This window comes from Providencia sp. PROV003 (genome assembly GCF_045040775.1).
Lineage (GTDB): Bacteria > Pseudomonadota > Gammaproteobacteria > Enterobacterales > Enterobacteriaceae > Providencia > Providencia huashanensis.
The window spans coordinates 4152350-4210020 of the sequence record NZ_CP096369.1 but is presented as its reverse complement, the minus strand read 5'-3'; the positions used below and the strand labels follow the sequence as shown (position 1 = coordinate 4210020).

The window sequence follows — 57671 nt, the reverse complement described above, 5'->3', positions numbered from 1 at the left end:
GTGGTGGTAGGGAGTCCATGACTAAATTAGGTTCATGGAGCATTTTTATATAGTCATCACCAAAAACTTGCCCTGTCATCGCTGCAATACGTTTATCTGATTGCATAATATATTGGCGAAAATTATCATCAAGATGCAAACGCGCATCACCGGCTAACATGCCACCACCATGCATCTCAACATTGGTACTGGGGTGTTTGGTTGCAATTTCCACTAAAGGGGCTGCTGCATAACACCAGCCGCAGTAAGGGTCATAAATATAGTGTAGGGTTATATTTTTCATTATTGATCCTCTGTAATAATTTGGGGTTAATTTGAGTTAAGTTGTATCATTATTATCAACAGTTATATACAACAATCTCCCTTATACTCGCGGTTGTATTTCTAGGCATATTATTCAGTATGTTAAATATACAAAATGGTTGTTATAAGGGAGTGATACTAATTTATTGAGGCCACTGCATTTCGCCTTTAATAACCTTAGCGCTTAGCTCTAAACTTGATTTATCATCCAGTTGTGGGTATTTAGCTGCAACCTGCTGTACTAATTCATTCGAGTTTTTACTCGATTGCGCGGCGGTTTCAAAATCTTGTAAGTATTGCTGAGTAAATGTCACCGTACCAATATCCAATTTAGATGCTCCCGTGAAATGACCAGGGACGACAATCGTCGGGTTCAGTGCTTTGATACTTTCTAACGTTTGCTGCCAATTTTGGCGTGATGCCTTAGTCTGTGTATCAGCCACCCAAACGTGTATATTGTCTGAAACAATCACACCACCGACAACGGCTTTTAGCGATGGAACCCACACATAAGTTCTATCTGGCGAAGCACCGTCAAGGCCTTTTATCTCTAGTTTCTCGCCATCAACAGTAAAGCTATTCCCTTTGATGATTTCGGGGACTATCACATGGGTCGGAGCTTCACCCTTTAACTCATTTCCCCAATAAGCGAGCTTGCCATCTTTAGTCGCTTTAATAGCGGCAACGGTTTCAGATGTTGCAATTACTTTAGCTTCAGGAAAGGCTTTTGTAATTGTCTCTAAGCCGAAATAATAATCAGGGTCTGAGTGGCTAATATAAATAGTGGTTAATTTTTTATTGAGTTTTTTAATTTTATCGACCAGTTGTTGAGCATCATTATTTTGAAACTGAGCATCGATTAATACGACTTCATTAGGGCCACTAATAATTTCAGATGACACAGGGAATACACTGTTGTTACCTGGGTTATAGATATCGAGTGTTAATTTCTCGGCTTGTGCTACTTGAAATGATGTTGCGATGAATACTGTTGCTGCTAAAAAAGTTAATTTCATTTTGAGTCCTAAAATTGAATTGTCTGAGAATGAACTAGGCGTTTTTGCTTGGTATGTATATTAAGTTGCAATGATTAACGGAAAAACACCATAATTAGGCGAAGTTTGTTGCATAAACCGGACGAATGGGGCGTAAATGGATAGGTTAAAGGCAGCACAAGTGTTTATCACGATAGTGGAACAAGGCAGTTTAGTTGGTGCTGCTGAAAAGTTAGATATGTCGCGTGCGATGGTGACACGTTATTTATCTGAAATGGAACAATGGGCTGGAGTACGGTTACTTAATCGAACAACAAGGCGTTTAAGTTTAACCTCCGCTGGTGAGGGGGTGTATCAGCAATCATTACAGCTCAATGCGATTTCACAATTAGTACCTGTACAACAACATCATGATGCAAAAGAGCTATCTGGCTTGGTGCGCATTAGCTGTTCACAATCGATAGCCCAAAGTGCATTATCCGTTGCTATGGCAGAATTTTTGCAGCAATACCCAAATATGACGATAGATATGCAAATATCTAATAAATCGATTAATCTTATCGAAGAACGTATCGATTTAGCGATCCGTATTACTAACCAGCTAGAACCTAACTTAATTGCTAAGCCTTTATCGACCTGCCACTCTGTAATTTGTGCTTCCCCAAAGTTTTTAACGGGGAAAAAAATGCCCACTAAACCTGAAGACTTAGTGTTACTTGAATGTCTTACATATAGCTTTTTTGGGCGCAGCATTTGGCGTTTTGAAAAACAAGGGGAACAGCATACGGTATTAGTTGGCGGGCGGTTGAGCGCCAATGAGTCCGTATTTCTTGCCCAAGGCGCTTTAAATGGTGCAGGGGTTACCATGCAACCTTATTATTCCGTCGCAGAGTATTTAGCAAGTGGTGAATTAATTCAATTATTACCTGATTATCAACCAATGCCATTAGGTATTTACGGGGTATACACCAGTCGACAAAAAATGCCTACACCATTACGTGCTGTGATTGATTTCCTTACAGACTGGTTCAAAACGTCACCATATTGGTTAGCGTTGATGCAACAAGGCCGACGCTAAGCTCTCTTCTATTTGGCTGAAGGTATTTTTTAGTGATTGGGTGAAAATATCTGTCAGTTGAGAAGATGGGCGGTGAATGGGGCGAATTAAACTCACTGTAAATGGAATGGAAAAACTGAGGGGACGGATCACCAATTTCCCTGCAGATTGCTGATGAAAGTCTAACGCTGTTAATGGGTTTACAATGGATATCCCGATCCCCTTTAACGCCATAGCGCATATGGATGATGCAGAGTGTGTCTCCATCACCATTTTTCGTTCAATATGGTGTTCTGTAAAGGTTGAATCAATTAACTGGCGGTAACTGTCTGTTAATGACAAACTGATAAACCGTTGATGTTGAAAGTCAGTAGGCGTTAAAACCTGTTTTAGTTCAAGGGGGTGCCCTGCAGGTAACACACACACCTCATTTAAACAGCCTAACGTTTGCTGTTCAGTGCCGGGTGGTAGTTGAAGGTGTTCTGTTAAGCCAAAGTCATAACGCTGAGCAGAAAGCCATTCTTCCAGAACTGGGGATTCTTGTGGGATCACCGTGATATTTACATCAGGGTAACTTTCCATAAATGACTGACAAACCTGAGGTAATAAAGACTGGGCAAAAGCCGGTAAACAAGTAATGGATATTTGTGCGTGTTCAAAACGCCGAATAGTTTTAGCCGAATTTTTGATCCGCTCTAATCCATAATAAGAACGCTCGACTTCTTCTAAAAAACGTAAGCCTTGCGCAGTTGGTTGTAAGCGGCCTTTTACCCTATCAAATAATTTAAATTGTAATAGATATTCAAGGCGAGCAAGTTCACGACTGATGGTGGGCTGTGATGTGCTCAGTAATGTAGCAGCTTCCGTTAAGTTTGGGGTAGTCATGACGGCACGGAATATTTCAATATGACGCCAAGAGATAGCTTGCATGTTTAGCCTCTAAATAAATGCTATATCAAATATGAATAGACTTTAGCAAAATGGATATTTTTTTTCCCGTTTTTTCTCTGAATAATAGATTTCAATACAATAAATTATTAAGACCATAAAAATTTGCAAACGAGAAAGACAATGACTTCATTCGCAACTACTACAAGCCAGTATTTAACACCTGAACATTTGCGTGGATTACCAGCCCAGTATGGAACCCCTGTTTGGGTTTATGATAGCGCTGTAATCATTGAGCGTATTAAGCAATTACAAGTCTTTGATACTGTTAGGTTTGCACAAAAAGCAAGCTCTAACATTCATATCCTCCGTTTAATGAAAGAGCAAGGGGTCAAAGTAGATTCTGTTTCTTTAGGTGAAATAGAACGTGCGCTGGTCGCTGGCTTCCAAGCAGGGCGTGAAAACTCAGAAATTGTTTTTACCGCAGATGTATTGGACAGAGCAACATTAGAAAAAGTGACGGCTCTGGATATTCCGGTAAATGCAGGGTCGATTGACATGTTAGACCAAATTGGTCAGAAAAAATCTGGTCACCCAGTTTGGTTGCGGATTAACCCGGGGTTTGGTCATGGCCATAGCCAAAAGACTAATACGGGTGGTGAGAATAGCAAGCACGGTATTTGGCATGAAGATTTACCAGCCGCGTTAGAAAAAATTCGTCACTATAATTTATCGTTAGTGGGCATTCATATGCATATTGGTTCTGGCGTTGATTACCAACATCTTGCTGATGTGTGTGATTCAATGGTGGCATTGGTCACCACCGCTGGGGTTGACCTGCATGCGATTTCGGCAGGGGGAGGGTTATCAACCCCTTACCGTGAAAGCGATGAATTAATAGATGTACAACATTATTATAGTTTATGGAATAACGCCCGTCAGCGTATAGAGCAGCATTTAGGGCACTCAGTCGAACTTGAGATAGAACCGGGGCGTTATTTAATGGCTGAATCCGGTGTTTTGCTGGCGGAAGTCCGTGCGGTTAAAGATATGGGGAGCCGCCATTATGTGTTAGTGGATAGCGGTTTTAATGATTTAATGCGCCCTGCGATGTACGGCAGCTATCATCATGTATCTGTTCTAACTGCGGATGGCAGTTGTGCTGATAGCTCTCAACTCATCGATACTATTATTGCAGGCCCTCTATGTGAGTCAGGGGATGTATTTACTCAATTAGAGGGTGGTTTAGTTGTTACACGCGCATTACCTGAGGTCAAAGTAGGGGATTATTTAGTTTTCCACGATACTGGCGCTTATGGTGCATCTATGTCTTCGAATTATAATAGTCGTCCATTATTACCGGAAGTCATGTTTGTAGATGGCAAGCCAACGCTGATCCGTCGCCGCCAAACGATTGAAGAATTATTAGCATTAGAATTGGAATTATAAGTTTTAAATATAATTTACATACAAAAAGCCAGCTATAATAACTAGCTGGCTTTTTGTTGTTACCCTTAAACTCACTTCTAAGAAGATAACCTTTTATAATTTACTTTATAAATTAAGCTGCTTTCTTTTTCTTACTTGTATCTTCACTTGAAGGTTCGTCAGGAGACTTTTTTGACGGAAGTACCCCTAAGTCATCAAACTCAAACTCATCCACATTAATAGTCCGTAACCGGCTAGCTTCCGCTTTACGTAAAATATCAGCTTCTTCTTGCGTAATTACATTTTCAGGGAGTAATTGGTCTGCTAGTTCATCTAAGCGAGTAAAGCTGAGTTTACGCTCTTTTAAACGGCAGATACGGTCGAAGATTGGCTCAGCAGCAATAATATCGAGTAGTGCTTGGTTTACTAAGCCATGCGGGTTGTTTTCTGTTGGTGTTAAGTACTGACCACGACCTAATCTATCCCGTGTTTCAGAAGGTTCCATCAGTAGCTGCGCCAGTTTGTGGTCAAGTCGGTCAGATGGCATCGACATAGAACGGCCAACAGGGAAGAGTGTCACTCGCATTATCGCCGCTACCATTTTATTAGGGAAGTTTTTCAATAAATCATCCATGGCTTTTTCTGACTGATAGAGACAATCTTCAACAGCCCATTTTACTAGCGGTAAATCTGCTTTTTGGCGACCTTCATCCTCATAGCGTTTTAGGGTTGCAGAGGCAAGGTACAGGTTACTTAAAATATCCCCTAAGCGTGCCGAAATACGCTCACGACGTTTTAAGCTTCCGCCTAACACCCCCATTGCCACGTCAGACAATAAAGCTAAGTTAGCACTTTGACGATTTAACATTTGATAATAACGGCGTGTTTCGTCTTTTGTTGGCGCGCTACTGCCACGACCGTTAGTCAAGCCTAACCAGAAACTCCGGAACTGGTTACTAATCACATGACCGATATGCCCGAATACAGCTTTATCAAATTTATGCAAATTATTATCTTTTGCAGCAGCCATTTCGTCTAATACAAATGGATGACAACGAATAGCACCTTGGCCGAAGATGATCATACTACGAGTGAGAATATTGGCCCCTTCAACCGTAATAGCGATTGGCGCACCTTGGTAGGCTCTGGCGACAAAGTTTGAATCGCCAAGGCAAATTCCTTTACCACCAGTGATATCCATTGCATCAATAATGGCGCGTTGACCTCTATGAGTACAATGGTATTTTACGATAGCAGAGAGAACCGCGGGTTTTTCGCCTAACATAATCCCCGACGTAATCAAAGTTGCTGCTGCATCCATCAAATAAGTGTTACCAGCAATGCGTGCTAATGGTTCTTCAATCCCTTCCATTTTACCAATTGATAATTTGAACTGGCGACGAATATAGGAATAAGCCCCTGTTGCAATAGCGATGCTCTTCAGACTTCCTGTTGAGTTAGATGGTAATGTAATACCGCGTCCGACAGAGAGACACTCGACAAGCATTCTCCAACCTTGCCCCGCCATCTTTGGCCCACCAATGATGTAATCAATAGGAACAAAGATATCTTGACCGCGAGTCGGGCCATTCATAAATGGCACATTAAGAGGGAAATGGCGATGGCCAATTTCGACCCCCGGTGTATTGGTTGGAATTAAAGCACAAGTGATACCAAGGTTTTTTTCTCCGCCTAATAGTTTATCTGGGTCAGATAATTTAAAGGCTAGCCCTAACACGGTCGCGATTGGTGCTAAGGTAATGTAGCGTTTATTCCATGTTAAACGCATACCAAGGACTTGTTCACCTTGCCATTCACCCATGCAAACTATGCCAGTATCTGGGATCGCACCTGCATCAGACCCTGCTTCAGGGCTTGTTAAAGCAAAACATGGAATTTCTTCACCAGTAGCTAAACCCGGCAAATAACGCTGTTTTTGCTCATCGGTACCATAATGTTGTAGGAGTTCACCAGGACCTAAAGAGTTAGGAACACCGACAGTTATTGCCAGTATGCCCGAAACTCCGGCAAGTTTTTGTAATACTTGTGATTGAGCATAGGCAGAAAATTCAAGACCTCCGTATTCTTTTTTGATGATCATGGCAAAGAAACGGTGATCGCGTAAATATTGCCACACTTCAGGAGGGAGGTCTGCGAGCTCATGACTCACTTCAAAATCATTGACCATGCCACAAACTGTTTCAACGGGACCATCAATAAATGCTTGTTCTTCGGCAGTCAATTGTGGTTTTGGGTAGTCATGAAGCTTATTCCAATTAGGGGCTCCTCGGAAAAGGTCGCCTTCCCACCAAGTTGTCCCTGCATCAATGGCTTCTTTTTCTGTTCTTGACATTGGTGGCATGACTTTTTGAAACATTTTCATAGCGCGGGCGGAAAATAATGATTGGCGTATTGGGCTGAAAACAAATGGAAATAATACTAAGGCGACTGGCAATAACATCCAGTAGCTCCAAATATTTATCACACCCATAACAGCAGTATAAGCCAATAATAATATTGCGCTAAAAACCAACGATGTTTTGTGATAACAAAGTACGCCAATTAAGGCTAGGAATAACACAATGCTGAGAAGGATCATAGTTAAGCTCCTGTCCACTTGTAAGAGGTCTGACCTGTTTGTTATCTTAATCTATACCCATTAATAAAGAATTAGCAATGTATTTACATCCTAATTACAACTTGGCTCACAAAAACACCAAATTATGAAAATGGTTAAGGTAATTTACATTAAGGCCATTAAAAAATTATGGTTACTAGTAAGGAAAAAGGAGGTCTTTTTCTACGAAGCTAAGACAGCACAATCAAAAGTAGAAACAAAACAATCCCTGTGCAACAATCTGAGTATTAAAGGTTAATTGTGGATACCTATCTACTCTTTGCCATTAGATGGCATTTTTATTTAGGCTATTTTAAATATAAATTAATCATACTCTCTGTAACATGTTCTTAATTAAGAGGAAACCTCATGTATCAAGACCTGATCCGTGGCGAGCTAACAGAAGCTGCCGACACGCTATCAAATTTCCTTAGCGATGACGCAAATATTGAAGCTATTCAAAAAGCAGCCGTATTGTTAGCCGATTCTTTTAAAGCTGGTGGCAAAGTATTGTCTTGTGGTAATGGTGGTTCACACTGCGATGCGATGCATTTTGCTGAAGAGTTAACAGGGCGCTATCGTGAAAATCGTCCCGGTTATCCAGCGATTGCAATTTCAGATGTTAGTCATCTGTCTTGTGTCAGTAATGACTTCGGTTATGAATATGTTTTTTCACGTTTTATTGAAGCAGTAGGGATGAAAGGTGATGTTTTACTGGGCATCTCAACATCTGGTAATTCAGGGAATATTATCAAAGCGATTAGCGCTGCTCGTGAGAAAGGGATGAAAGTAATCACGCTAACAGGTAAAGATGGCGGGAAAATGGCAGGTACCGCAGATATTGAAATCCGTGTCCCACACTTTGGTTATGCTGATCGCATTCAAGAAATTCATATTAAAGTTATCCATATCTTAATTCAGTTGATTGAAAAAGAGATGGTGAAGTAAAGTTTTAACCGGTTTAGGAGCCTTTAAATGTGTGAGTTACTTGGCATGAGTGCCAATGTTCCAACTGATATTACGTTTAGTCTTAGTGGGTTAATTTCTCGAGGTGGGCATACCGGTCCACACAAAGATGGCTGGGGAATTACGTTCTATGAAGGCTTGGGATGTCGCACATTTAAAGATCCTCAACCAAGTTTTTTATCACCCGTTGCCCGCTTTGTGCAGGAATATCCTATCAAATCAGAAACGATTGTTGCGCATATTCGGCAAGCAAATCAAGGTGATGTATCATTAGTCAATACACATCCCTTTACGCGTGAATTGTGGGGGCGCAATTGGACTTATGCTCATAATGGCCAATTAAAGGGCTATCGTTCATTGAAAACAGGGCGTTATTGGCCTATCGGTGAAACTGATAGCGAATGGATATTTTGCTGGATTTTACATCAGTTAAGTGAAAAGTACCCACGAAAACCCTCCAATTGGAAAAGCGTGTTTCGTTTTGTCGCGACATTGGCGGATCAGCTACGTCATAAAGGGGTGTTTAATATGTTGCTCTCTGATGGGCAATATTTGATGGCGTTTAGTTCAACGAATTTACATTGGCTGACGCGTAGAGCACCCTTTGGTAAAGCGAAATTATTAGATCAAGATATTGAAATTGATTTCGAGCAATGCACCACACCCACTGATATTGTTTCTGTTATTGCAACTCAACCTTTAACGGGAAATGAAAATTGGCAGCGGATCGAGCCAGGTAACTTTGTATTATTCCATCTTGGTGAGCGCATATTGTGATTTAGATCCTAATAATTTCGTTGGGGTATCTGGTAAGCTAACTACCGCGTATTTACCTAATGTCACTGAAATTTCTGCGGGTCTTCCTGTTTGGTTAAAGTATTCGTAAGCAGGCTGTAGCTGTTTCCAAAATGAATAGTGACTTGAGTTTCTGTAGCGCGTCATATTTTCATTTGTCATCTTAAATGGGTAGATGCTGACATTGATGGTTGGCTGGCCATTTAATAAGGCAGTTTCGACGGTTTGATAAATTTCACCCATATATTTATCTGTCATGGCATAGCATCCTACAGAAACGCAACTGCCATGGATCATTAGGTAACTACCGCTGTAACCTTGTGCTTTATCGTATTCATTAGGGAATCCAATATTGATAGATCGGTAATACCGACTATTTGGGTTGAGCTGTTCTGCGGTAATTTGATAAAATCCCTCAGGGCTTTTGAGGTCTCCTTCTATTTTTTTCGGGCCAAGGCCCCCAGAAAACTTACAAATTGGGTAAGTTTTGGTCAGCTTATATTTTCCAGAAGGGGTTTTTTGATAGAGTTCGAGTAAACCCTCTTGCTTAAATATTTGAATAAAAATAGATGAATTTTGATTATCCAAAGCATTATTCTTAAGTATAAATGAAGAGTTGCTCGCCTGAATTACAGGTGGATATATGAGTACAAATGGAAAAATTGCACTAAAAAATTTACTTAATTTCATACTAAGGCCAAATGTAGAAGTTTTCACTGATTAAAAAGAATACAGAATTTATGCATTTTAGACGAGTAAATAGAAAATTAATATAGCTTGTTAATAGTTTTTAGATGAATCTTTATCGGTTAAATAGTAATCAGCAATCGATAAAGGTGATGTTATAGTTCGGCAATTTCGAATTGTTAACAGAAAAATTTAAATATTAATGCAATTTGCTTGAACTATGTCACTTCTATAGACGGACATAGTGAGTGGGAACTGATAAAATTACGTCCGGCAGAAGAAAAAATTTAGTAACAATTATGTGAAAATACCTGCTTAAGTGGCGAAAGTGGCTTGAGCTGTTTTTATTACTGAGTCGCTATCATTCATTGCTGAATCGTTAGCTTAGGGTTTAACTGATAAACTTGTGCAGATCTTATGATTAAAATTAAAAAAGGCCTTAACCTTCCCATCGCAGGTGAGCCAGCCCAAGTGATAGAAGACGGCCCGAAAATTCAACACGTAGCTGTGCTAGGTGAAGAATATGTCGGAATGCGTCCTTCGATGCTGGTTAAAGAAGGTGAACGTGTCATAAAAGGGCAGGTTCTTTTTGAAGATAAAAAGAATCCGGGGGTTGTTTTTACAAGTCCAGCCTGTGGTAAAATTGTTGCTATTCATCGTGGTGAGCGTCGTGTGCTTCAATCTGTTGTCATTGAAATTGACGGTGATGAACAGGAAAACTTTGCAGCTTATACTCGTACTGAGTTATCTGCATTAACCAGAGAACAAGTCGAAGATAATCTGATTAAATCAGGTTTGTGGACCTCTTTAAGAACGCGTCCATTTAGTCGTTCGCCACAACCAGGTTCTTCACCTAGCGCTATTTTTGTTACTGCAATGGACACAAACCCTCTTGCTGCTGATGCCGTTTTGGTTATTCGTGAACAAGAACAGGCATTTAACGATGGGTTATTAGTCCTTAGCCATTTAACAGAAGGTAAAATCCATGTATGTCATGGAGAGGGGGATTTACCAAAAGTTGAGGCTCATAGCCAGATTTCATACACCCAGTTTGCGGGTCCTCATCCTGCTGGGTTAGCGGGGACTCATATCCATTTCTTGGAGCCAGTAAGCATCAAGAAAAAGGTATGGAGCCTTAATTACCAAGACGTTATTGCGATTGGTAAGCTGTTTGTCACTGGGCAGCTTTATACTGACCGTATCGTTTCATTGGCAGGGCCACAGGTTGAAAAGCCGCGTTTATTACGCACTTGCCTTGGCGCTGATTTATATGAATTAACTCAAGGCCAGCTTAAAGCGGGCGAAAACCGTATTATTTCAGGCTCTGTCCTTTGGGGCGTAACTTGTGATGATACCCATCATTATCTTGGTCGTTTTCACAATCAAGTCTCTGTATTAGCCGAAGGTCGCGATAAAGAACTATTTGGCTGGATTATGCCTGGTGTTAATAAATTTACGATCACTCGTACTACGATCGGGCATTTCCTGAAAAATAAGCGCTTTAATTTTACGACAACAATGAACGGCGGTGAGCGTTCAATGGTACCAATTGGTAACTATGAGCGTGTTATGCCTCTTGACATCATGATCACTCATTTGTTGCGCGATCTCCTCGCTGGAGATACCGATACATCACAAGAATTGGGCTGTTTAGAGTTGGACGAAGAAGATTTAGGTTTATGTACCTATGTTTGCCCAGCGAAGTACGAGTATGGTCCAGTATTACGTGATGTTCTGACCAAGATTGAGCTAGAAGGGTGATTCCATGGGTCTGAAAAATTTATTTGAAAAGTATGAACACCATTTTGAGCCCGGTGGAAAACTCGCTAAATACTATGCATTGTATGAAGCAGTTTCTACAGTGTTCTATACACCGGGAACGGTGACGAAAGGTCGTTCTCATGTCAGGGACACTATTGACCTGAAGCGCATGATGATTTTAGTCTGGCTTGCTGTTTTCCCTGCAATGTTCTGGGGGATGTACAACGTAGGCAACCAAGCTATCCCTGCACTTCATCAACTGTATAGTGGAGCAGAGCTACAGCAAGTACTCGCGAGTGACTGGCATTATAGTTTGGCACAATTTTTAGGTGCCTCGCTGTCAATGGATGCTGGTTGGGGAAGTAAAATGCTGCTTGGTGCAGTTTATTTTCTTCCTATTTATGCCGTTGTTTTCCTTGTCGGTGGGTTCTGGGAAGTGTTGTTTGCCATGATCCGTGGTCATGAAATCAACGAAGGCTTCTTTATAACCTCTATCTTGTTTGCTTTGATTGTGCCTCCAACAATTCCTTTATGGCAAGCGGCTCTTGGTATTACCTTCGGTGTCGTGATTGCTAAGGAAATTTTCGGTGGTACAGGGCGTAACTTCTTAAACCCTGCGTTAGCGGGTCGTGCATTTTTATTCTTTGCTTACCCTGCTCAAATCTCCGGTGACTTGGTTTGGACTGCAGCGGATGGTTTCTCGGGAGCAACTCCATTATCACAGTGGGCTTCAGGTGGCGAACACGCGCTAATGAACACAGTAACAAGTGAGCCTATCACTTGGATGCAAGCGTTCTTAGGTAATATGCCAGGCTCGATCGGTGAAGTTTCGACGCTGATGTTGTTTATTGGTGGCGCACTCATCATGTTCTTCCGCATTGCATCATGGCGTATTGTGGCGGGTGTCATGGTTGGTATGATTGCCATGTCTTACCTATTTAATGCTATTGGTTCAGACACCAATCCGTTATTTGCCATGCCTTGGTGGTGGCATATGGTTCTGGGTGGCTTTGCATTTGGTATGATTTTTATGGCGACAGACCCAGTATCCGCTTCATTCACTGATAAAGGTAAATGGGCATATGGCATTCTGATCGGCGTAATGTGTGTACTTATCAGGGTAGTAAATCCGGCTTATCCTGAAGGGATGATGCTGGCTATTCTGTTCGCCAACCTGTTTGCTCCTTTGTTTGACTATCTGGTCGTTCAAGCAAATATTAAGCGGAGAAAAGCTCGTGGCTAATGATAAACCAATTAATAAAGATAGCGTCGGTAGAACATTTCTAGTCATTTTTATCCTTTGTCTAGTTTGTTCTGTTGTTGTCGCAGGTGCTGCAGTTGGTTTGAAGCCGAAGCAGCAAGAACAAATTCAGTTAGATACTCAGCGTAATATTTTAAGCGTGGCAGGTTTAATGCAGCCTAAAATGACCGCAGAAGAAATCCAAAAAGTTTATGGGGAGCGCATCGAACCTAAGCTTTTGAATTTCAAAACGAATGAACTATCTGACAGCACTAGCCGTTATGACCTAAATGCTGAGCTACGTAGCGATGAAACCAGTATTGCCCTTTCTCCAGCAGAGGATATCGCAAAAATTCGCCGTCGCGCCAATAGTGCTGAAATCTATTTAGTGAAAGATGATGCCGGCAAAGTATCACAAATTATTTTACCTGTTTATGGTTCAGGTTTGTGGTCTGTAATGTATGCGTTTGTGGCAATCGATGTTGATGGGGTAACCTCACGCGGTATCACTTACTACTCGCATGGTGAAACACCAGGTTTAGGTGGCGAAGTCGATAACCCACAATGGAAAGCCCAATGGCCGGGTAAAAAACTGTTCAATGAACAGGGTATTCCGGCAATTAAAATCGTACGTGGTGGTGCCACAGATAGCCCATACGGTATCGATGGCCTTTCAGGTGCAACCCTAACGTCAAACGGAATTCAACATATGTTTGATTTTTGGTTAGGGGATAACGGCTTTGGTCCGTTCCTGAAAAAAGTACGTGAAGGAGCGCTGAATAATGGCTGATTCAAAAGAAATAAAACGCGTCCTACTTGGACCACTATTAGATAACAACCCAATTGCTTTGCAAATACTGGGGGTCTGTTCTGCATTAGCAGTAACAACTAAGTTAGAAACAGCATTGGTTATGACCATTGCGGTAACATTAGTTACGGCATTTTCTAACTTCTTTATTTCACTGATTAGAAATTATATTCCAAGCAGTGTGCGTATTATTGTACAGATGGCAATCATCGCTTCTCTCGTCATCGTGGTTGACCAAATTTTACGTGCGTATGCCTATGAAATATCAAAGCAACTTTCAGTATTCGTTGGTTTGATTATTACTAACTGTATCGTAATGGGGCGTGCTGAAGCTTATGCAATGAAAGCGCCACCAATAGAAAGCTTTATGGATGGTATCGGTAATGGTCTTGGCTATGGTGTGATCCTTGTATTAGTCGGTTTCTTTAGGGAATTATTTGGCTCCGGCAAACTGTTTGGTATCACTGTCTTTGAATCACTGCAAAACGGTGGCTGGTACATGCCTAATGGCTTGTTCCTCCTCGCGCCAAGTGCATTCTTTATCATCGGTATGCTGATTTGGGGACTACGTATCCTGAAACCAGCTCAGGTAGAGAAGGACTAATCACATGGAACACTATATTAGCCTATTTGTTAAATCCATTTTTATTGAAAATATGGCGTTAGCATTCTTTTTAGGTATGTGTACTTTTCTCGCTGTTTCAAAGAATGTTAAAACAGCCTTTGGACTGGGGATCGCAGTAACTGTCGTTCTTGGTATCTCTGTTCCAGCTAATAACTTGGTGTATAACTTAGTGTTGCGTGATGGGGCAATAGCAGAGGGTATTGATTTATCCTTTTTGAACTTCATCACCTTTATCGGTGTTATTGCTGCATTGGTTCAGATCCTTGAGATGATTTTGGATCGTTACTTCCCATCACTGTATAACGCACTTGGTATCTTCTTGCCATTGATTACTGTTAACTGTGCAATTTTCGGTGGTGTTTCTTTCATGGCTCAACGCGATTATAACTTTAGCGAATCGATAGTGTATGGGTTTGGCTCGGGGATCGGTTGGATGCTTGCCATTGTCTTGTTGGCAGCTATCCGTGAGAAAATGAAGTACTCAGATATTCCAGCGGGTCTAAAAGGGTTAGGTATCACCTTTGTGACAACCGGCTTGATGGCATTGGGCTTTATGTCCTTCTCCGGTGTGCAGCTATAAAGGCGAGAAGAATTCATGGAAATTATTATTTTAGGTGTAGTGATGTTTACCCTGATTGTCTTGGTGCTTACAGGCTTAATCCTGTTTGCAAAATCCAAGTTAGTCAATACAGGGAACATCAAAGTTGAAGTAAATGGCGACCCTGACAAAAGCTTTGAGGCTCCAGCTGGCGATAAGCTGTTAGGTATGCTATCTAACCAAGGTATTTTTGTTTCATCTGCTTGTGGTGGTGGTGGTTCATGCGGCCAGTGCCGTGTGACAATCAAAGAGGGTGGTGGTGATATTCTGCCGACAGAACTTTCCCACATTAATAAGCGAGAAGCAAAAGAAGGTTGTCGTTTAGCTTGTCAGGTTAACGTTAAGCAAGATTTAAAAATTGAGCTTCCAGAAGAAATCTTTGGTGTGAAAAAGTGGGAGTGCGAAGTTATTTCTAATGACAATAAAGCCACTTTCATTAAAGAGCTGAGATTGAAGATACCAGAAGGGGAGGTTGTTCCTTTCCGTGCCGGTGGTTTTATTCAAATTGAATGCCCTGAACATATTGTTAAATATGAAGATTTCGATGTACCTGAAGAGTATCGTGAAGACTGGGATAAATTTAACCTATTCCGTTATGTTTCAGAGGTTAAAGAGCCTACTGTACGTGCCTATTCAATGGCCAACTACCCTGAAGAATACGGCATTATTATGTTAAACGTGCGGATAGCAACGCCTCCGCCACGTAACCCAGATGTTCCACCAGGAATTATGTCCTCTTATATTTGGTCATTAAAACCAGGGGATAAAGTGACAATTTCCGGTCCATTTGGTGAGTTCTTTGCAAAAGAAACTGAAGCTGAAATGGTGTTTATCGGTGGTGGTGCGGGTATGGCGCCAATGCGTTCCCACATATTTGACCAATTGCGCCGTTTAAATTCTAAGCGTAAAATTAGTTTCTGGTATGGGGCTCGTTCAGTTCGCGAAATGTTCTATACAGAAGATTTTGACCAACTTGCCGCGGAACACGAAAACTTTACATGGAATATTGCACTTTCAGATCCTTTACCAGAGGATAACTGGGATGGTTATACCGGCTTTATCCATAATGTTCTGTATGACAATTACTTAAAAGATCACCCAGCACCAGAGGATTGTGAGTTCTATATGTGTGGGCCTCCAATGATGAATGCTGCTGTAATTAAGATGCTTAAAGACCTTGGTGTTGAAGATGAAAACATCTTACTAGATGACTTTGGTGGTTAAGTTATTAGGTTTATTGTACTTAACAAGGTTAGTACAGTGATAACACTTTAAAGAGGGAAGCTACTTCCCTCTTTGTAATTTAACAATGATGGCTAATTACTAATTATCTAATTGGTAATTAGTAAGTTAATAATTATTTTGACTGAAACATTCTCTGCATGGGTGACGATGTAAAGTGTGTTAATAGTCTGAGCGACTTCTACAGACTCGCTCATGATTGACGCGGAGAAAACGATGCTAAGTAAAAGAATTTATACCCCAATACTTCTGTTTGTCGCGACCCTGTTTCTTGCTGCTTGTGGTGGGCCAGAGCAACAAAATCTTCAGGGACAAACAATGGGCACTTATTACTCGGTTAAATATGTTACGGATTCTTCAGGGGCAAAACCTGAAGCGATTCAAGCTGAGATAGATAAGCGCTTAGAAGAAGTTAATGACCAGATGTCAACTTACCGACCTGACTCTGAGTTAAGTCGTTTTAACCAGTCTAAAGACATAAATACACCATTCCCTGTCTCCGCAGCAACTGCAACAGTTGTTAAAAAAGCTATTGAGATTAATAAAATCACAGATGGCTCTTTAGATGTAACTGTTGGGCCTTTAGTTAACTTATGGGGGTTTGGCCCAGAAGGGAGAGTCACTAAAGCCCCTTCAGATGAAGAATTGGCCAAGCGCAGAGCATGGGTAGGGATTGACAAATTATCCGTTCAAGACAATAACCTAGTCAAAACCATTCCTGAACTATATGTAGATCTTTCATCAATTGCGAAAGGCTATGGTGTAGACGTTGTTGCTGAATACTTAGAGTCAGCGGGTATCAACAACTACATGGTTGATATTGGTGGTGAAGTGCGCACTAAAGGTACCAATGGTAAAGAGGCGCCTTGGCGTATTGCCATTGAAAAACCTGCGGCAGATGGTGTAAGCCAAACAGCGCAAGAAGTTATCGAGCCTGGAGATAGCTCAATTGCAACCTCTGGGGATTACCGTAACTATTTTGAACAGGATGGAGTTCGTTTTTCTCATACTATTGACCCAAAATCAGGGCGACCGATTACCCATAATCTAGTTTCTATTACGGTTATTGCAGATAACTGTATGAGTGCCGATGGGCTATCAACAGGGCTAAATGTGCTAGGGCCTGAAGCTGGCTTTGCCTTAGCTGAGAAAATGAATATTCCTGTTTTTATGATTGTTAAGACAGATAAAGGTTTTGAAGAGCGTTATACTAAAGCATTCGAACCATTTTTAACCAAGAAGCAGTAATTCGGGGAGGATAAAGGAATGCTAAATATTTTTATTGCCGCCTTTGCACTGTTCTTGCTGGCGTTTTTGGGAATGTCTCTTGGGTATATTTTCAAGCGTAAAAGTATTCAAGGTAGTTGTGGCGGCTTAAGTAGTATCGGGGTTGATAAAGTATGCGATTGCCCTGAGCCTTGTGACGCCCGCAAAAAACGCATGGCACGTGAAGAAGCTCGCCAAAAGATGCTGGAAAAAAACCGCATACTTTAGTATTTAATCTATCTGTTTTCTAAACCTTAGCCATATAAAGTATATGGCTAAGGTTTTTTTATAGCATTAGCCAGTTAAAACGGTATCCGCATTTTTGTCGTATAACTAGCTATAATGGAAGGGAGTTAAGGTATATCAATGCGGTTTTATTTCTAGTGTCAATGACAGCAATAATAGCCGAATATACTATTCGTATAATATTTAAACAGCATTATTCTTCTATTTTATTATATAGATTTTAGTTGACTCATTTTCTTATGGCATGAATTTTTTGGGGTATATATGACACCCATTTCTTTACGGTATCCATCAAATTTAATGATAATTTTGCAATTCTCGGCTTTGTTTGCATTACATTTTAGGGGACTTCCACTACTCCATTTTTGGCCGCTAGAAGTGGTAACTGTTCCTATCCATGAACTTTTCCCCGTGGATGAGTATTCGATATCAAATACATCATTATGCGTTTGTTGAGCCCTTATATTATAGGTAATAAAAGCCTTATCTACATCATCTTCACTGCTTTGATAAATAATTTCGACTTTTTTAAAGTCTTCATCCCATTTATTTTCAATAGAGATTGTTCCTTTTGATTTGGACATTTTATCCTCTTGATATTTATAATGAAAGGTCATTTTGTAATAATAGGGCTAGTTAGTTTTTAAAGGTAATTATTGAAATTAAATTAGTAGTTTAAATAAAAAATAGTATTATTATAAACTGGTATTTTTAATTTTTTCTAAAAATAGAAGTCAAGAAAATATTGCACTTTTTAATATTGGTTTTATTTAAAGTAGATGTAAATAATGATTAACATTAAAGTGTTATAAAAATAAAATAGGAGGTAGTTTAGGTAAGGAAATTAAGCTAATTTATTTGATTAAACATAATTCAAAATAAAATAGCTTAATTATTAGATTATTTTTTGAAGTTTTTTGGGGAATCAACCATTACGGCATCAACACCAATTTCTTTTGCGAGTTGATAGTCTTTTTCGTTATTGACACCAAATACAATAATATACGCTTTACCATTTTTTCTAAAACAATCGATAGCGTTTTTATCCCATGATAAGGTTGCAGGTGAACGAGCTTCACCTAAAGTATACTTTTCAACAACTTCAACTTTACGATGAAGCTCGAAACCATACCAGCGAGTATTATCTTTATCATTTTCTATAGGGCATTGGCGACTCATAACACTATTCGCTAGCATTGTTCTTGTTTCATCACGGCTTTCAAATAATTGGAATTGAGGTGAAAGAGACTTTAATGCCGTTAGAAAGGCATCATTAGTTGAATAAAAACGGACTTGTTTAAATGCCTTAGTCTTATTTAATAATGTAAGGATAGCTTGTGCTTGCTGAGCAGGGTCGGCATCAGGGGATTTTAAGTCAATATAGAAAGTGGTATTAGGGTATTTCTGTAGAACAGCTTCTAATGTATTAATTGTTGTTTTTTGCAAAGGGAATTGTTGGTTATGTTTTTTACTAAACTTATAGGCAGCATTGATATGACTTAATTGCTCTGCGGTATAAGCAGATACTGGCCCTTTTTTTTCTGTTAACGAGTCTAAATCACTTGGGCGATATAAAACTAATTGATTATCTTTACTTAATTGTACTGTTAGCCAAATAGCATCGGCTTTATTTTCTTTTGCTAAATCAATTGCATAAGTTGTATTTTCCGGTGCATCAGCAGTACCGGCTCTGTGTGCAACAATTTGTGGTGATAATGCTAAAGCAGTTTGACTTGCAAGAAGTAGAATAACTGACGCCATAGTTTTAACATATTTTGATGTTGATAGAATTGCCATAGGTATCATCCATAAAAGAATTTTTTATAAAGTATAATGAGTGAAAAGGACGCATCTGTTTTATTACATTTTCACGGTAAAGTAAGTATTTACGATTGTTTTTAAGACAAACTTTAAATAACAAATGCTGTTATATAGTGTGGCAGACTATTATTTCAATAATATTAATTATTTTTATTATCATTAGGTTATCTGCTATTTTAGAATTGATGTCAGCGAATAGGCCCAGATTGCACGGCTAATAATAATACTGTATATTTAATCAGTTGATTGATTGTGTGGGCTAACTTGTGCGTAAAATTATACATATTGATATGGATTGCTTTTATGCAGCCATCGAAATGCGTGATGACCCAAGCTTGCGTAGTATTCCTATTGCGGTAGGAGGAAGTGCCGATCGCCGTGGTGTGATCAGCACCGCAAACTATGAAGCTCGTCGTTATGGCGTACATAGTGCCATGTCTACCGCTATTGCTCTAAGGCTTTGCCCTCAACTTAAAGTCGTTTCAGGGAGAATGGCGTTATATAAAGAAACGTCCATTCATATACGTAAGATTTTTGCGCGATATACAGATTTAATCGAGCCGCTTTCCCTCGATGAAGCTTATCTTGATGTGACTGACTGCTCACAATTACATGGTTCAGCTACGTTAATCGCAGAGGCAATTCGTCAGCAAATTTTTGATGAATTACAATTGACAGCCTCAGCGGGGATAGCCCCTATCAAGTTCCTTGCTAAAATCGCCTCTGATATGAATAAACCAAATGGGCAATTTGTGATCACCCCGCAAAATATTGATCAATTCATTCTGACTTTACCACTAAGAAAAATTCCAGGAGTGGGAAAAGTCACCGCACAAAAGCTAGCAGATATGGGGCTAACGACTTGTGCTGATGTGCAAAACTATGACGTTGTTACACTGATTAAAAGCATGGGGAAGTTTGGGCAGGTACTATGGGAGCGTTGTCACGGTATCGATGAACGGCCTGTAAACCCAGATAGACTAAGGAAATCCGTTGGTGTTGAGCGGACTCTCGCTGAAGATATTCATGAATGGAATGATTGCCTTTTATTATTAGATAAACTTTATGATGAACTGCAATTGCGTTTAGCTAAAGTGAAGCCTGATTTACGCATTGCGCGCCAAGGCGTAAAGTTTAAATTTGATGATTTTCAACAAACAACACAAGAGCATGTTTACCCAATGCTTAATAAGCAAGATTTAGTCCAGTTGGCAAAACAAGTTTGGGTTAATCGACGTGAACAGCGAGGGGTACGATTAGTTGGGTTGCATGTTATGTTACAAAGCCCTCAATTGGAAAGGCAATTGTTATTAGAACTATAAATAAAACATCTACCATAATGAATGGCAGATGTTTCAGTTATGATCAGGTTTTAACCTTTAACCGGGATTGCTTTTAAAACAGCGGTCAACAGTTTCCAATATTCACCAACACTTGCAATATGCACTCTTTCATCAGGAGAGTGAGCACCACGAATGGTTGGCCCAATTGATACCATATCCATATCTGGGTAAGGCTTTTTGAATAAGCCACACTCAAGGCCTGCGTGGATCACCATCACATTTGGGATTTTACCAAATAGCTTGTTATAAGTTTCACTCACTAAGTGCATTACGGCTGAATCGGCATCTGGTTGCCAACCTGGGTAGCTCCCCTCAGCGCGGTACTGTGCTTGTGCTAATTTACTAATAGAAGTGAGCATGTTAACAACATAGTTTTTGCCACTATCAATCAGTGAGCGAACAAGGAAGATAACTTCCGCTTGGTCTTCTGTCATGCGAACAACGCCCTCATTAAGCGATGTTTCTACGACACCTACAGCCACATCACTCATGCGAATTACGCCATTAGGTGCAGCATTTAAGAAGAACGTAAAACGTTTTTGGCAATCATCAGACAGTGCTTTCAAGTCACTTTGTGTTTCATCTAAGAGTAGAACAAGGTTAGGTTCTATAACGGCTAACTCATTCTTTAAAATACCTTCGTAGCGTTCTCTTAATGCTGTCAGTTCAGCAACTTTTTCTGTCGGAACAGAGATAATTGCATGCGCTTCACGTGGGATAGCATTACGTACGGTACCGCCTCTAAATTCTAATAATTTCAGGCTTAAGTCTTCTGCATGTCCAGCAAGGAAGCGTGCGAGTAATTTATTCGCATTACCTAAGCCTAAGTGAACATCACCACCGGAGTGACCACCTTTTAACCCTTTTAGGGTTAAAGTAAACGTCTGATAACCTTGTGGTAAAGGTTCACGCAGTAGATCAAATGTTGTTGTGAAATCAACCCCTCCCGCACAACCCATATAGATCTCACCTTCCTCTTCAGAGTCGGTGTTAATCAGAATATCCGCCTGTAGCCAACCTGCTTTTAGACCAAACGCACCTTCCATGCCAGCTTCTTCAGTCATGGTGAGTAAAACTTCCATAGGCCCATGCTCGACACTGTCATCAGCCAGAACCGCCAATGCAGAAGCTAAACCAATACCGTTATCTGCGCCTAAAGTTGTACCTTCAGCGGTCACCCATTCACCATTAACATATGGGCGGATTGGGTCTGTTTTAAAGTCATGCACAGTGTCATTATTTTTTTGTGGCACCATGTCTAGGTGTGCTTGCAAGACTACTGCTTTGCGGTTTTCGTAACCCGTTGTTGCAGGTTTACGGATCAAAATATTACCAACTTCGTCGCGTTCTACATGAAAACCTTTTTGTTTTGACCAGTCGATAATATGCGCAGCTAAAGCTTCTTCATGATATGAAGGGTGCGGAATAGAGCAGATGGTAGCGAAGATGTCCCATAGCGGTTGGGGGGATAATGTAGCTAGCTCAGACACGTTTCTCTCCTTTTATTTTCCCTTTATATTTCAATCTGTAGCATTGTTGGCTTCACTCGTAAACTCCAAGCATATACTTATGTATCCTCAAAGGATTTACTCATTTGCCGCCTAGCTACAAATTGAACTATTTAGGAATAATATCCTGAATAACCCATGTAGGAACTGATTGGCAACCAACGTTAATTTCAGCTTCAATTTTTAAAAGGAATATTGCTGTAATTATGACCTAACAGCCTGAAGTTTCGAATTAAAGGCTGCATCTTTTATAATCTCAGGATAACACTTTCTTTTGAAGAATGGATAGTGTAAATGATAATAATTAATGGCGAATGATGCTTTTTACTGGTTTTTAACGCGCCAAATCACTATAATCTCGCGCAACCTTTTTTCCGCAAGACACATTTCAGATTTACTCAGCAGTCGGGACCCGAATTTTATGAGCGAAAAATATGTCGTAACGTGGGATATGTTGCAAATACATGCCCGTAAACTCGCACAACGTTTATTACCAGTAGAACAATGGACCGGTATTATCGCGGTTAGCCGTGGTGGTCTTGTTCCAGGCGCGCTTCTTGCACGTGAACTGGGCATTCGTAACGTTGATACCGTATGTATATCTAGCTATGACCATGATAATCAACGCGAATTAAAAATTATAAAGCGCGCTGAAGGTGATGGCGAAGGCTATATCGTCATTGACGATTTGGTCGATACCGGTGGTACAGCGCAAGCTATTCGTGATATGTATCCAAAAGCACACTTTGTTACTATCTTCGCTAAGCCAGCTGGTCGTCCATTAGTTGATGACTATGTGGTTGATATCCCGCAAGACACATGGATAGAGCAGCCTTGGGATATGGGCGTTGCTTTTATAAAGCCATTGTGTGAACAAGACAAATAAATCGAAGTTAAACTTATTTTCTGGTAATAGATTGTCATTAACAGCCTTTGGGGTTTTTCCTCATAGGCATAACACATAAATACCTAAAATTTTTGAGTCAAACGCGATATAATCTCGGGGGAGTGCATTTTTGCATTCCCCTTATTTTTGGTTTTTTGGCACAATTCAGCTCAGGTAGACAAGGAAATAGGGATGACTCAGCAAAACCTTTCAGAAAAACTTTTCAAACCTAGAGTCAGACAAGTTGAAACGTCGACACTTGTATCCTACTCGTCAGAAACGACTCCTCTGATAAAAGCTCATAGCGTTCTAAGTGGTTCTCATCATGTTGGCTGGTATCGTATGATCAACCGGCTAATTTGGATTTGGCGTGGTATTGATGCACTAGAAATTGAAGAGGTACTTAGCCGAATAGCAGTTTCCGATGCGCCACGCAGTAATGAAACCCAGTTGGATACCGTCATTGGTAATAGGCGTGGGAATTGGTGCTTCGAATGGTCACAGCAGGCTATGCGCTGGCAACAGAAAGCTTTGGAATTCGAGCAAGGGCCGGACGCGGGTAATGCATGGTTGCGAGCCGCAAATTTATACAGTATCGCAGCATACCCTTTTATTAAAGGGGATGAACTAGCAGACCAAGCTATTTTATTAGCGTGTAAAGCCTATGATAATGCTGCCAAATTTTCAGAATATCGGTTAAAGAAAATTGCATTCAAAGTGGATGATGGGAAAGAAGTTTGTGGCTTTTTACATATCCCATCCCACGGTCAGGGGCCTTATCCTACCGTCATGATTTGCGGCATGTTAGACAGCTTACAAATCGATTTTTGTCGCTATTTTCGCGATTATCTCGAACCATTAGGTATTGCGATGCTAACGCTCGATATGCCTTCTATTGGTTATTCGATAAAACATAAATTGACACAAGAAACAACAACATTGCATGAGCAAATTGTTCGCCAGCTTGAGGATATTGCATGGATTGACCATACCCGCTTCGGTATTGTCGGGATGCGCTTTGGTGCCAATATAGCCTTAAGATTAGCTTATATGTGCCCAGAAAAAATTAAAGCAGTCGCTGTCATAGGTCCAATTGTGCATAGTTTATTGCACGAAGAGAAATATCAACAAGATATTCCTCGGGTAGTTTTGGATGTGTTCGCGAGTCGTTTGGGAATTTATCAGGTTGATGGTGCCGCTTTACGTCATGAATTGAGTTGTTATTCACTTAAAAATCAGGGCCTTTTAGGAAAAAGAAGCAAAGTTCCGATGTTATCGGTAAGCTTAAAAGATGATATCTATAGTCCGAAAGCAGAATCGGATCTAATTCGGCGTTCATCAATGGATGCAGATACAATAATACTACCAAGTCAGCCTGTTTTTGCTAATTTTGAAAAGGCACTAAGTGAAACTACTAATTGGCTGAAAGTAAAAATACTTTAATTATATTTAATATCTTGCTTATTTTTTCCCATTTGTTAAAAAGGGGTCTACCCAAGAAGGAGATCCTTAACATGGCTTTACCGACTGATTATTCAAATGGAAAGTATTTAAAGAAATTTGCTGCAATGGGGCCTTATTTACGCGAAAAACAATGTATCAATGGCTGTTATATATTCGATAGCCTTGTTGTTTGTATTAATGCGAGTATTGCGCCTGAGAAACGTGAATTTTGGGGGTGGTGGTTAAAATTAGTTGCAACTGAAAAAGGCTTTGAGTTCACTTATCATTTTGGTATTTATAATAGCCATGGTAGTTGGCAAGTCAAAGCATTCAAAGATGCGGCTACCACTGAAGCCGTTGAAAAAAATTTAGTATCATTTCATCAAGCACTTACTAAGCAATTACTTGAGCTTGAGTTAAGCCTCTTCCCTTCGCCACTAATGGCAGAATTAAAACTGGAATTAAGCGCATAAATTTGTTTTAAACCAACTTTTGTTGAATTTTGCGTTATGCCTGTTGGCATAACGCGCTTCTCCTGATAAAAATGGTATCTACTTTTTTGTTTTCTTAATCCTAATGGCAGAAAAATGATGAAAAATAGCCAGACGCTGGTTGTTAAGCTAGGAACCAGTGTGCTAACAGGGGGCTCGCGCCGTTTGAATCAAGCTCATATTGTTGAGTTAGTCAGACAGTGTGCGCAGCAATATGAAAAAGGGCACCGTATTATCATTGTGACATCAGGGGCAATTGCCGCGGGTCGCGAACACTTAAATTACCCCGAATTGCCGGCTACCATTGCATCTAAACAGTTGCTTGCGGCAGTCGGCCAAAGTCGTCTTATTCAGTTGTGGGAAAGGTTGTTCTCCATTTACGGGATCCACATAGGGCAAATGCTGTTAACACGTGCAGATTTAGAAGACCGTGAGCGTTTTCTAAATGCTCGAGATACCTTACAAGCATTACTGAATAATGGCATTATTCCCGTCATTAATGAGAACGATGCCGTTGCGACAGCAGAAATAAAAGTCGGTGATAACGATAATTTATCCGCATTAGCCGCTATTCTTGGTGATGCTGATAAACTGTTGCTACTGACTGATATAGAAGGTCTATATGATGCAGACCCCCGTAGCAACCCAAATGCGAAATTAATTCCTGAAGTCTATGGTGTCAACGACGAGCTTCGTCAAATGGCAGGGGGAAGTGTCAGCGGTTTAGGTACAGGGGGCATGGCAACTAAGCTACAAGCGGCTGATGTTGCTGGCCGCGCAGGGATAGATGTTATTATCGCAGCAGGTAATAAACCTGATGTCATTAGCGCTGTGATTGAAAATATTCCAGTGGGGACTCGTTTTTATGGGCAGAAAAACCCCATGGAAAATCGTAAACGTTGGATTTTCGGGGCGCCAGCTGCGGGTGATGTGTATATTGATGATGGTGCACAATTAGCAATTATAGAAAAAGGTAGCTCATTGTTACCAAAAGGAATTAAAAAGATTGAAGGTGATTTTTCCCGAGGCGCCGTGATCCGTATTCTAAATATGGCGGGGAAAGACCTTGCACACGGTGTTAGTCACTATAATAGTGATGCACTAAGGATGATAGCAGGTCATCATTCACAAGAAATTGGCAGAATACTTGGCTATGAACACGGCTCAGTCGCTGTTCATCGTGACGATATGATAGTGAGTTAATTATGTTAGAAACAATGGGTAAGGCTGCACGAGCAGCGTCATGGCAATTAGCTCAGCTAAGCACCAAACAAAAAAACTCGGCACTATTGCAAATTGCTGAATTACTAGAAAAAGAAAGCGCGGTGATATTATCTGCTAACCAGCAGGATATGGAACAGGCAAAAGCCAGTGGTATGGCAGAAGCCTTACAAGACCGTCTATTGCTGACTCCAGAACGCTTGAAAAGCATTGCTGATGATGTCAGAAAGGTTTGTCAGCTTGCTGACCCTGTTGGGCAAATCATTGATGGTAGCCAGCTTGATAGCGGTTTAAACTTACAGCGCCGACGCGTACCTCTAGGTGTTGTCGGGGTGATTTACGAAGCGCGTCCAAACGTCACTGTCGATGTGGCTTCGTTATGTTTAAAAACCGGTAATGCAGTCATTCTACGTGGTGGTAAAGAAACCCATAATACGAACCTTGCTGTGGTGAGTGTTATCCAAAAAGCACTCAAAAATAGTGGGTTGCCAGAAGAATCTGTACAAGCTATCAATAACCCTGATCGTGAATTAGTTTCTCAATTATTAAAATTAGATCGTTATATTGATATGCTGATCCCTCGTGGTGGTGCGGGGTTACATAAATTATGTCGTGAGCAATCAACGATCCCTGTGATCACCGGCGGTATAGGTGTTTGCCACACCTTTGTCGATGAGTCAGTTGATTTTAATAAAGCGATTAACGTAATCATCAATGCAAAAGTACAGCGCCCAAGTGCTTGTAACTCACTGGAAACTTTGCTAGTTCATAAAGATATTGCGGGTAATTTCTTACCATTTTTAAGTGAGAAAATGGCTGAACAGCAAGTCACACTGCACGCTAGTGAAAAAGCAATGCCATTATTGGAACAAGGCCCAGCAACAGTTGTTGATGTAAAACCTGAAAATTTGGTTGATGAATGGTTATCCTTAGACCTCAACGTAGAGATTGTTGATGACATTGACGCCGCTATTAACCATATTCGCCAATATGGTACTGCGCATTCTGATGCTATTTTGACCGAGTCTATCCGCCAAGCAGATTATTTTGTACAGTGTGTCGATTCGGCGGCTGTTTATGTGAATGCGAGTACTCGCTTCACAGATGGTGGGCAATTTGGTTTAGGGGCAGAGGTTGCGGTTAGCACTCAGAAATTACATTCTCGAGGCCCTATGGGGCTAGATGCCTTAACAACCTATAAATGGGTTGGTTATGGCGATTTTTTAAATCGCCCATAAAGACTAAAATAGATTAATAGGCCACACTTGTGTGGCTTTATTTTTTATTATTTGCCGCATTAGGCAACTTTCATAAGCAGATACATAACCAGTTTTGCTTAGTATTCATGATGATGGGGTGGAAATTAATGTTTTACATTATCGGTCCAAGAGGTTCGGGTAAAACGACAATTGGTAAAAAATTGGCTGAATCTAAAGGCTACCAGTTTGTTGATACAGATAAATTGATACTCGAAAGAGCGGGTAAAACGATAGCAGAAATTGTTGAACAGTACGGATGGGAATATTTTCGTCAATTAGAAACGGAAACGTTAAAATCAATTCTTCAAGATAAAACGATTGTTTCAACAGGGGGCGGGCTGGTTCTTGCTGAGGAAAACCAGAAGATCATGCGTGATAACGGGACAGTGATTTATTTAAATGCTAAGCCTGACATTTTAGCTAAACGCCTAGCCGCAGAGCCACAAGCTGACCAGCGGCCAAGCTTAACAGGCAAATCATTAGTTGAAGAAATTGAAGAAGTTATGCAGCAAAGAGAACCTATCTACCGTGCGACGGCACACCATGTTATTGATGCCACACAATCCATTGATGATATTATCGCGCAACTTAATGATTTGACTTAAACTAATTAGGTATCAGTAAAGTACGTTTTCGGAATATACCGCTTAGTAGAAAGAGCAGAGCTAAGTAAGATAGGTATGATAACGGAAATACTTCACTTATTTGCATATAAAACATAATCATAATATAGGGATTCATTATGTTGGCAAACATCATCAAGGCAATACTTAAATTTTTATTTCGCGTCCAAGTTACCGGTGATGCAAAAGAATTTAATCAAGATAAATGCTTGATTACACCCAATCATGTTTCTTTCCTTGATGGTGTTTTGATTGCACTTTTTTTACCTGTAAAACCTGTATTTGCTGTGTATTCATCATTTGCGACACCAAAAATGGTGAAGCGTCTTAAACCTTATGCGGATATTGTTCCTCTTGACCCTGCTAACCCTTTAGGGATACGTCACCTTGTTAAAGAGGTGGAAAAAGGGCGCCCAATCGTCATTTTTCCAGAAGGGCGTATTACTGTGCATGGTTCTTTAATGAAAATCTATGAAGGGGCTGCATTTGTTGCTGCAAAGTCGGAGGCAAAAGTTGTTCCTATTCGTATTGAAGGTGCGGAGCGCAGTCACTTTGGTCGGTTAAAAGGCATTATTCCATTAAAATGGTTCCCAAAAATCACATTACATATTTTGCCTGCACAAAGCATTCCTATGCCTCAAGCCCCTCGAGCTGTTGAGCGCCGAGCCTTAGCTGGAGAGCATTTGTACCAAATTATGAAATCTGCGCGTATGGCTTGTTTGCCCCAAGTCACATTGGTCGAAGAGTTTATTCAAAGTGTTCATAAGTTTGGTCGATATACGCCCTGTATTGAAGATATCGCTTTTAAAGAAGACTCCTACCAAAGCTTATTGAAAAAAGCTCTGGGAGTCGGGCGTATTATAGAACGTTATACCCATGAAAATGAGCGTGTAGGCTTATTATTGCCAAATACAACAGTTACGGCTGCGGCTATTTTTGGGGCCCTAATGAGGGGACGAGTCCCTGCGATGCTGAATTATACTGCGGGAAGCCATGGGATCAGTAATGCATTAAAAGCATCTGCAGCCACTGTCGTATTTACCTCTCGCCAATTTTTAGAAAAAGGTCATTTAACGCATATTCCCGAGCAAGTTACTGAAGCTAACTGGATTTACCTTGAAGATTTAAAAGATACAGTGACATGGCAAGATAAACTTTGGATTGTTAAGCATTTATTTAATCCACGTAAAGCCGTTATCCCGCGCAAAACGACAGATGAAGCGATCGTGCTATTCACTTCAGGGTCAGAGGGAACACCGAAAGGGGTGGTTCATAGCCACGGGAGCTTAATGGCGAATGTTGAGCAAATTAAGACCATTGCTGACTTCACTCCTCGTGACCGTTTTATGTCATCATTACCATTATTCCATGCATTTGGTCTAACTGTTGGTTTGTTCATTCCTCTATTTTCAGGAAGCCGAGTGTTTCTTTATCCAAGCCCTTTGCACTATCGAGTCATTCCGGAATTGGTCTATGACAAAAATTGTACAGTGCTTTTTGGGACTTCGACATTTTTAGGTAATTATGCGCGTTTTGCGCATCAGTATGATTTTGCACGTTTGCGCTATGTCGTTGCTGGCGCTGAAAAGCTCTCTGAGAAAACTAAAAAAATCTGGTTTGATAAATTTGGTATTCGTATCCTTGAAGGGTATGGGGTGACTGAATGTGCTCCTATCGTTTCAATTAACGTACCAATGGCCGCTAAAGAAGGTTCAGTAGGTCAAATTTTACCCGAAATGGAGGCGAGGATTATCCCTATCCCAGGTATTGAACAGGGGGGGAAATTACAGCTAAAAGGGCCAAATATCATGAAGGGGTATTTACGTGTTGAAGCCCCTGGTGTCTTAGAAACGCCTAAAGCGGAAAATGAGCAAGGTGAATTAGAAGATGGCTGGTATGACACGGGTGATATCGTTACTTTAGACAATCAAAACTTCTGTACTATTAAAGGTCGTGTTAAGCGTTTTGCAAAACTTGCAGGGGAAATGGTTTCTCTTGAAAGTATTGAACAAATGGTCGCGGGTATTTCACCAAATGAGAATCATGGCGTTGTCACTAAGCCTGATAGTAGTAAGGGTGAGGCGCTTGTTTTATTCACGACAGATAAAGAATTAGACCGCAGCGCATTGTCTGCGGCAGCGAAAAGCAAAGGCTTAACTGAATTAGCTGTCCCGCGTGATATTCGTTTAGTAAAAGAACTGCCAGTTTTGGGAAGTGGTAAAACGGACTTTGTTACACTAAAACAGATGGCGTTAAAGGATGAATAATATGCAAGAAAGCATGCAAAATGCGCCATTAATGAGCCGAGGAATGAAAGCCGTATTGGCGTCTCAATTCCTCTCTGCATTTGCTGATAATGCATTATTATTTGCAATACTTGCACAGCTTAAAGCAGAGTTTTACCCTGAGTGGAGCCATCCTATTCTGCAAATGGTGTTTGTATTTACTTATATTGTACTGGCACCTTTTGTAGGGCAAATCGCCGATAGGTTCTCAAAAGGGCGCGTAATGTTGTTTTCTAACATTTTTAAATTTATTGGGGCTCTTGGTATTTGTTTGGGGTTAAACCCTTTCCTTTGCTATGGTCTAGTGGGGGTAGGCGCTGCATCTTATTCCCCTGCTAAATACGGTATTTTAGGGGAATTAACAGGGGGAGATAACCTTGTTAAAGCAAATGGAGTTATGGAAGCATCGACAATCGCGGCTATTCTAGTGGGCTCAGTGGTCGGTGGGGTGCTTTCCGATATTAACCTTATATTAGCGCTCGGAACTTGTGCTGTATTGTATGCATTAGCTGTTATTGCCAATTTCTTTATCCCACCGCTAGTGGCTGCACGGCCAGGCAAAGGCTGGAATATTAAACTATTAGTGACTGATTTTTTCGGTGCTTGCCGTATTCTATGGTCTAACCAAGAAAGTCGCTTCTCACTTGTGGGGACCAGTTTATTTTGGGGGGCGGGTGTCACCTTACGTTTTTTATTAGTGGCATGGGTACCTGTCGCTTTAGGCTTACAAGACAACACAACCCCAACAATCCTCAATGCGATGGTTGCTATAGGGATTGTCGTTGGAGCGGGGCTTGCTGCTAAATTTATTACCTTAAAAACGGTTTATCGTTGTATTCCTGCTGGGGTTATCATCGGTATCATGGTGGTTTTACTCTCATTGCAAACTAATATTATTCCAGCATATTTTATTCTGATAATACTTGGGGTATTTGGTGGCTTATTTGTGGTTCCACTTAATGCATTACTTCAAGAAAAGGGGAAAGAGACTGTTGGAGCAGGGAATGCCATTGCTGTGCAAAACTTAGGCGAAAACAGTGCAATGCTAATTATGTTAGGCTTGTACTCTTTGGCAATTAAAGCTGGTTTGTCAGTAGTGAATGCAGGGATTGGCTTTGGTGCTGTATTTGCGATAGCTATTGCGGGTTTGTGGGTTTGGGATCGCGCTCGTAAAAAAATGAAGTAAAGGTAGGTAGCATCATGATAGATGAGAAGCAACTCGAAATATTGAGTATTCAAATTGGTCAGAAACTAACAGAACAAGGTAAAACAGTCACCGCTGCTGAATCTTGTACTGGTGGCTGGGTTGCTAAGGTATTGACCGATATCGCAGGGAGCTCAGCTTACTTCCAGCGTGGCTTCGTCACTTATAGCAATGAAGCCAAACACCAAATGATTGGTGTTAAAGAGGAGTCTTTACAACAATATGGCGCAGTAAGCCAACAAGTTGTCGCAGAAATGGCTTTAGGGGCATTGCGGGAAGCGAGGGCCGATTTTGCTGTTTCAATCAGTGGAATTGCGGGCCCCGACGGCGGTAGTAAAGAAAAGCCTGTTGGGACAGTCTGGTTTGGTTTTGCTAAAAAACAGGCTGATAAAACCATAACCGTAACAACACAGCACTGTGTATTCCAAGGGGATAGAAACCAAGTTCGTTTACAATCAACAGGTTATGTCCTAGAAACACTTTTAAAGTTGTTAAATGAAAAATTTTCTTGATACTGTATGATTATACAGTATAATTAATTTTAACAAACCCAATTCAATCGTTTTATTCGCAGTGGTCAAGCCATTGCACTTAGGGAGTAATCATGGCTATTGATGAAAACAAACAAAAAGCACTTGCAGCAGCATTAGGCCAAATTGAAAAACAATTTGGTAAAGGCTCCATTATGCGTCTTGGTGAAGACCGCTCTATGGATGTTGAAACGATTTCAACAGGCTCCTTATCCCTTGATGTTGCATTAGGCGCTGGTGGCTTGCCATTAGGTCGTATTGTTGAAATCTACGGTCCTGAAGCTTCGGGTAAAACAACATTAACTTTACAGGTTATTGCTGCGGCACAACGCAGTGGTAAAACTTGCGCATTTATCGATGCAGAGCACGCCTTAGACCCTATCTATGCGAAAAAATTAGGCGTAGATATTGATAACTTATTATGTTCACAACCCGATACAGGTGAACAAGCTCTTGAAATTTGTGATGCATTAACACGCTCAGGGGCGGTTGATGTCATTATCGTTGACTCTGTTGCTGCGTTAACACCTAAAGCTGAAATTGAAGGCGAGATTGGTGATTCTCATATGGGCCTAGCAGCCCGTATGATGAGCCAAGCAATGCGTAAATTGGCGGGGAATTTAAAAACGTCAAATACCTTACTGATCTTTATCAACCAAATTCGTATGAAGATTGGTGTTATGTTTGGTAATCCGGAAACCACTACAGGTGGTAACGCATTGAAATTCTACGCATCTGTCCGTTTAGATATTCGCCGTATCGGTGCGGTGAAAAACGGTGAAGAAATTGTAGGTAGCGAAACCCGTGTTAAAGTTGTGAAAAATAAAGTCGCAGCACCATTTAAACAAGCTGAATTCCAAATTCTTTATGGTGAAGGGATTAACACCTTCGGTGAGCTTATTGACTTAGGTGTAAAACATAAATTAATTGAAAAAGCGGGTGCTTGGTATAGCTATAACGGGGACAAAATCGGTCAAGGTAAAGCTAACTCAACAACTTATTTAAAAGAGCATCCTGAAATAGCACAGGAAATTGATACGAAACTACGCGAAATGTTATTAAATCATACTGGTGAATTTAGTAGCGCTGCGGAAGATTTCGTCAGTGGTTCTGATGAAGAAGAAACACCAGAAGAAATTTAATTCAAGTGTAACTATTTGATTATCATCTAAATTAGTGGCGCACCTTTCATAAGGGGGCGCCATTTTTATTTTGGCCTATTACATTAATAGTTTATCGAACAGTTTTTCTGTGGAAAAATACCCCAGCGCGGGGTATAAACATGCTTTCAGAAAATATCTAGACGCTTTACAATGAAAGCTGCTAATGGATGTATCTATATTTTACTTCTGCATAAAGAGACTTTATCTTATCAGTCACTTTTTAATCGGAGAGTTGATTAGAGGTGATGTTACATACCATCTCAACAATTCGTAATTCTGTTTCCAGCTTGATATCGGGATAAATATGAGTAAAAGCACCGCTGAGATCCGTCAAGCGTTTCTCGACTTTTTTCATACGAAAGGTCATCAAGTGGTCACCAGCAGTTCGCTAGTGCCAAATAATGACCCTACACTACTGTTCACAAACGCAGGGATGAACCAGTTCAAAGATGTATTTCTTGGCCTGGATAAGAGAGCATATTCCCGAGCGACAACTGCGCAACGTTGCGTTCGAGCAGGTGGTAAACATAACGACTTAGAAAATGTGGGTTATACCGCTCGTCACCATACATTTTTTGAAATGCTAGGTAACTTCAGCTTCGGTGATTACTTTAAGCATGATGCTATCCGCTTTGCTTGGGAACTATTAACTAGCGAAGAGTGGTTTAATTTACCAAAAGAAAGGCTGTGGGTAACTGTCTACGCGACAGATGATGAAGCGTATGATATCTGGAACAAAGAAATTGGTGTTCCAGCTGAGCGTATTATTCGTATTGGTGACAATAAAGGTGCACCATATGCGTCAGATAACTTCTGGCAAATGGGTGATACAGGCCCTTGTGGTCCATGTACAGAGATTTTCTATGACCATGGTGAGCATATTTGGGGTGGTCCTCCGGGGAGCCCTGAAGAAGATGGTGACCGTTATATTGAAATCTGGAACCTTGTCTTCATGCAATTTAACCGTCAATCAGACGGTACTATGGAGCCACTGCCAAAACCTTCAGTCGACACAGGGATGGGTTTAGAACGCATTTCTGCAGTACTTCAACACGTAAATTCTAACTATGAGATTGATATTTTCCGCGAACTCATTGCTGCTGCTGCGAAAGCAACAGGGGCAACTGATTTGGAAAATAAATCATTGCGTGTTATTGCTGACCACATTCGTTCTTGTGCATTCCTTGTTAGTGATGGTGTCATTCCATCAAATGAAGGGCGTGGCTATGTTTTACGGCGTATTATTCGCCGAGCAGTGCGTCACGGTTACATGCTTGGTGCAAAGGATACCTTCTTCTACAAATTAGTTGCTCCACTAATTAACGTGATGGGCTCTGCTGCGGATGAGCTTGCACGTCAGCAAGCAATGGTAGAAAAAGTTCTTAAAACTGAAGAAGAACAATTTGCTCGTACTTTAGAACGCGGCTTGCAATTATTAGACGAAGAACTTGCTTCCCTAAAAGGCGATACACTTGATGGTGAGGCTGCATTCCGTTTATATGATACCTATGGCTTCCCTATCGATTTAACGGCGGACGTTTGCCGTGAACGCAATATTAAAGTCGATGAGCAAGGTTTTGAGCATGCGATGGAAGACCAACGTCGTCGTGCTAGAGAATCGAGCGGTTTTGGCGCAGATTATAACTCATTAATCAAAGTTGATAAGCGTAGCGAATTCTCTGGTTATCAATACGATGAGCAACAAGCAACAATCACGGCTTTGTATAAAGATGGTCAACCTGTTGATACCCTTAAAGAGGGTGAAGAAGGGTTGGTTATCCTAGATAAAACTGCATTCTATGCAGAGTCCGGTGGGCAAGTGGGTGACACTGGTTATTTAAATAGTGACAGTGCAAGCTTTAATGTAACAGACACTCAAAAATACGGCCAAGCGATTGGTCACATAGGTAAAGTAGAGTCAGGTACATTAGTTGTTAACCATCGTATTACTGCTTTGATTAATAGCGCGAGGCGTGATGCTATCCGCTTAAATCACTCAGCGACACATTTACTTCATGCTGCATTACGTCAGGTATTGGGTGAGCATGTGTCACAAAAAGGCTCATTGGTTAACGATAAATATCTCCGTTTTGATTTCTCCCATTTTGAAGCGATGACACAGGAAGAGCTACGTCAGGTAGAAGATATTGTGAATGCTCAAATCCGAAAAAACTCAGAAATTGAAACTGAGTTGATGGATTTAGAGGGAGCTAAAGCGAAAGGCGCTATGGCATTATTCGGTGAAAAATATGAAGAACGTGTACGCGTTTTGAGTATGGGTGATTTTTCTATTGAATTATGCGGTGGTACACATGCTAGTCGAACTGGGGATATTGGTTTATTCCGTATTCTTAGCGAATCAGGCACTGCTGCTGGCGTTCGTCGTATCGAAGCAACAACGGGGGCGATGGCGATTGAAAATATTCACAATCAATCTGAGCAACTTTCAGCAATTGCTCACCTATTAAAAGGTGACTCCAATAGTCTTGTGGAAAAAGTTAAAGCTGCATTAGACAAATCTCGTCAGCTCGAGAAAGAAATTTTGCAACTAAAAGATCAGCAAGCATCGCAAGAAAGTGCTTCAATAGGTAGTAAAGCGAAAGATGTGAAAGGCATCAAGTTGTTAGTGACTCAACTGAGCAATACTGATCCTAAGCTACTGAGAACTATGGTAGATGATCTCAAGAACCAGCTGAAATCTGCGATTATCGTGCTTTCAACAACAAGTGGTGATAAAGTCAGTATGATCGTTGGGGTGACTAATGATTTAACTGCTAAAGTTAAAGCAGGTGACTTGATTTCCTTTATTGCAGGGCAGGTTGGCGGTAAAGGTGGTGGGCGACCAGACATGGCACAGGCAGGGGGTACTGACGTGAATGCATTACCTGCTGCGATGGCAAGTGTCGAAGAATGGGTTGAATCACGGCTATAAGCGTCGACAAAGTTGCCTCATTAAAATATGAGGCAACTTTAAGCTGTTGCGGCATTGTTAATGTATCGCTTGTAGTGTTATATTTTGCTTGTAAATAATTAGAATGCTTGCATTGATGGCATCAATGCTTTAGGTGAATATCATTGCTTTACGTTTTCACGGTGTGTGATGGACAATAGCGGGGGATACCTAAAGACCCGACTCTTTTAATATTTCAAGGAGCAAAGAATGCTTATTCTGACTCGTCGAGTTGGTGAAACACTCATGATAGGCGATGAGGTAACAGTTACTGTATTGGGTGTCAAAGGCAACCAAGTTCGTATTGGTGTTAACGCCCCAAAAGAAGTTTCTGTTCACCGTGAAGAAATTTATCAACGGATCCAGGCTGAAAAAACTCAACCAGATAATCAATAATAAAAAAGAAGCGTCCAATGATTGACCACACAGCAAGAATGGACGCTTGTCTTTCCTATTCTATTATTCCCTTTTGTTAATCTAATATGCAGTTTTTTAGTGTTTAGCGACTATATTTTGCTAAGCATTAATTTTCATCGTGCTCGATTTATTTTTTTATTGCATGTCTATTTTTCATTTGGCTAAAAAATATACTTTTTGTTGAGTGCTATCATCATTTTTTTTCCTGCTTTTTGTTTATAAACTTAGTGAGATAAGGGCTGAAAAAGATCTTTTTCGGTGCTAAACTAATCATCTTGCTTGTGAAATGTGCAAACAGACTACGGAATGCAAAAAGTTTGGAAAAATTGTTTGACTTCTAAGTCTAGGAAAGTAATATGTGCGCCACACAGCAACGAGATGTTTGAAAAAACAAATCGTGTGTAACTAAAATATGGTGAGGTGGCCGAGAGGCTGAAGGCGCTCCCCTGCTAAGGGAGTATGCGGTCAAAAGCTGCATCGAGGGTTCGAATCCCTCCCTCACCGCCATTTTAGATATGCATCCGTAGCTCAGCTGGATAGAGTACTCGGCTACGAACCGAGCGGTCGGAGGTTCGAATCCTCCCGGATGCACCATATTTAACCCTATAAGAGTATCTGATGGGGTTTTGTTTTGGTTCTAGAATATTGGAAACCAAAACATGCAGTAACTTAGAAGTTAGTTTTTAGTAGTTGATAAAAATTTTGAGATAAAAATCAGTCTTGCACTAAACATGCATCCGTAGCTCAGCTGGATAGAGTACTCGGCTACGAACCGAGCGGTCGGAGGTTCGAATCCTCCCGGATGCACCATCTCTTAGTTGCTAAATTTAGCATATCAATAATACATTTTAATCTAATTCATAAAAAGTTATTGGAACATCGATTTATAATCGAAAGAATTTTGCATCCGTAGCTCAGCTGGATAGAGTACTCGGCTACGAACCGAGCGGTCGGAGGTTCGAATCCTCCCGGATGCACCATCATTAGAAACTCCTCACTTTGAGGAGTTTTTTTTTGCCTAAAATTAGAAAAAATGCCATTCACCTAATATCTTTGTATGTAATCCTCGATAAACCACACATCTAGACAGCGACAATTTATGTGATTTAAGCTAAAGTAATTGCCTCAATAAAATAAATTAACATCACAGGCGGGAGGTCGATTTGATCCCGGACGTATCAAAAGCGCTCTCATGGTTAGAGGCGCACCCAGAAGCACTAAATGGAATTCAACGTGGTATTGAGCGCGAAACATTGCGTGTGTCCCCAACAGGTGCGATAGCAGAAACATTGCATCCAGAAGGGCTGGGAAAAGCTTTAACACATAAATGGATCACGACAGATTTTGCGGAGTCCTTACTCGAATTTATTACTCCTGTAGATAAAAGCATCAGCCATAATTTGGCCTTTCTTCGGGATTTACATCGTTATACTGCGCGCCAACTTAAAAATGAAAGAATGTGGCCGCTCAGTATGCCGTGCTTTATTGAAAGTGAAGATAGAATCACTCTTGCTCAATATGGTTCTTCTAATGTCGGGCGTTTTAAAACCCTGTATCGAGAGGGCTTAAAAAATCGTTATGGTGCGCTAATGCAAACGATAGCAGGGGTGCATTATAACTTTTCTTTGCCAATTGAATTTTGGCAGGCTTGGGCTGGTGTAAAAGATGAAGAAAGCGGTAAAGAAAAAATTTCAGAGGGCTATTTACGTCTGATCAGAAATTATTACCGCTTCGGTTGGGTTATTCCGTATCTATTCGGCGCATCTCCAGCCATTTGTGGCTCTTTCTTAAAGGATAGAGACACAGCGTTATCATTTGATAAAACAGATTGTGGCACCTATTACTTACCTTATGCGACATCACTGCGCATGAGTGACCTAGGCTATACAAATAAGTCGCAAAGTGATCTAAATATTACGTTCAATAAACTGGATGAATATATAGAAAACTTGAAAAAAGCCATTCATAAACCTTCCGCTGAGTTTGAAAAGCTAGGAGTAAAAAAAGATGGCGAATATGTTCAGTTAAATACGAATGTATTACAGATAGAGAATGAGCTGTATGCCCCTATACGGCCGAAACGTGTACCTAAAGGTAATGAATCACCTTCAGATGCTCTAATGCGTGGTGGTATTGAGTATATTGAAGTTCGTTCACTGGATATCAACCCGTTCAGTGCAATTGGGGTAAATGAAACACAAGCTCGGTTTGTTGATCTATTCTTAATATGGTGTGTGCTTGCAGATGCACCTGAAATGAATGCTCAAGAGCTTGATTGCTGTCGCCAAAATTGGAACAGGGTGATCCTTGAAGGGCGTAAACCTGGACAAGTGATTGGTTTTGGTTGTGGTAGTGAAGTCAAACCATTAGTTGAGGTTGGTCAGCAATTATTTAATGATTTAATTCGGGTTGCTGAAGTGCTTGATACTTGCTGTGATGAAAGGTATCAAGAAGCTTGCCACCAGTTTGTTGCCATGTTTGAAGATCCAACACTGACATACTCAGCGCTCGTTATGGATGAGATGTTGGAAAAAGGCATTGGTGGTTATGGGCTAGAATTAGCTGAGAAGTATTTTGAACAGTTAGTTAATGAACCTTATGAAGTGATTACTGAAGAGCAATTTGAACAAGCACGGTTAGCTTCAATTGAGAAGCAAGCAAAGATGGAGCAAAGTGAAACTGAAAGCTTTGAAGACTATCTGCGCATCCATGCAGGACGCTAAAAGAAATGGCCACACTAGGTGGCCAAATAAAAATCTCTTAGAGAATTAGGGATGATAACAAATTGCGCGTCTTTCAATATTTCAGACTCTGCATTTTCAAAATAGTTTCATTTATTTTTAGAAATAATTTTTATATTTTTGAGGAGGTCACAAAATGCCATTATTAGATAGCTTTACTGTCGATCATACTCGCATGTCAGCGCCTGCTGTACGTGTGGCAAAAACCATGAAAACACCGAATGATGATACTATCACAGTGTTTGATTTACGTTTTACCGTGCCAAATGAAGAAGCCATGACAGAGAAAGGAACGCATACTTTAGAGCACTTATTTGCAGGCTTTATGCGTGATCATCTCAACAGTGATGGTGTAGAAATTATTGATATCTCTCCAATGGGCTGCCGTACAGGTTTTTATATGAGCTTAATCGGCCAACCAGAGGAGCAGCGTGTTGCTAATGCGTGGAAAGCGGCAATGGAAGATGTTTTGAAGGTTGAAGATCAAAACAAAATTCCTGAATTGAATGTATATCAGTGTGGTACATATAAAATGCATTCATTAGAAGAAGCGCAACAAATTGCACGTAATGTTCTCGCTTCCGAGATTGGTATCAATAAAAATGATGAATTAGCGTTACCAGCAGACAAACTAGAGCAACTGCACGTCTAGTTATCTATTTTTTAGTTGATCTATATATAAAACAAAAGAGCCAATATCTGGCTCTTTTTAGGTTGTGAGCTAAGAGTGGCAGTTTAAATTAAAGGTCTGGGATTTGGGAGCTAAATGCCAGAGGGGTTATCCTGACTTGCTTAACAATATTTTCGCTCATGACTAATACCTCGATAAGGTAATGGCCTACCACGATTTGCTCTTCAGGTTGAGGGATATCACCTATCACCTCTAATACCATGCCATTAACCGTCCTAGGGCCATCAATAGGGAGATTCCAATCGAATGCCTTATTTAGCTCACGGATATTGGCAGAACCGTCTACAAGTACGCTACCGTCGCTTTGTGGCAAAACCTCTTCAGCTAGTGATGGCGACATAGATGTTGTAAAGTCCCCTACAATTTCTTCTAAGATATCTTCGACAGTAATAAGACCTTGAATTTCACCATATTCGTCAACAATGATGCCTAGCTTTTCTTTGTTATGCTGAAAATTAACAAGTTGAATATTAAGTGGCGTACTATTCGGGATGAAATAGATATTATCAGCTGCTTTAATCAGATTTTGCTTGTTGAACTCGCGTTTTTCCATCATCAAACGATAGGCTTCTCGAACACGCAAAATACCAATGGAATCATCAAGGGAATCACGATAAAGCACTATACGTCCATGAGGTGAATGCGTTAGCTGTCGAATAATTGATTTCCAGTCATCATTTACGTCAATGCCCACAATTTCATTTCTTGGCAACATAATATCGCCAACGGTGACTTTGTCTAAATCCAATATTGAAATCAGCATGTCTTGGTTGCGACGGCTAATTTTATGCTTTGATTCGTTAACAATGGTCCGCAATTCTTCCTTGTTGACGGCATCCGTACGGGCAGTTAGCGACCGTATACCTATACAACGTAACAACAAGGCTGAAATGGTATTAAATGCCAACACAATCGGCATCATAATGACTTGTAGTGGCTTTAAAAGGTAGCTGCTAGGAAACGCAATTTTTTCTGGATACAGCGCAGCGAGTGTTTTAGGCATAACCTCGGCAAATATAAGGATCACAAATGTTAGAATCCCCGTCGCCATTGCTACACCGGCATTACCGTATAAACGCATGCCGATAATCGTCGCTAATGCAGAGGCGACAATATTGATCAAATTATTGCCAATAAGCACTAAACTTAAGAGTTTATCGGGGTGCTTGAGTAATTTTTCGACGCGGATCGCAGAGCTATTGCCATGTTTTGCTAAATGTTTTAAACGATAGCGGTTTAATGTCATCATCGCTGTTTCGGAAGCAGAGAAATAGGCCGACATAAAAATTAAAACAATCAATATGATGATTAGCGTACTGGTAGACACATCATCCAAAACAAGGTTCCTTATATGAGGCTAATGGTGGTTTAGTTGTCAAAATATTATAAATTCCTGTATAAGGCGGTTACCAAAAAAAGCCATTGTTAAGATAATGGAGCCCCCAACGTGGAAAAACAACACGCGTTTACCCCGCCATCCACCATGGAAATGCCCCCAAAGCAAAGTAATATAAACAAACCAAGCAATAACAGATAATACTGATTTATGGATATTTTCTTTACCAAAAATATTATCCATATAAATAAAGCCTGTGCATAAGGTTAATGTAAGCAAAATCACACCAACCTGAGTGATATGAAACATCTTGCGTTCTACAACCATCATGGGTGGCATATCTGGGCTAAATTTTAAGGTTTTATTTTTTAATTGGTGGTCAATCAACGCCACTTGGAGAGCATATAACGCTGCAATGAGCAACGTTGCATAGCTCAATAAAGCTAAGCCGATATGAACGAATAGAGGGACGCTCGCTTCTAGATGAGTAATAAACTCACCGGGCATGATGGTGGATAACATTAAATTAATGATAGCAAAACTATATACAATCGGAGTTAAGTACCAGGCTTTTCCCCAATAAGCCACAACGGTCATAATCACACACATAAGCAAGCTAACCGCAGAACCTAGATTCAACAGTGTGAGATTTTGCCCCTCGGCCTCACTGAAAATAAGTAATTTCAGTGTTATTGCATGAGTCACTAACGCAATAACAGCAAGCAAAATCGCTAGGCGACGATAGAATGGCTGCTTACGCACTTGACCGGGGACGATCAGTAGCAGACTGACCATGTATGTACAAACTGCTATGACTGCAAATACGGGCATAGTATAGTGTCGTTGTTCTTGGTTAGTGGAAAGTTATTACATAGTATAACTTGTACGGGTGTAGGCTCCAACCATTGGACGGGCTAATCACAGCATATTCGTTGTTGATAGCACTTCATGCGCCAACTGATTTGATTTATCACCATAAATTAGAACCATAATAACCTGTATAATCAGTTTCAAACAGGGGGCAGCGAAAAAACAATGGGCATGTTACAATAGCATAATTATTTTGCCCGAATTATTTTAGCGTTGGTTTTTCTTTCATGATTATGAAAGGATTGATACTTATAATTCAAGTCGTTATAACCAATACACTTGAAATTAGCTGTATTAGCAACCAGATCAGGCTGAGCATCGGCCCATCAACAGAATTGAGCTAAGACATATGTTTGATAATTTAACTGACAGACTATCGCGCACGTTGCGCAATATCAGTGGGCGGGGACGCCTTACTGATGACAATATTAAAGACACATTACGCGAAGTTCGCATGGCCTTACTGGAAGCAGACGTTGCTTTGCCAGTTGTCCGTGAATTTATTCAAAAAGTCAAAGAAAGTGCTGTTGGTCAAGATGTTAATAAAAGCCTAACACCTGGCCAAGAATTTATTAAAATTGTTCAAAATGAACTGACTAGGTCGATGGGGGATGAAAACCATCAGCTTAATTTATCTGCGCAACCGCCTGCGGTAGTCTTAATGGCCGGCTTGCAAGGTGCGGGTAAAACGACCAGTGTTGCCAAGCTTGGTAAGCATTTAAAAGAAAAACAAAAGAAAAAGGTACTGGTGGTCTCAGCTGACGTTTATCGCCCTGCGGCGATCAAACAGCTAGAAACATTAGCTCAATCTGTTGGGGTTGATTTTTTCCCTTCCGATGCACAGGAAAAACCCGCAGCCATCGTACAAAAAGCATTAAAACATGCACAGTTACAATTCTATGATGTGTTGTTAGTGGATACCGCCGGTCGTTTACACGTTGATGAAGCGATGATGGAGGAAATCCAAGAAGTTCACCGCATTATCAAACCCGTTGAAACCTTATTTGTCGTTGATGCAATGACAGGTCAAGATGCGGCAAATACTGCAAAAGCGTTTAATGAAGCATTACCACTGACAGGGGTTGTATTAACCAAAGTTGATGGGGATGCTCGAGGCGGTGCGGCACTGTCAATCCGTGCTATCACAGGCAAGCCAATTAAATTCTTAGGGGTTGGTGAAAAAACTGATGCCTTAGAGCCTTTTCACCCTGAGCGTGTCGCTTCCCGTATCCTTGGTATGGGGGATGTGATTTCTCTGATTGAAGAGATCGAACATAAAGTTGACCGTGATGAAGCTGAAAAATTAGCGAAAAAGCTAAAAACGGGTGATAGCTTTGATTTAAATGACTTCCTGAGCCAATTAAAGCAAATGCGTAATATGGGCGGCATGGCGAGTATGATGAGTAAAATGCCGGGGATGTCCCAATTACCTGATGCCGTCAAATCGCAAATGGATGATAAAATCACTGTTCGAATGGAAGCGATGATTAATTCTATGACGCGTAAAGAGCGTGAGAAACCGGAAATTATTAAAGGTTCACGTAAACGTCGTATCGCAGCAGGTTCTGGTACAACAGTACAAGAGGTGAACCGCCTCTTAAAACAATTTGATGATATGCAGCGCATGATGAAGAAAATGAAAAAAGGCGGCTTAGCCAAGATGATGCGCGGCATGAAGGGTATGATGCCTCCGGGTTTTCCGGGGCGTTAAACAATAAAGCCTCAAACAAAACGTACTTTTGATTGATTTTTGCGTCAAAGTGAGTAAACTTTTCGGGCTTTTTATATGACAGCCGGACTCTATCCCTCGATGGAGTCTGGTTGTTTTGTTAACTAATGAGGATGTTATGGTAACAATTCGTTTATCTCGTGGCGGCGCTAAAAAACGTCCGTTCTACCAAATCGTTGTAACCGATAGCCGCAATGCGCGTGACGGTCGTTTCATTGAGCGTATCGGTTTCTTCAACCCGATCGCAGCAGGTCAAGCAGAAGAACTGCGTTTAGATCTGGACCGTGTTGAGCATTGGGTTGGCTTAGGCGCAACTATTTCTGACCGTGTTGCACAACTGGTCAAACAAGCTAAGAAAGTAGCTTAATCTGTCACGGTGGTAACAATGAGCAAGCAAACTAAGTTACTGCCACCTGAAAACCCAATTGTATTGGGCAAATTAGGTGCAGCATACGGTATTCGCGGTTGGCTCAAAGTTTTTTCGTCCACCGAACATGCTGAAAGTATTTTTGATTATCAGCCTTGGTTTATCCAACGTTCAGGTCAATGGCAACACATTGAAATTGAAGATTGGAAACATCATAACAAGGATATCATTGTTAAGCTGGGTGGGGTCGATGACCGCGACGCAGCAGCACTCTTAACTAACTTTGAAATTGCGGTGAATTCAACCCAACTTCCTGAGTTAGAAAACGAATACTACTGGAAAGACCTTATGGGTTGCCAAGTTGTTACGTTACAAGGGTATGGCCTTGGTATTGTTACTGACATGATGGAAACTGGTTCAAATGATGTACTAGTTATTAAGGCGAATTTAAAAGATGCATTTGGCATCAAGGAGCGGTTAGTTCCGTTTCTTGATGGGCAGGTTATCAAGAAAGTCGATCTCGATGCCAAACTTATTGAAGTGGATTGGGATCCTGGTTTTTAAATCTCCGGTTGAACGGTTTTGATAAGTGGGACGAAATTATGTGGATTGGTGTAATTAGCCTGTTTCCCGAAATGTTCCGCGCAATAACCGAGTACGGGGTAACTGGTCGGGCAGTGAAAAATGGCCTGCTGACTGTTGAGTGCTGGAATCCTAGGGATTTTACCCATGATAGGCATAAAACAGTCGATGATCGCCCCTATGGAGGTGGTCCAGGTATGCTGATGATGGTTCAACCTTTAAAGGATGCAATCAACACAGCAAGAACTGAGGCCGGTGTTGGTGCAAAGGTTATTTATCTTTCACCTCAAGGGCGCAAATTAAGTCAAGACGGCGTTTGCGAACTAGCAACCAATGAGAAGCTAATTCTTGTTTGTGGTCGCTATGAAGGTATTGATGAGCGTATTATTCAAACCGAAGTTGACGAAGAATGGTCAATTGGTGATTACGTTCTCAGTGGTGGGGAACTCCCTGCTATGGTGTTGATAGACTCAGTCTCGCGGTTTATTCCGGGGGTACTTGGTCATCAAGCTTCTGCACAAGAAGATTCTTTTGCTGATGGCTTGTTAGATTGTCCACATTATACCCGCCCTGAAGTGTTAGATGGCATGCAAGTTCCTGAGGTACTGCTTTCAGGAAATCATGCCAAAATAGATAGTTGGCGCATGAAACAATCACTTGGTCGTACCTGGCTTAGAAGACCTGAGCTTCTGGAAAGCCTAGCTCTGACTGACGAGCAGAGGATGTTGCTGACTGAATTCCAAAATGAATATCAGTCCGAGCAACAAATGAATCCAGACAATTAATTGTCTAAACATATCAGTTTACCTAGGGTAAGAGAGTTATTATGAGCAATATTATTAAACAACTTGAAGACGAGCAAATGAAGCAGGACGTACCTTCGTTCCGTCAGGGTGACACCGTGGAAGTTAAGGTATGGGTCGTTGAAGGCTCTAAAAAACGTCTGCAGGCATTCGAGGGCGTGGTTATCGCTATTCGTAACCGCGGTCTGCACTCTGCATTCACTGTTCGTAAAATTTCTAACGGCGAAGGTGTTGAGCGTGTATTCCAAACTCACTCTCCAGTCGTAGATAGCATTGCTGTTAAACGTCGTGGTGCTGTTCGCAGATCTAAACTGTACTACCTGCGTGAGCGTTCTGGTAAGGCAGCTCGTATCAAAGAGCGTCTGAACGCCAAGTAATACGCTTTCGCTACATCCGAAAGTTATGTTATGAGAGAGGCCCGCATTGCGGGCCTTTTTATATTTGTCACTATATTCGTCATATTTCAAGTTGTAGCTGTGTTGGCAGCACTCATTCGCACTAGTCACATACTTGTGTATGCTCCTAGCGCTTCATTCCTTTGCCGCCTTGCTACACCTCGAACTATTTAGAATATAGCTGAGAGAGTTTATCTTAAGTCCTAGCTGTGTTGGCTGCGCTTATTCGCACTAGTCACATACTTGTGTATGCTCCTAGCGCCTCATTCCTTTGCCGCCTTGCTACACCTCGAACTATTTAGAATATAGCTGAGAGAGTTTATCTTAAGTTGTAGTTGTGTTGGCAGCACTTATTCGCACTAGTCACATACTTGTGTATGCTCCTAGCGTCTCATTCCTTTGCCGCCTTGCTACACCTCGAACTATTTAGAATATAGCTGAGAGAGTTTATCTTAAGTCCTAGCTGTGTTGGCTGCGCTCAGCCACACAGGTCACATACCTATATTCGTCATATTTCAAGTTGTAGCTGTGTTGGCAGCACTCATTCGCACTAGTCACATACTTGTGTATGCTCCTAGTGCCTCATTCCTTTGCCGCCTTGCTACACCTCGAACTATTTAGAATATAGCTGAGAGATTAATCTCTTAATCTGTAAATAAATATTTACTAAAAATTGGTATTGAACTCTGATTTAAATACTATAAATGTTAATTTTATGTAAATTAATATAATTATCAATAAATTGAATGTATGTAAATTATTGTTTGCACATATGGAAATATTTTACATAAATGGATTGAATTGTTTACGATGCATGGTATGTTATTAGCCATACACCCAAACACAATATGTAAACAATAAACTAAGCAAATATAAGCTAATAAGTAGGTAAAAAATGATCATGCAAAAAGATGTACTCAACAATGTGAATATTCAAGATGAGCAGGTATTAATTACTCCTGAGAGTCTGAAACAGAAATATCCTCTGAGTCACAGCAGCCTGCATGCCATTGCGACATCGCGCCAAGTGATTGCCGACATCATTCACCAACGTGACCCTCGCTTACTCGTGGTATGTGGTCCTTGCTCAATCCATGATGTGGATGCCGCTATTGAATATGGTGAGCGCCTGAAAAAATTAGCCGAAGAATTAAGTGATAGCTTATATATTGTGATGCGCGTGTACTTTGAAAAACCTCGTACTACAGTAGGTTGGAAAGGTTTAATTAGTGACCCATTCATGGACGGTTCTTTTGAAATGGAAAAGGGGTTACATATTGCTCGTGATTTATTAACCAGCTTAGTCAATATGGGGCTGCCATTAGCAACTGAAGCATTAGACCCTAATAATCCACAATACTTAGGGGATTTATTTAGCTGGTCTGCAATTGGTGCTAGAACAACAGAATCTCAGACTCACCGTGAAATGGCATCTGGTTTATCTATGCCTGTTGGCTTCAAAAACGGAACTGATGGTAGTTTATCTACGGCAATCAATGCATTAAAAGCTGCTGCTATGCCTCACCGTTTTATGGGGATTAACCAATCTGGTCAAGTGTGTTTATTACACACAAAAGGTAATAGTAATGGTCATGTTATATTACGTGGCGGTAAAAAGCCTAACTATGAAGCTGAAGATATTGCAGCTTGTGAAGTTGAAATGAAAAAAGCGGGCTTAGCACCATCGTTAATGGTGGATTGTAGCCATGGCAACTCGAATAAAGACTACCGCCGTCAGCCACAGGTTGTTGATTCAATTATTGAACAAATTGTTAATGGTAATGAGTCAATTACAGGTATTATGTTAGAAAGCCATATTAATGAAGGTAATCAAACGTCTGAACAAGCACGTGATATGATGAAATACGGCGTCTCTGTGACAGATGCTTGCATTAATTGGCAAACAACAGAAACTGTATTGCGCAATTTGCATCAAGCACTGCTACCAGTGCTAGAACAACGCGCACAAAAACTGAGTAAAGTGAGCTGATCAGGGTATTGGTATGTCTGCTGAATTATCCCATTTACGGGAAAAAATTGATGAGGTTGATAAATCGTTATTAGATTTATTGGCAAAAAGGCTGCAATTGGTTGCTGAGGTCGGTGAGGTAAAAAGCTTACATGGGTTACCAATATACGTGCCTGAACGTGAATCAAGCATGTTAGCTGCTCGTCGTGCTGAAGCTGAGCGAATGGGGGTCCCTCCTGATCTTATCGAGGATATTCTTCGGCGGGTCATGCGTGAGTCCTATACTCGTGAAAATGATAAAGGGTTCAAAACATTGAACCCATCAGCAGGGCCGATAGTCATTGTCGGTGGCGATGGAAAAATGGGGCGGTTATTTCATCGTCTCCTCACTTTATCGGGCTATCAAGTTAAGTCATTAACTGAAAATGATTGGTCTAAGGCCGAGTCGATTGTCGCGGGCGCCAGTATAGTAATGGTGAGTGTACCTATTCATTTGACGGTTCAAGTGATCAACAAATTACCCAAACTAGATAAAGACACAATCTTAGTGGATATCGCTTCTATTAAGCAGCAACCACTAGACGCTATGTTAGCGGCTCATGATGGGCCAGTATTGGGGCTTCACCCAATGTTTGGTCCTGATATTGGTAGTGTTGCAAAGCAGGTCTTTGCCTATTGTCATGGCCGTGGTGCTGGATCTTATCAATGGTTCCTTGAGCAGCTATTAGTTTGGGGAGCTAGACTGAAAGAAATTTCGGCAAAAGAACACGATAAAAACATGAGCTTTATCCAAGCGTTACGTCATTTTACGACCTTTACATATGGGCAAAATTTAGCGAAAGAAAATATCGACTTGCAGCAATTGCTTGAATTATCGTCACCTATTTATCGCTTAGAATTAGCGATGGTTGGGCGGTTATTCGCGCAAGACCCGCAGCTATACGCAGATATCATTATGTCTTCTGAAGAAAATGTTGAGTTGATCCGTCGTTACCATCAGTTGTTAGGAAACTCAATTGACTTACTTGAAAGCAAAGATAAAGCGGAATTTATTCGCCAATTTAATCATGTTAGTGAATGGTTTGGTGAAGATGCCCACCATTTTATGAAAGAAAGTCAGTCGTTATTGCAAAGAGCGAACGATAACCGTAAATAATCATTCCTCGCCTTCTATCGTATTTCTTGCGGTAGGAGGCTTTATTTCTTCTGCGAATGCATTGTTATGCCTTACAAATACTAATTTTAGACAATCTAATTCTGATTATTTATTTAAAATAAGTAATTGTACTTACTTCTGTAGTTTCTCTCGAATAATATCCTTAGCTTCTCAAAAAGCAAGTTATCCACTATTTAATTCTAAATTAATCAATTTTTAAAATTGATATTTATAAATCGATCGATTTAAATGATAAAGGTTTGGCTGGCTTTACCGATAACACTAATCATTAAATGATGGCTAGTGTGGTAAACATATGTCTTTTAAGAATCTCAAAATCAGTATGAAGTTAACGATAGCATTTGGCGGGTTTGTTGCGCTTATTATCTTGAGCTCAATATTTTCTTTGGCAAACATGAACCGTGCAAACGAAGGAATGAAGCAGGTGCTTTATGAAAGCTATCCAATTGCATCGACCGCAGGGCAAATGATGGATAACTTTTATTCTTTTATTGGGATACAAGAGCTTATTTTGCTTGATGATAGAGGTAGCGATAAACGTCGTGAAGAACTCTCTAAAATTACACTTAAGATAACGGAGTTACTGGAAAAACTGGAAAGTAGTGTAACGGATGATCGTTCTAAAGAAATATTGGCCGATCTACGGGGAATTCGTCAGCAATTCCATGCATCACAAGCCCGTATGAATGCATTCTTGCAGCAAAATAATCGCCAAGCTGCAATTGATGAAATGATGACAAAAACCTCTAGTATTCAACGCGAATACCGTGAGCAAATTCAGACGCTAATGGCTATTCAAGACCTACAAATGCAAGAGATCGGTCGTAATGTGAATGCTGACTATGAAAGTAATAAGATACTGCTTGCGGTATTGTCGCTCTTCAGTATTGGGATTGGCTGTGTAGTTGGTTGGTTTATTACTACCATTATTACTCGCCCTCTAGAAAATGCAGTCCATTTTGCTCAAGCCATAGCAAGCGGCGATTTAACTAAAGATATGCAAGTAACCTCAAAAGATGAAACTGGTGTGCTGCTGCAAGCACTCAACGACATGAAGGGGCGTTTGTTAGAAATTGTCCAAGAAGTTCAACAAGGTTCGGAGAGTATTTCGGCTGCGGCAGGGCAAATTGTTGCAGGAAACCAAAATTTAGCGTCTCGTACAGAAGAGCAAGCTGCATCTGTTGAAGAAACCGCGAGCTCAATGGAACAAATTACTTCAACAGTCCAAAACACAACAGAGCATACTCACGAAGCAAGTATGTTGGCTGATCAAGCCGCAATCATAGTACAAAACAATGGTGATATGATGAGTCAAGTAACTAATAAAATGCGGGCTATCAATACATCATCGTTACAAATGACAGAAATTATTAATCTGATTGATTCAATTGCATTTCAGACAAATATTTTGGCATTAAACGCCTCAGTTGAAGCCGCTAGAGCAGGGGAGCACGGCCGTGGTTTTGCTGTCGTCGCTGGCGAAGTCAGGCTGCTAGCTCAAAAAAGTGCGGCATCAGCTAGTGACATTCGCGAGCTTATTGAAAATTCTTCATCCCAAACTCAAGACGGTATGGATTTAGTTGAAAAAGCCACTGATCAAATTTATGGAATGATTGACAGTGTAAAAGAGATGAACACATTACTACGAGAAATTGGCCAAGCGAGCCGAGAACAAAGTGATGGGATTGCACAGATTAATAGTGCTGTCGGGCAACTTGATTTAACAACGCAGCAAAACGCTAGCTTGGTAGAGGAATCTGTTGTGGCAGCAGACTCATTAAATGAGCAGGCATTCCACTTAAAAGGACTAGTGAATTACTTTAAAATAAAAGCTATTAATTAGTACAATAGAATCGTTGCAAATCTGATGATAAGGCTGCACAACTACCTGTGCAGCCAACGTATTTTGATATAGACAATTAAGGTGTGATCTTTTCTGGCTCAACGGGGACAACATTCTCTGATGGGTAACAACCCAATACTTTTATTGAGCGTGTAATTGCTGATAGCTCTTTTAAAGCTTGTTGCATATTTTCTGAACGCAAATTAGCGTGCACATCAACGTAAAACATCTCTTCCCAAGGTTTACCGTTAATTGGGCGAGATTCTAATTTACTCATTATTATCTGATTGTTTTTTAGAATAACCAGTGCATCAACTAAAGCACCTGCTTGTTGACCTGTAGTCATTAATAACGTGGTTTTAGCAGGAACTTGTTCTGTTACTTCAATCGGTTGTGGAGCGACTACAATAAAACGGGTCATATTTATCTGTTGATTGGCAAGGCTATGCTCTATTACACTTAAATTATATAAAGCCCCCCCAGCTTCACTGCCTAGCGCCGCGACGTTAGGTAAATTTTGTTCTGCTACCATTTGCATCGCAGTGGATGTGCTGTCGCAATATTTAATCTTCCAGTGGGGGTATTGTGCTAAATATTGACTACATTGTTGGAATGGTTGCGGATGACTATACACCGTATCAATTAAGCTTAAATCAGTATTGCCCGTTGTTAAAAGGCAATGGTTAATTGGTAGTCGAATTTCGCCAACAATTGATAATGTTGTATTCTGCAGTAAATCGTAAACATCATTAATTGCACCGGAACTGGTGTTTTCTATCGGTAAAATACCGTATTCAGCTTGCCCACTTTCAACCAATGAAAATATATCTTGGAATTTATGACAACTACATTCAACTAGTTGATCAAAATGGCGTGCAGAGTATTGACGAGCGGCGATGTGTGAGTAAGAACCTTTAGGGCCTAAAAAAGCAAACCTAGCCGTATCACTTGGCGTTAGATTTAAATGTTTTTGTAAAATGGCTTGTTGTGTGAGAACCGAGTCCTCGATAATCATCTGAAATAGACGAGTAATATAAAACCCGTCTAGTCCAAGGGGTTTGCCTTTATTAATCAAAACATCAAGGAGTTGGCGTTCGCGATCTTTATCTCGAATGGGGCGGTTATCATCAATCTTTGTTTCTGCCACTTCAACGGCATAACCACGACGTTTTGCCAAAAGGCCAAGTAATTCACTATCCAATTGGCTGATTTTCTCTCTTACTTTCAGTAGATTATTACTGTTATCCATTCTGCCCACCCTGTAAATATCATGATATAAAAAAGCCCCCTAGCTGGGGGCTTTCTAATCTTGTCTTCTTTTTTTCTCGAACGACAAAAGCCCCTTATTTAAGAGTCACTAAAAAAGAAGAAAAAAAAGACAAAATTAAGATTCATCTGCAACACCTGTTATTAGACCTGTATTAAATAGACCCGATACTTAATAAGATGTCAATAAAAAAGGTTAAGAACACAAAAAAACGCGCCTATAGTAGGCGCGTTTACAAGGTTCAAGATAAGTTGATAGATAATATAAAATTATAACGTAACGAGGTTCGCTTCTTTTACACTATTGTTGGCTCTTCTTGATTCTCCTTTATGTTGCACTTTATTAAGTTGTCTTTCGAGTTTGTTAATTAGTTCATTAATTGCAACGTACATATCTTCATGTTTGGCGCTTGCGACCAGTTTACCTGTCGCTGTTTTTATGTTTGCATCAACCATGAAACCTTGTGGCTCTTTTGATAACACTACGTGAGTGTTAATGAGTGAGACTTGCCACTTATCAAGTTTTGTTAGACGGTTCTCAATGTGCTCGCGAATTGCTGGGGTAATATCCATTTGTTTGCTAGTAATGTTCACTATCATATAGTTACCTCTCATTGTTTCCGTCTTTGATGAGTCCAGAATACCTATTATCTCTAATAAAAAATTGATATAGATCACATCTAATTAAGGGGAGGGAGTCGGTACATTTGAAGTGTGATTTCACGTATAAAAGGGGTGAAAAAGCATTGCCAAAATGAGTAGATTAAGACAAACTGGTTAAGTTGGCTATCGATACGGCAAATAGTCGGAACTTTTTTTGGGTTAAAATTAAGCCAATGAAAGTATTGTTAGTCTCAAAATAGCAAACAAAGAAAAACAGCAGCCAAGGCTGCTGTTTAAGATTACTCGGTTATATTATTGTGGGTTTGCTGCAATAATATTCGCAACCTTAGTCGCTTCTTGATTTAACCCCATTTCTTTATAAGCAATTTCCATGTATGCCAAGGCATTACGTGTTGCTTCTGTGTCTGGGTAATCTTTTAGCATCTGTTGGACACGGTTAACAACCGCGACATAAGCCCCGCGTTTGTTGTAGTATTCAACCACGGAAAGGTCGAATTTCGCTAAGCGGTCTTTTAAGTAGACTAAACGCTTACTCGCATCATTTGAGTATAAACTGTTAGGATAGTAGCGAACTAATTGGCTAAAGTCCTTAAATGCAACGCGTGCATGTTGTGGATCTCTATCTGAGCGGTCGATACCAAAGAGCCCTTGCAGTAAACTATCATCTAATGCCATAGCAGTAAGACCACGCATGTAAAGGACGTAGTCAATATTTGGGTGAGTTGGGTTCAAACGCATGAAACGGTCAATCGCAGCTATCGCCATTGGCAGCTCTGCTGATTTATAATATGCGTAAATGAGGTCTAATTGGACCTGCTGAGCATATGGACCAAATGGATAACGGTTATCGAGTGCTTCAAATTGTTTGATAGCAGCTTTAAAGTTGCCGTCCTGTAATTTTTGCTGACCCGTACTATAAATTTCAGCTGGGGAGCTATCAGGACTGACTTCATTGTTACTGGAGCAGCCGACTAAGACCAGACTTAACGTGGCAGCGGCCACCAGATTTTTCATACGTATCATCACGTGTAGGTTATCCTCTGAGTGTTTCGAGGGAGACTATCCATAAGGCTCCCGGCAAAATTCGAGTTACAATAGCATATATTTTAAATGAAACGGCTGTGCCGTCAAAATACAAACACCAAAAAAGTAGATTAATTTATGGCTCAACAAGTACAACTTAGTGCAACTATCGCTGAATCACAGCTTGGTCAACGTTTAGATCAGGCTTTAGCCGAATTGTTCCCTGATTATTCTCGTTCACGCATAAAAGAATGGATTTTAGCTGATAGAGTGCAGGTTAATGGCAAAGTTATCAATAAGCCAAAAGAAAAAGTTTTTGGTAGCGAACAAATTTTAATCGATGCCCTTATCGAAGAAGATAATCGCTGGGAGCCTCAAGATATCCCACTTAATGTTATTTATGAAGATGAAGATATCCTAATTATTAATAAACCACGTAATTTAGTTGTTCATCCTGGCGCTGGCAACCCAGATGGGACGATCCTTAACGCATTATTGTATCGTTACCCTGAAATTGCCGATGTACCAAGAGCGGGTATCGTCCACCGTTTAGATAAAGACACGACTGGCTTGATGGTTGTTGCAAAAACGGTTCCTGCGCAAACTCATTTAGTTGAAGCGTTACAACGCAGAGAAATTACGCGTGAATATGAAGCCGTAGCGGTAGGCCGCATGACTGCTGGTGGCATGGTGGAAGAGCCAATCTCACGCCATCCAACCAAAAGAACCCACATGGCTGTTCATCCAATGGGGAAACCTGCGGTGACACATTACCGTGTGATGGAGCATTTTAGAGCTCATACTCGTTTACGTTTACGTTTGGAAACAGGTCGAACTCACCAAATCCGTGTCCATATGGCTCATATTAATCATCCTTTAATTGGAGATCCTTTATATGGCGGTCGTCCGCGTCCATTAAAAGGCGCAACAGAAGAGTTCTTCGAAGTCATGCGTAGCTTTGATAGGCAAGCACTGCATGCGACTATGTTGCGCCTGTATCACCCAATTTCAGGTATTCAAATGGAGTGGCATGCACCGTTACCGGATGATATGGTTAAGCTTATTGATGCCTTAAAGGCAGATACTGAACTTCACAAAGACGATATGGACTGGTAATGAGCATATTGATTTTCCCTGACTGGCCACAGCCTAAAAGTGTATCAAGCTGTAGTACGACCCGTGCTGGTGGTGTGAGCCTACCACCTTTTGATAGCTTAAATTTAGGTGATCACGTTGAGGATCGCTTTGAGGCCGTCAGTGAAAATCGCCAACGTTTAGTTAAACTTGCTCAATTACCGCAACAACCGGTGTGGCTTGAGCAAGTACACGGTACCCGCGTGCTTCATCTTGATGGCAGTAAAATCAAGAATAAACAAGCTGATGCGGTATATACCAATCAAAAAGGTCAGGTTTGTGCAATCATGACCGCAGACTGTTTACCCGTGCTTTTTTGTAATATGGCAGGTAGTGAAGTCGCAGCGGCACACGCGGGTTGGCGAGGTTTATGCAATGGTGTACTTGAGAATACGGTGAGCCAATTTGTCAGCCCAACAAATGAAATTATGGCATGGTTAGGGCCTGCGATCGGAGCTGAGAAATTTGAAGTTGGCGGCGAAGTGAAAGACGCATTTGTTAATCAATCGTCTGATTTGGCCTCAGCTTTTACTCCCCATAATGGAAAATATTTAGCCGATATCTATTTATTAGCACGTAAAAAACTGAGTACGATGGGAATTAATGCCATTTATGGTGGTGATTTTTGTACAGTAACGGATGAAAACAGATTTTTTTCCTATAGACGTGAAGGAAAAACGGGCAGAATGGCCTCTCTAATATGGGTATCCAACTAATTTTAGAGTTATAATCTAAATTAACAAATATAATAAAAATAATCCCATGCAAAACTTGAATAGTTAAAAATAGACCTCATTTAGTAACCAGTAGCAAATTTAATCTCATTTATCGGAGGTGTTATGCGTCTGGACCGTTTAACTAATAAATTCCAGCAAGCTCTCGCTGACGCCCAATCATTAGCCCTTGGGCGCGAAAACCAATTTATCGAACCAATTCATCTATTAAGTGCCTTGTTTAATCAAGACGGTGGCACTGTTCGTCCTTTACTGACAACGCTAGGCGTTAATGCTGTGCAGTTTAAGCAAAAGATTGAAGATGCATTGGAACGTTTGCCTCAGGTGCAAGGTGTTGCGGGGGATGTTCAACCATCAAGTGACTTAATGCGTCATTTGAATTTATGTGACCAATTGGCACAAAAGCATGGGGATGAATTTATCTCCTCAGAATTATTTCTTATCGCCGCTTTAGAAGCCAATACAACATTAGCAGACATGCTCAAAGCAGCAGGTGTTAATAAAGATAACTTAATAAAGGCAATAGAACAGATGCGTGGTGGAGAAAAAGTGAATGACCAAAGCGCTGAAGACCAGCGCCAAGCTTTGAAAAAATATACTGTCGATTTAACCGAGCGAGCAGAACAAGGTAAATTAGACCCTGTGATTGGTCGTGATGAAGAAATTCGTCGTACGATCCAAGTGTTGCAGCGCCGTACTAAAAATAACCCAGTACTTATTGGTGAACCCGGTGTTGGTAAAACTGCGATTGTTGAAGGTTTAGCTCAGCGTATTGTTAATGGTGAAATTCCTGAAGGGTTAAAAAACAAACGTGTACTTTCACTCGATATGGGCGCACTAATTGCTGGCGCTAAATACCGTGGTGAATTTGAAGAACGTTTAAAAGGCGTTTTGAATGACCTTGCAAAGCAAGAAGGTAATGTCATTCTATTTATTGATGAATTACACACCATGGTTGGTGCTGGTAAAGCTGACGGTGCAATGGATGCCGGCAACATGTTAAAACCTGCGCTAGCTCGCGGTGAATTACACTGTGTTGGTGCGACAACGTTAGATGAATATCGCCAATATATTGAAAAAGACCCTGCGTTGGAACGCCGTTTCCAAAAAGTCTATGTCGCAGAACCGTCAGTTGAAGACACTATTGCGATTTTACGTGGTTTGAAAGAGCGCTATGAGCTACATCACCATGTACAAATTACTGACCCAGCAATTGTCGCAGCGGCAACATTATCCCATCGGTATATTACCGATCGTATGCTGCCAGACAAAGCTATTGACTTAATTGACGAGGCTGGTGCAAGTTTGCGTATGCAGATGGATTCAAAACCTGAATCCTTAGATAGACTAGAACGTCGGATTATTCAGCTTAAACTCGAGCAGCAAGCTCTGAAAAAAGAATCTGATGACGCAAGTAAAAAACGTCTTGAAATGTTAGAGGAAGAACTAACAGAGAAAGAACGTGAGTATTCTGCGTTAGAAGAAGAATGGAAAGCAGAAAAAGCATCTCTTACTGGTACACAGCATATAAAAGCTGAACTAGAGAATACACGTATAGAGATGGAAAAAGCACGCCGAATGGGCGATTTAGCTAAAATGTCTGAATTGCAATATGGCCGCATTCCAGAGCTTGAAAAACAACTTGAAGCCGCAACGAAAGCGGAAAATAAAAGCATGAAGCTTTTACGTAACAAAGTCACTGACGTTGAAATTGCTGAAAT

The 57671-nt window shown here is 40.7% G+C and carries 51 protein-coding genes, 4 tRNA genes and 1 other annotated feature (2 of these 56 running past the window's edge); of the genes, 42 read left to right on the top strand and 13 right to left on the bottom strand.

Going from position 1 to position 57671, the window contains the following annotated elements; genetic code table 11:
• Both M1F14_RS19375 and M1F14_RS19370 read right to left on the bottom strand, forming a co-directional pair.
• A protein-coding gene (locus tag M1F14_RS19375; RefSeq protein ID WP_166687058.1) for a DsbA family protein crosses the window boundary here: on the bottom strand, nucleotides 1-283 show its 5' end (the start). Its footprint begins 362 nt before the window's first position; 283 of the gene's 645 nt are visible here — the first part of the coding sequence; the start codon lies at nucleotides 281-283; its stop codon lies beyond the left edge, outside the window.
• A 163-nt stretch (nucleotides 284-446) separates the two neighbouring features.
• Nucleotides 447-1319 (bottom strand): MBL fold metallo-hydrolase, encoded by an 873-nt coding sequence (locus tag M1F14_RS19370; RefSeq protein ID WP_042848716.1) that lies wholly within the window; start codon nucleotides 1317-1319, stop codon nucleotides 447-449.
• A 136-nt stretch (nucleotides 1320-1455) separates the two neighbouring features.
• On the opposite strand from M1F14_RS19370, the gene M1F14_RS19365 reads away from it, so the two are divergent.
• The gene (locus M1F14_RS19365) at nucleotides 1456-2376 is read left to right on the top strand and encodes a LysR family transcriptional regulator (RefSeq protein WP_042848715.1); all 921 of its coding nucleotides are present in this window, start codon (nucleotides 1456-1458) and stop codon (nucleotides 2374-2376) included.
• Here M1F14_RS19365 and M1F14_RS19360 read toward each other — a convergent pair.
• Nucleotides 2347-3285 (bottom strand): LysR family transcriptional regulator, encoded by a 939-nt coding sequence (locus M1F14_RS19360; protein ID WP_166687059.1) that lies wholly within the window; start codon nucleotides 3283-3285, stop codon nucleotides 2347-2349. The two genes, M1F14_RS19365 and M1F14_RS19360, sit on opposite strands and share 30 nt — an antisense overlap.
• A gap of 141 nt (nucleotides 3286-3426) precedes the next feature.
• Between M1F14_RS19360 and lysA the strand changes: the two genes are divergently transcribed.
• Entirely contained in the window at nucleotides 3427-4692 is a 1266-nt protein-coding gene (gene lysA / locus M1F14_RS19355) for a diaminopimelate decarboxylase (RefSeq protein ID WP_042848713.1), read from the top strand.
• 112 nt (nucleotides 4693-4804) lie between these two features.
• On the opposite strand, the gene fadE is transcribed toward lysA, so the two are convergent.
• Entirely contained in the window at nucleotides 4805-7270 is a 2466-nt protein-coding gene (gene fadE / locus M1F14_RS19350; protein WP_042848712.1) for an acyl-CoA dehydrogenase FadE, read from the bottom strand.
• Between the two features lie 387 nt (nucleotides 7271-7657).
• Here fadE and lpcA point away from each other — a divergent pair, with 387 nt between their 5' ends.
• Both lpcA and M1F14_RS19340 read left to right on the top strand, forming a co-directional pair.
• Nucleotides 7658-8236 carry a D-sedoheptulose 7-phosphate isomerase gene (gene lpcA / locus M1F14_RS19345; RefSeq protein ID WP_042848711.1) on the top strand — a complete coding sequence of 193 codons (579 nt, stop codon included), beginning with the start codon at nucleotides 7658-7660 and terminating at the stop codon, nucleotides 8234-8236.
• Between the two features lie 27 nt (nucleotides 8237-8263).
• Nucleotides 8264-9031, top strand: a complete 768-nt coding sequence (locus M1F14_RS19340; protein ID WP_042848710.1) for a class II glutamine amidotransferase — start codon at nucleotides 8264-8266, stop codon at nucleotides 9029-9031.
• Here M1F14_RS19340 and M1F14_RS19335 read toward each other — a convergent pair.
• Entirely contained in the window at nucleotides 9002-9739 is a 738-nt protein-coding gene (locus M1F14_RS19335; RefSeq protein WP_042848709.1) for a murein L,D-transpeptidase family protein, read from the bottom strand. The genes M1F14_RS19340 and M1F14_RS19335 overlap by 30 nt on opposite strands.
• 414 nt (nucleotides 9740-10153) lie before the next feature.
• On the opposite strand from M1F14_RS19335, the gene M1F14_RS19330 reads away from it, so the two are divergent.
• From M1F14_RS19330 to nqrM, 8 genes are all read left to right on the top strand, one after another.
• Nucleotides 10154-11497, top strand: coding sequence for a Na(+)-translocating NADH-quinone reductase subunit A (locus M1F14_RS19330; protein WP_042848708.1), 1344 nt, complete (start codon nucleotides 10154-10156; stop codon nucleotides 11495-11497).
• Nucleotides 11498-11501: 4 nt separating this feature from the next.
• Nucleotides 11502-12740, top strand: a complete 1239-nt coding sequence (locus tag M1F14_RS19325; RefSeq protein WP_042848707.1) for an NADH:ubiquinone reductase (Na(+)-transporting) subunit B — start codon at nucleotides 11502-11504, stop codon at nucleotides 12738-12740.
• Nucleotides 12733-13527 (top strand): Na(+)-translocating NADH-quinone reductase subunit C, encoded by a 795-nt coding sequence (locus tag M1F14_RS19320; protein WP_048608237.1) that lies wholly within the window; start codon nucleotides 12733-12735, stop codon nucleotides 13525-13527. The genes M1F14_RS19325 and M1F14_RS19320 overlap by 8 nt, the downstream gene beginning before the upstream one ends.
• The gene (locus M1F14_RS19315) at nucleotides 13520-14149 is read left to right on the top strand and encodes an NADH:ubiquinone reductase (Na(+)-transporting) subunit D (protein ID WP_042848705.1); all 630 of its coding nucleotides are present in this window, start codon (nucleotides 13520-13522) and stop codon (nucleotides 14147-14149) included. Before M1F14_RS19320 ends, M1F14_RS19315 begins: the two co-directional genes overlap by 8 nt.
• A 4-nt stretch (nucleotides 14150-14153) precedes the next feature.
• A complete protein-coding gene (nqrE, locus tag M1F14_RS19310) occupies nucleotides 14154-14750 on the top strand; it encodes an NADH:ubiquinone reductase (Na(+)-transporting) subunit E (RefSeq protein WP_042848704.1) in 597 nt (198 codons plus the stop codon).
• 15 nt (nucleotides 14751-14765) lie between these two features.
• Nucleotides 14766-15992 carry an NADH:ubiquinone reductase (Na(+)-transporting) subunit F gene (gene nqrF, locus M1F14_RS19305; RefSeq protein ID WP_042848703.1) on the top strand — a complete coding sequence of 409 codons (1227 nt, stop codon included), beginning with the start codon at nucleotides 14766-14768 and terminating at the stop codon, nucleotides 15990-15992.
• Between the two features lie 234 nt (nucleotides 15993-16226).
• Complete coding sequence (locus M1F14_RS19300; protein WP_048608233.1) at nucleotides 16227-17258, top strand: FAD:protein FMN transferase; 1032 nt, start codon at nucleotides 16227-16229, stop codon at nucleotides 17256-17258.
• Between the two features lie 18 nt (nucleotides 17259-17276).
• Entirely contained in the window at nucleotides 17277-17504 is a 228-nt protein-coding gene (gene nqrM, locus M1F14_RS19295; protein ID WP_042848701.1) for a (Na+)-NQR maturation NqrM, read from the top strand.
• Between the two features lie 227 nt (nucleotides 17505-17731).
• Here the strand turns inward: nqrM and M1F14_RS19290 are convergent, their stop codons facing one another.
• Nucleotides 17732-18106: a hypothetical protein gene (locus M1F14_RS19290; RefSeq protein WP_042848700.1), complete on the bottom strand. Its 375-nt coding sequence runs from the start codon at nucleotides 18104-18106 to the stop codon at nucleotides 17732-17734.
• Nucleotides 18107-18422: 316 nt separating this feature from the next.
• The gene (locus tag M1F14_RS19285) at nucleotides 18423-19319 is read right to left on the bottom strand and encodes a glycerophosphodiester phosphodiesterase family protein (protein WP_042848699.1); all 897 of its coding nucleotides are present in this window, start codon (nucleotides 19317-19319) and stop codon (nucleotides 18423-18425) included.
• A gap of 290 nt (nucleotides 19320-19609) precedes the next feature.
• On the opposite strand from M1F14_RS19285, the gene dinB reads away from it, so the two are divergent.
• Nucleotides 19610-20665 (top strand): DNA polymerase IV, encoded by a 1056-nt coding sequence (gene dinB / locus M1F14_RS19280; protein ID WP_042848698.1) that lies wholly within the window; start codon nucleotides 19610-19612, stop codon nucleotides 20663-20665.
• A 50-nt stretch (nucleotides 20666-20715) separates the two neighbouring features.
• Here the strand turns inward: dinB and pepD are convergent, their stop codons facing one another.
• Nucleotides 20716-22176, bottom strand: a complete 1461-nt coding sequence (pepD, locus tag M1F14_RS19275; protein WP_042848697.1) for a beta-Ala-His dipeptidase — start codon at nucleotides 22174-22176, stop codon at nucleotides 20716-20718.
• A gap of 439 nt (nucleotides 22177-22615) precedes the next feature.
• Here pepD and gpt point away from each other — a divergent pair, with 439 nt between their 5' ends.
• The 18 genes from gpt (at nucleotide 22616) to luxS (ending at nucleotide 40059) form a co-directional block, all read left to right on the top strand.
• Complete coding sequence (gene gpt, locus M1F14_RS19270) at nucleotides 22616-23080, top strand: xanthine phosphoribosyltransferase (protein WP_042848748.1); 465 nt, start codon at nucleotides 22616-22618, stop codon at nucleotides 23078-23080.
• 192 nt (nucleotides 23081-23272) lie between these two features.
• On the top strand, nucleotides 23273-24523 hold the full coding sequence (frsA, locus tag M1F14_RS19265) for an esterase FrsA (RefSeq protein WP_042848696.1): 1251 nt from the start codon (nucleotides 23273-23275) through the stop codon (nucleotides 24521-24523).
• Nucleotides 24524-24594: 71 nt separating this feature from the next.
• On the top strand, nucleotides 24595-24996 hold the full coding sequence (gene crl / locus M1F14_RS19260) for a sigma factor-binding protein Crl (RefSeq protein ID WP_042848695.1): 402 nt from the start codon (nucleotides 24595-24597) through the stop codon (nucleotides 24994-24996).
• A gap of 117 nt (nucleotides 24997-25113) precedes the next feature.
• Entirely contained in the window at nucleotides 25114-26217 is a 1104-nt protein-coding gene (gene proB, locus M1F14_RS19255) for a glutamate 5-kinase (protein WP_042848747.1), read from the top strand.
• A 2-nt stretch (nucleotides 26218-26219) separates the two neighbouring features.
• Nucleotides 26220-27473 (top strand): glutamate-5-semialdehyde dehydrogenase, encoded by a 1254-nt coding sequence (proA, locus tag M1F14_RS19250; protein ID WP_042848694.1) that lies wholly within the window; start codon nucleotides 26220-26222, stop codon nucleotides 27471-27473.
• A gap of 128 nt (nucleotides 27474-27601) precedes the next feature.
• Nucleotides 27602-28099, top strand: coding sequence for a shikimate kinase AroL (aroL, locus tag M1F14_RS19245; RefSeq protein WP_181469120.1), 498 nt, complete (start codon nucleotides 27602-27604; stop codon nucleotides 28097-28099).
• A 137-nt stretch (nucleotides 28100-28236) separates the two neighbouring features.
• Nucleotides 28237-30384 carry a bifunctional acyl-ACP--phospholipid O-acyltransferase/long-chain-fatty-acid--ACP ligase gene (gene aas, locus M1F14_RS19240; protein ID WP_181469121.1) on the top strand — a complete coding sequence of 716 codons (2148 nt, stop codon included), beginning with the start codon at nucleotides 28237-28239 and terminating at the stop codon, nucleotides 30382-30384.
• 1 nt (nucleotide 30385) lies between these two features.
• Entirely contained in the window at nucleotides 30386-31588 is a 1203-nt protein-coding gene (gene lplT / locus M1F14_RS19235; RefSeq protein WP_042848691.1) for a lysophospholipid transporter LplT, read from the top strand.
• 14 nt (nucleotides 31589-31602) lie between these two features.
• Nucleotides 31603-32118 carry a nicotinamide-nucleotide amidase gene (pncC, locus tag M1F14_RS19230; RefSeq protein WP_181469122.1) on the top strand — a complete coding sequence of 172 codons (516 nt, stop codon included), beginning with the start codon at nucleotides 31603-31605 and terminating at the stop codon, nucleotides 32116-32118.
• 92 nt (nucleotides 32119-32210) lie between these two features.
• On the top strand, nucleotides 32211-33278 hold the full coding sequence (gene recA, locus M1F14_RS19225) for a recombinase RecA (RefSeq protein ID WP_048608224.1): 1068 nt from the start codon (nucleotides 32211-32213) through the stop codon (nucleotides 33276-33278).
• 325 nt (nucleotides 33279-33603) lie between these two features.
• Nucleotides 33604-36231 (top strand): alanine--tRNA ligase, encoded by a 2628-nt coding sequence (gene alaS, locus M1F14_RS19220; RefSeq protein WP_042848688.1) that lies wholly within the window; start codon nucleotides 33604-33606, stop codon nucleotides 36229-36231.
• A gap of 228 nt (nucleotides 36232-36459) precedes the next feature.
• Nucleotides 36460-36645 carry a carbon storage regulator CsrA gene (gene csrA / locus M1F14_RS19215; RefSeq protein ID WP_004264815.1) on the top strand — a complete coding sequence of 62 codons (186 nt, stop codon included), beginning with the start codon at nucleotides 36460-36462 and terminating at the stop codon, nucleotides 36643-36645.
• Nucleotides 36646-37080: 435 nt separating this feature from the next.
• A tRNA-Ser gene (locus M1F14_RS19210) sits at nucleotides 37081-37173 on the top strand.
• Between the two features lie 10 nt (nucleotides 37174-37183).
• Nucleotides 37184-37260: transfer RNA gene (locus M1F14_RS19205), tRNA-Arg, on the top strand.
• Nucleotides 37261-37399: 139 nt separating this feature from the next.
• Nucleotides 37400-37476: transfer RNA gene (locus tag M1F14_RS19200), tRNA-Arg, on the top strand.
• 93 nt (nucleotides 37477-37569) lie between these two features.
• Nucleotides 37570-37646, top strand: a tRNA-Arg gene (locus tag M1F14_RS19195).
• 183 nt (nucleotides 37647-37829) lie between these two features.
• Nucleotides 37830-39389: a glutamate--cysteine ligase gene (gshA, locus tag M1F14_RS19190; RefSeq protein ID WP_042848687.1), complete on the top strand. Its 1560-nt coding sequence runs from the start codon at nucleotides 37830-37832 to the stop codon at nucleotides 39387-39389.
• A 154-nt stretch (nucleotides 39390-39543) separates the two neighbouring features.
• A complete protein-coding gene (gene luxS / locus M1F14_RS19185) occupies nucleotides 39544-40059 on the top strand; it encodes an S-ribosylhomocysteine lyase (protein WP_042848686.1) in 516 nt (171 codons plus the stop codon).
• Between the two features lie 88 nt (nucleotides 40060-40147).
• On the opposite strand, the gene M1F14_RS19180 is transcribed toward luxS, so the two are convergent.
• Nucleotides 40148-41434 (bottom strand): CNNM domain-containing protein, encoded by a 1287-nt coding sequence (locus tag M1F14_RS19180; protein WP_042848685.1) that lies wholly within the window; start codon nucleotides 41432-41434, stop codon nucleotides 40148-40150.
• A 39-nt stretch (nucleotides 41435-41473) separates the two neighbouring features.
• The gene (locus tag M1F14_RS19175) at nucleotides 41474-42265 is read right to left on the bottom strand and encodes an inner membrane protein YpjD (RefSeq protein WP_042848684.1); all 792 of its coding nucleotides are present in this window, start codon (nucleotides 42263-42265) and stop codon (nucleotides 41474-41476) included.
• A gap of 388 nt (nucleotides 42266-42653) precedes the next feature.
• Between M1F14_RS19175 and ffh the strand changes: the two genes are divergently transcribed.
• From ffh to M1F14_RS19135, 8 genes are all read left to right on the top strand, one after another.
• On the top strand, nucleotides 42654-44015 hold the full coding sequence (gene ffh / locus M1F14_RS19170) for a signal recognition particle protein (RefSeq protein ID WP_042848683.1): 1362 nt from the start codon (nucleotides 42654-42656) through the stop codon (nucleotides 44013-44015).
• Nucleotides 44016-44151: 136 nt separating this feature from the next.
• Nucleotides 44152-44400, top strand: a complete 249-nt coding sequence (gene rpsP / locus M1F14_RS19165) for a 30S ribosomal protein S16 (RefSeq protein ID WP_042848682.1) — start codon at nucleotides 44152-44154, stop codon at nucleotides 44398-44400.
• 18 nt (nucleotides 44401-44418) lie between these two features.
• Entirely contained in the window at nucleotides 44419-44964 is a 546-nt protein-coding gene (gene rimM / locus M1F14_RS19160) for a ribosome maturation factor RimM (protein ID WP_042848681.1), read from the top strand.
• A 38-nt stretch (nucleotides 44965-45002) separates the two neighbouring features.
• The gene (trmD, locus tag M1F14_RS19155) at nucleotides 45003-45767 is read left to right on the top strand and encodes a tRNA (guanosine(37)-N1)-methyltransferase TrmD (RefSeq protein WP_042848680.1); all 765 of its coding nucleotides are present in this window, start codon (nucleotides 45003-45005) and stop codon (nucleotides 45765-45767) included.
• Nucleotides 45768-45808: 41 nt separating this feature from the next.
• Nucleotides 45809-46162 (top strand): 50S ribosomal protein L19, encoded by a 354-nt coding sequence (rplS, locus tag M1F14_RS19150; RefSeq protein WP_042848679.1) that lies wholly within the window; start codon nucleotides 45809-45811, stop codon nucleotides 46160-46162.
• 913 nt (nucleotides 46163-47075) lie between these two features.
• Entirely contained in the window at nucleotides 47076-48170 is a 1095-nt protein-coding gene (locus M1F14_RS19145) for a 3-deoxy-7-phosphoheptulonate synthase (protein WP_042848677.1), read from the top strand.
• Between the two features lie 13 nt (nucleotides 48171-48183).
• Nucleotides 48184-49305, top strand: a complete 1122-nt coding sequence (gene tyrA / locus M1F14_RS19140) for a bifunctional chorismate mutase/prephenate dehydrogenase (RefSeq protein ID WP_181469123.1) — start codon at nucleotides 48184-48186, stop codon at nucleotides 49303-49305.
• A 316-nt stretch (nucleotides 49306-49621) separates the two neighbouring features.
• On the top strand, nucleotides 49622-51169 hold the full coding sequence (locus tag M1F14_RS19135; protein WP_071547821.1) for a methyl-accepting chemotaxis protein: 1548 nt from the start codon (nucleotides 49622-49624) through the stop codon (nucleotides 51167-51169).
• A gap of 76 nt (nucleotides 51170-51245) precedes the next feature.
• On the opposite strand, the gene pheA is transcribed toward M1F14_RS19135, so the two are convergent.
• From pheA to bamD, 3 genes are all read right to left on the bottom strand, one after another.
• Entirely contained in the window at nucleotides 51246-52418 is a 1173-nt protein-coding gene (gene pheA, locus M1F14_RS19130) for a bifunctional chorismate mutase/prephenate dehydratase (protein ID WP_042848674.1), read from the bottom strand.
• 25 nt (nucleotides 52419-52443) lie between these two features.
• Nucleotides 52444-52565 (bottom strand) — a sequence feature (Phe leader region).
• Between the two features lie 140 nt (nucleotides 52566-52705).
• Nucleotides 52706-53035, bottom strand: a complete 330-nt coding sequence (gene raiA, locus M1F14_RS19125) for a ribosome-associated translation inhibitor RaiA (protein ID WP_042848673.1) — start codon at nucleotides 53033-53035, stop codon at nucleotides 52706-52708.
• Nucleotides 53036-53350: 315 nt separating this feature from the next.
• Nucleotides 53351-54082, bottom strand: coding sequence for an outer membrane protein assembly factor BamD (bamD, locus tag M1F14_RS19120; RefSeq protein WP_042848672.1), 732 nt, complete (start codon nucleotides 54080-54082; stop codon nucleotides 53351-53353).
• 138 nt (nucleotides 54083-54220) lie between these two features.
• Between bamD and rluD the strand changes: the two genes are divergently transcribed.
• The 3 genes from rluD to clpB all read left to right on the top strand — a co-directional run.
• Nucleotides 54221-55198 (top strand): 23S rRNA pseudouridine(1911/1915/1917) synthase RluD, encoded by a 978-nt coding sequence (gene rluD, locus M1F14_RS19115; protein WP_042848671.1) that lies wholly within the window; start codon nucleotides 54221-54223, stop codon nucleotides 55196-55198.
• Entirely contained in the window at nucleotides 55198-55932 is a 735-nt protein-coding gene (gene yfiH, locus M1F14_RS19110; RefSeq protein WP_042848670.1) for a purine nucleoside phosphorylase YfiH, read from the top strand. The genes rluD and yfiH overlap by 1 nt, the downstream gene beginning before the upstream one ends.
• Before the next feature lie 123 nt (nucleotides 55933-56055).
• Nucleotides 56056-57671, top strand: the 5' portion of a protein-coding gene (gene clpB, locus M1F14_RS19105; protein ID WP_042848669.1) for an ATP-dependent chaperone ClpB. Its footprint extends 958 nt past the window's final position; the window shows 1616 of its 2574 coding nt (coding positions 1-1616); the start codon lies at nucleotides 56056-56058; its stop codon lies off the right edge, out of view.

Coding starts and splice junctions, on each gene's coding strand:
- M1F14_RS19315 (WP_042848705.1), top strand. CDS start 13,520: ATGGCTGATTCAAAAGAAATAAAACGCGTCCTACTTGGACCACTATTA.
- ffh (WP_042848683.1), top strand. CDS start 42,654: ATGTTTGATAATTTAACTGACAGACTATCGCGCACGTTGCGCAATATC.
- M1F14_RS19290 (WP_042848700.1), bottom strand. CDS start 18,106: ATGTCCAAATCAAAAGGAACAATCTCTATTGAAAATAAATGGGATGAA.
- luxS (WP_042848686.1), top strand. CDS start 39,544: ATGCCATTATTAGATAGCTTTACTGTCGATCATACTCGCATGTCAGCG.
- nqrE (WP_042848704.1), top strand. CDS start 14,154: ATGGAACACTATATTAGCCTATTTGTTAAATCCATTTTTATTGAAAAT.
- nqrM (WP_042848701.1), top strand. CDS start 17,277: ATGCTAAATATTTTTATTGCCGCCTTTGCACTGTTCTTGCTGGCGTTT.
- M1F14_RS19360 (WP_166687059.1), bottom strand. CDS start 3,285: ATGCAAGCTATCTCTTGGCGTCATATTGAAATATTCCGTGCCGTCATG.
- nqrF (WP_042848703.1), top strand. CDS start 14,766: ATGGAAATTATTATTTTAGGTGTAGTGATGTTTACCCTGATTGTCTTG.
- proA (WP_042848694.1), top strand. CDS start 26,220: ATGTTAGAAACAATGGGTAAGGCTGCACGAGCAGCGTCATGGCAATTA.
- M1F14_RS19365 (WP_042848715.1), top strand. CDS start 1,456: ATGGATAGGTTAAAGGCAGCACAAGTGTTTATCACGATAGTGGAACAA.
- proB (WP_042848747.1), top strand. CDS start 25,114: ATGAAAAATAGCCAGACGCTGGTTGTTAAGCTAGGAACCAGTGTGCTA.
- recA (WP_048608224.1), top strand. CDS start 32,211: ATGGCTATTGATGAAAACAAACAAAAAGCACTTGCAGCAGCATTAGGC.
- alaS (WP_042848688.1), top strand. CDS start 33,604: ATGAGTAAAAGCACCGCTGAGATCCGTCAAGCGTTTCTCGACTTTTTT.
- gpt (WP_042848748.1), top strand. CDS start 22,616: ATGAGCGAAAAATATGTCGTAACGTGGGATATGTTGCAAATACATGCC.
- csrA (WP_004264815.1), top strand. CDS start 36,460: ATGCTTATTCTGACTCGTCGAGTTGGTGAAACACTCATGATAGGCGAT.
- yfiH (WP_042848670.1), top strand. CDS start 55,198: ATGAGCATATTGATTTTCCCTGACTGGCCACAGCCTAAAAGTGTATCA.
- rpsP (WP_042848682.1), top strand. CDS start 44,152: ATGGTAACAATTCGTTTATCTCGTGGCGGCGCTAAAAAACGTCCGTTC.
- M1F14_RS19370 (WP_042848716.1), bottom strand. CDS start 1,319: ATGAAATTAACTTTTTTAGCAGCAACAGTATTCATCGCAACATCATTT.
- lplT (WP_042848691.1), top strand. CDS start 30,386: ATGCAAGAAAGCATGCAAAATGCGCCATTAATGAGCCGAGGAATGAAA.
- bamD (WP_042848672.1), bottom strand. CDS start 54,082: ATGATACGTATGAAAAATCTGGTGGCCGCTGCCACGTTAAGTCTGGTC.
- pheA (WP_042848674.1), bottom strand. CDS start 52,418: ATGGATAACAGTAATAATCTACTGAAAGTAAGAGAGAAAATCAGCCAA.
- rimM (WP_042848681.1), top strand. CDS start 44,419: ATGAGCAAGCAAACTAAGTTACTGCCACCTGAAAACCCAATTGTATTG.
- M1F14_RS19330 (WP_042848708.1), top strand. CDS start 10,154: ATGATTAAAATTAAAAAAGGCCTTAACCTTCCCATCGCAGGTGAGCCA.
- M1F14_RS19340 (WP_042848710.1), top strand. CDS start 8,264: ATGTGTGAGTTACTTGGCATGAGTGCCAATGTTCCAACTGATATTACG.
- lysA (WP_042848713.1), top strand. CDS start 3,427: ATGACTTCATTCGCAACTACTACAAGCCAGTATTTAACACCTGAACAT.
- lpcA (WP_042848711.1), top strand. CDS start 7,658: ATGTATCAAGACCTGATCCGTGGCGAGCTAACAGAAGCTGCCGACACG.
- rplS (WP_042848679.1), top strand. CDS start 45,809: ATGAGCAATATTATTAAACAACTTGAAGACGAGCAAATGAAGCAGGAC.
- frsA (WP_042848696.1), top strand. CDS start 23,273: ATGACTCAGCAAAACCTTTCAGAAAAACTTTTCAAACCTAGAGTCAGA.
- M1F14_RS19175 (WP_042848684.1), bottom strand. CDS start 42,265: ATGCCCGTATTTGCAGTCATAGCAGTTTGTACATACATGGTCAGTCTG.
- trmD (WP_042848680.1), top strand. CDS start 45,003: ATGTGGATTGGTGTAATTAGCCTGTTTCCCGAAATGTTCCGCGCAATA.
- fadE (WP_042848712.1), bottom strand. CDS start 7,270: ATGATCCTTCTCAGCATTGTGTTATTCCTAGCCTTAATTGGCGTACTT.
- M1F14_RS19300 (WP_048608233.1), top strand. CDS start 16,227: ATGCTAAGTAAAAGAATTTATACCCCAATACTTCTGTTTGTCGCGACC.
- M1F14_RS19145 (WP_042848677.1), top strand. CDS start 47,076: ATGATCATGCAAAAAGATGTACTCAACAATGTGAATATTCAAGATGAG.
- crl (WP_042848695.1), top strand. CDS start 24,595: ATGGCTTTACCGACTGATTATTCAAATGGAAAGTATTTAAAGAAATTT.
- pncC (WP_181469122.1), top strand. CDS start 31,603: ATGATAGATGAGAAGCAACTCGAAATATTGAGTATTCAAATTGGTCAG.
- M1F14_RS19325 (WP_042848707.1), top strand. CDS start 11,502: ATGGGTCTGAAAAATTTATTTGAAAAGTATGAACACCATTTTGAGCCC.
- M1F14_RS19135 (WP_071547821.1), top strand. CDS start 49,622: ATGTCTTTTAAGAATCTCAAAATCAGTATGAAGTTAACGATAGCATTT.
- aroL (WP_181469120.1), top strand. CDS start 27,602: ATGTTTTACATTATCGGTCCAAGAGGTTCGGGTAAAACGACAATTGGT.
- tyrA (WP_181469123.1), top strand. CDS start 48,184: ATGTCTGCTGAATTATCCCATTTACGGGAAAAAATTGATGAGGTTGAT.
- raiA (WP_042848673.1), bottom strand. CDS start 53,035: ATGATAGTGAACATTACTAGCAAACAAATGGATATTACCCCAGCAATT.
- aas (WP_181469121.1), top strand. CDS start 28,237: ATGTTGGCAAACATCATCAAGGCAATACTTAAATTTTTATTTCGCGTC.
- M1F14_RS19285 (WP_042848699.1), bottom strand. CDS start 19,319: ATGGCAATTCTATCAACATCAAAATATGTTAAAACTATGGCGTCAGTT.
- rluD (WP_042848671.1), top strand. CDS start 54,221: ATGGCTCAACAAGTACAACTTAGTGCAACTATCGCTGAATCACAGCTT.
- M1F14_RS19335 (WP_042848709.1), bottom strand. CDS start 9,739: ATGAAATTAAGTAAATTTTTTAGTGCAATTTTTCCATTTGTACTCATA.